We start from the raw sequence: 41,007 nt of genomic DNA, 5'->3' as shown, positions 1-41,007 counted from the left end.
AAGTCCGGGCCCAGTGCGTCCACCGTCGCGGGCGACAGTTCTTCAGCGATGAGTACGACAGGTTTCGAGCTCACGTGAGTCCTCACAAGTCCAATGCGGACGGCCGTCCCGACGGCCGCAGGCGGTGAAGGATTGCCGCGTGGAAGACGCACGACGCTGTGGGCCCGACGCGTATGTAGTGCTGCAGTCTAGTGGCGACGCGCCGTGTTCACGCGCCTCCGCAGAAGGATCACCCGCACGTGCACCTCAGCGCGCGGGCGCATACTCAGCCCCTCCGGCGTTTGAGGAGCGGGGTCCGGGGCAGAGCCCCGTGCGGCGCCACGGGCAGACGGCTACGGCCGCGGCACCGGGGCGCAACCCCGGTACCACGGCCGAACCGACGGAGTCACTCGTCGTCGTTGACCCACGACATCAGCTTGCGCAGTTCCTTGCCGGTGGTCTCCAGCAGGGACTCGGCGTCAGCCGTCTTGTACTCGTTGTACTTCTTCAGACCGCCGTGGTACTCGTCCATCCACGCCTGGGCGAAGGTGCCGTCCTGGATCTCGGCGAGGACCTTCTTCATCTCGGCCTTGGTGGCGTCCGTGATGATCCGCGGGCCGGTGACGTAGTCGCCCCACTCGGCGGTCTCGGAGATCGACCAGCGCATCTTCTCCAGGCCGCCCTCGTACATGAGGTCGACGATGAGCTTCAGCTCGTGCAGGCACTCGAAGTACGCGATCTCCGGCTGGTAACCGGCCTCGGTCAGCGTCTCGAAGCCCGCCTTGACCAGCGCGGCCGTACCACCGCACAGGACGGCCTGCTCACCGAACAGGTCGGTCTCGGTCTCCTCGGTGAAGGTCGTCTTGATGACGCCGGCGCGGGTGCCGCCGATGCCCTTCGCGTACGAGAGCGCCAGCGGGAAGCCGTTGCCGGTCGCGTCCTGCTCGACGGCCGCGATACACGGGACGCCGCGGCCCTCCTCGTACTGGCGGCGGACCAGGTGGCCCGGGCCCTTGGGGGCGACCATGCAGACGTCGACGCCGGCCGGGGGCTTGATGAAGCCGAAGCGGATGTTCAGGCCGTGGCCGAAGAACAGCGCGTCGCCGTCGTTGAGGTTGTCCTTGATGGACTCCTCGTAGACCTGGGCCTGGATCGGGTCCGGGACGAGGATCATGATGACGTCGGCCTCGGCGGCGGCCTCCGAGGGGGTCACCACGCGCAGGCCCTGCTCCTCGGCCTTCGCCTTGGACTTGGAGCCCTCGTGCAGACCGACCCGGACGTCGACGCCCGAGTCACGGAGCGACAGCGCATGGGCGTGGCCCTGACTGCCGTAACCGATGACCGCGACCTTGCGGCCCTGGATGATGGACAGGTCGGCGTCAGCGTCGTAGAACAGCTCGGCCACTTTGGGTTCTCTCCTTGGTGTGCAGGTGTTGCGTCCCACCGTATGCCGGAGGGATGAGGGGAAGTTCCGGGGTCTCGAAATGCGGGCGGCCCGCGGTCTACGCGGACCGCTCCAGGGCCCGCAGCGACCGGTCGGTGATCGAGCGGGAGCCGCGGCCGATGGCGATCGTGCCGGACTGGACCAGCTCCTTGATGCCGAACGGCTCCAGCATCTTGAGCATGGCCTCCAGCTTGTCGGCGCCGCCGGTGGCCTCGATGGTGACGGCCTCCGGGGAGACGTCGACGGTCTTGGCGCGGAACAGCTGGACGATCTCCACGATCTGGGAGCGCGTCTCGTTGTCGGCGCGCACCTTCACCAGAACGAGTTCGCGCTGGACGGCCGCGCCGGGTTCCAGCTCGACGATCTTCAGCACGTTGACGAGCTTGTTGAGCTGCTTGGTGACCTGTTCGAGCGGGAGTGCCTCGATCACGTTCACCACGATGGTGATGCGCGAGATGTCGGCGTGCTCGGTGACACCGACCGCGAGGGAGTCGATGTTGAAGCCGCGCCGGGAGAACAGGGCGGTGATCCGGGCGAGGACACCGGGCTTGTTCTCCACCAGGACGGAGAGCGTGTGCTTGGACATGGGTCTGCTTCCTTTACCTACGGCTCTCAGTCGTCTTCGTTGTCGCCGAAGTCGGGGCGGACGTCCCGGGCGGCCAGGATCTCGTCGTTCGAGGTGCCGGCGGCGACCATCGGCCACACCATGGCGTCCTCGTGGACGATGAAGTCGATCACGACGGGACGGTCGTTGATCGAGTTCGCCTCTTCGATGACCTTGTCCAGGTCGTCGGCCGACTCGCAGCGGATCGCGTAGCAGCCCATGGCCTCCGACAGCTTCACGAAGTCGGGGACGCGGGTGCCGGCGCTCGGCTGCTTGCCGTCGGCGTCCGGACCGGAGTGCAGCACGGTGTTGGAGTACCGCTGGTTGTAGAAGAGGGTCTGCCACTGGCGGACCATCCCGAGGGCGCCGTTGTTGATGATGGCGACCTTGATCGGGATGTTGTTCAGGGCGCAGGTGGTGAGTTCCTGATTGGTCATCTGGAAGCAGCCGTCACCGTCGATCGCCCAGACCGTGCGGTCCGGTGCGCCGGCCTTGGCACCCATCGCGGCCGGGACCGCGTAGCCCATCGTCCCGGCGCCGCCGGAGTTCAGCCAGGTCGCGGGCTGCTCGTACTGGATGTAGTGCGCGGCCCACATCTGGTGCTGGCCGACCCCCGCGGCGAAGATCGTTCCCTGCGGGGCGAGCTGTCCGACGCGCTCGATGACCTGCTGCGGGGAGAGCGAGCCGTTGTCGGGCTGCTCGTACCCCAGCGGGTAGGTCTCGCGCCAGCGGCCGAGGTCCTTCCACCAGGCGGTGTAGTCGCCGGGGTGACCGTCGCTGTGCTCCTTCTGCACGGCCTGGATCAGATCGGCGATGACCTCGCGGGCGTCTCCGACGATCGGCACGTCGGCGGCGCGGTTCTTGCCGATCTCGGCCGGGTCGATATCGGCGTGGACGATCTTCGCGTGCGGGGCGAAGCTGTCCAGCTTGCCGGTGACGCGGTCGTCGAAGCGGGCTCCGAGGGCGACGATCAGGTCGGCCTTCTGCAGCGCGGTGACGGCGGTGACCGAACCGTGCATGCCCGGCATTCCCACGTGCAGCGGGTGGCTGTCGGGGAATGCGCCGAGCGCCATCAGGGTGGTGGTGACGGGCGCTCCGGTGAGTTCTGCGAGGACCTTCAGTTCGGCGGTGGCGCCGGACTTGATGACGCCGCCGCCGACGTAGAGGACGGGCCGCTTCGCCTGGGTGATCAGCCGGGCCGCCTCGCGGATCTGCTTGGCGTGCGGCTTGGTCACCGGGCGGTAGCCGGGCAGGTCCATGACCGGCGGCCAGGAGAAGGTGGTCCTGGCCTGGAGGATGTCCTTGGGGATGTCGACCAGGACCGGTCCGGGGCGGCCGCTGGAGGCGATGTGGAACGCCTGCGCGATCGCCTGGGGGATGTCCTCCGCCCTGGTGACCAGGAAACTGTGCTTGGTGATCGGCATGGTGATGCCGACGATGTCCGCCTCCTGGAAGGCGTCCGTGCCGATCGCCTTGGAGACGACCTGCCCGGTGATCGCGACCAGCGGCACGGAGTCCATGTGGGCGTCCGCGATCGGGGTGACCAGGTTGGTGGCGCCCGGCCCGGACGTCGCCATGCACACGCCGACCTTGCCGGTGGCCTGCGCGTACCCGGTGGCCGCGTGGCCCGCGCCCTGCTCGTGGCGGACCAGCACGTGCCGCACCCGCTTGGAGTCCATCAGCGGGTCGTACGCCGGAAGGATGGTGCCGCCGGGAATGCCGAATACCGTGTCGGCCCCGACCTCCTCAAGAGCACGGACGAGGGACTGCGCTCCCGTCACCTGCTCGGGGGCGGACTGCTGTCCTCCGGAACGGGGCCGCGGCTGCGGGTGGTGGGCCCCGGTGGCCTGCTCGGTCATCGGCATTCTCTTCTCGATGCTGAGGGTTTTTGCGAGTTTTGAGCGGTGTGCGGTTACTGATCGACAGTCACTGGTGCAACAAAAAACCCCTCGTGCCGTGAGGCAGGCGAGGGGAGCGCGTCGGGTGCGGTAGCGGGGACTTCCGGGTCATCGATCCGGTGCTTCCCTGCTCAGCCGACGCGCTTTCCAAGTACGAGAATTCGGGTGCGCATGGCACAGACCCTCCCCCCGGCACGCTGTGCGTGTCAAGTGGGTGGGACGGGAGTCTCATTATGTGAGCGGAGCGCGATACCGGTTCCATACCCTCCCGAGGCGGCGCCTGCCGCGTACGCACTGCTGCCCCCACCTGCGAAGACGCCGCTGCCACCACCTCCTGCGAAGACGGGTTCGACGGGGCCGTGGGGCACGCTGTAGACACCGCCGGCGAGGGCTCGGCGCATTCGGTACTCGTCCAGCGGTCCCGAGAAGGCCACGCCCTGTCCATGGGTGCAGCCCATCGAGCGCAGGGCGATCACCTGCTCGGGCAGATCCACGCCGTCGGCCACGGACTGCAGCCCCAGGTCGTTGGCGATCCGCAGCAGTCCGCTGGTGATCTTGTGCAGCCGGGCGGACTCGACGACCCCCTCGACCAGACCGCGGTCCAGTTTCAGTACGTCGACGGGGAGCCGGCGCAGCGCGGTGATCGTGGCGTACCCGCTGCCGAAGCCTTCCAGGGCGATCCGGACGCCGAGCCGCCTGAGCGCCTTGAGGCGGCGCTCCAGCTCGTCCAGGGAGACCTTGGGGTCCGTCTCGGCCAGCTCCACGATCAGGGCGCCGGAGGGCAGTCCGTGCCGGGTGAGCAGCGCCTCCACGGAGCTCAGCGGCATGGAGCGGTCGAGGAGTCTGCGGGCGGTCATCCGGACGGCGACGGGCACGGCGAGTCCGGTGGCCGCGCGCTCGGCGGCCTGTTCGACCGCTTCCTCCAGCATCCAGCGGCCGAGTTCGGCGGTGCGGTCGCTGTCCTCGGCGACGCGCAGGAACTCGGCGGGCGTGAACAGCACCCCCTGGGCCGAGCGCCAGCGCGCCTGCGCGGCCACCGCGGTGATCCGGCCGGTGTCGAGGCAGACCACGGGCTGGTGCAGCAGGGCGAACTCGCCGTCGTGCAGGGCGGCACGCAGCCTGGTGGCCAGCTCCGCCTTGCGGACGACGTCCTGCTGCATCTGTGGCACGTACAGCTCGACGCGGCCCTTGCCGGCCGCCTTCGCGCGGTACATCGCCAGGTCGGCGTTGCGCAGCAGTTCGCCCGCGCCCAGGCCGGGCTCGGAGAAGGACACCCCGATGGAGGCGGCGACCCGGACATCGTTGCCGTCGATGAGGTACGGCTGCGACAGGGTCGTACGCAGCCGGTCGGCGAGTTCGAAGATGTGGCGCTCGCGCGCGGTGCGGTCGCGGGAGCCGTCGCCGACGATCAGGGCGGCGAACTCGTCGCCGCCGAGCCGGGAGGCGGTGTCTCCCTTGCGGACCGCGTCCTGGAGTCTGCGGGCGGCCTGGACGAGGAGTTCGTCACCGGCCTGGTGGCCGATGGTGTCGTTGACCGCCTTGAAGCCGTCGAGGTCGATGAAGAGCACGGCGGTGCCGTGGTCGGAGGAGCGTCGGCCGGAGAGCGCCTGTCCGACGCGCTGGGTGAACAGGGCGCGGTTGGGCAGGTCGGTGAGCGGGTCGTGTTCGGCGTTGTGCTGCAACTGGGCCTGCAGGCGCACCCGTTCGGTCACGTCACGGCTGTTGAAGATGAGGCCGCCGTGGTGGCGGTTGACGGTCGACTCGACGTTGAGCCAGCCTCCGCCGCCGGACCGGAAACGGCACTCCATGCGGGTCGTGGGTTCCTCCGCGGGGCTGGCGGCGAGGAATCGGCGCACCTCGTGCACCACGCAGCCCAGGTCCTCCGGGTGGATCAGCGTGGCCAGTTCGGAGCCGACCAGTTCCTCGGCGGGCCGTCCGTAGACCCCGGCCGCGGCCGGGCTGACGTACCGCAGGATGCCGTTCGGTGCGGCGATCATGATGACGTCGCTGGAGCCCTGCACCAGCGAGCGGAAGTGGTTCTCCTTCTGGGCCAGTTCGTGCGTGAGGGTGATGTTGTCGACGAGCATGATGCCCTGGCGCACGACGAGGGCGAGCACGACCGTGCCTCCGGTGACGAGCACCACGCGGTCGACGCTGCGGCCGTTGAGCACGTTGTAGAGAATCCCCAGCGTGCAGACGGCGGCGGCCAGGTAGGGGGTGAGCGCCGCCAGCGAACTGCTGACGGGCCGGCCGAGGGGATACCGGCCGTGGCCTCCCTCCTGGAGGGGCACGTGTGCCGGTTGTCCCTGCCGGGGCCCGGGCACGTAGCCGTACACCACGCGCGTGTGCCCCTCTTCTTCCGTGTGTCCGTGCCCCTGCCCCACCCAGGGGGCGTAGGCGAGCAGCAGTGAGCCGGCGAACCAGCCGGCGTCGAGCAGCTGCCCGGAGCGGTAGTCGTTGTGGAGCAGTGGCGAGGTGAACAGGGCGTCGCACATCACCGTCAGGGCCAGCGCCCCGATCGCGGTGTTCACCGCGGAGCGGTTCACCGCCGACCGCCTGAAGTGCAGTGCGAGCACCATGCTCACGAGGGCGATGTCGAGCAGCGGATACGCGAGCGACAACGCGGTGTGGGGAACGCTCGGTTCCTCCGCCTTGGCCGCCTGGGCGAGCGCGAGGCTCCAGGAGAGCGTGAGCAGGGAGCCGCCGATCAGCCAGGCGTCGAGTCCCAGGCAGACCCAGCCGGCCTTGCTCACCGGCCGTTTGGCGAGGACGAGCAGTCCCACGATGGCCGGTGGGGCGAAGCACAGGAAGAACAGGTCCGCGTAGCTGGGGCTGGGCACCTGGATCTGCAGGACTACCTCGTACCAGCCCCAGACGAAGTTGCCCACCGCCGCCATCGCGGAGGAGAGCGAGAAGAGCAGCCATGCGGGTCGAAAGCGGCTGCGCCGGGTGCGGGCGCAGAGGAAGCAGGAGACGGCCGCGGTGGCGGCCGCCGCGCTCAGTCCGAAGTCGCCCATGATCAGGGCGAGTCGTGGAGAGCCCCAGCCGAGCGCGGAACCGACGGCGTATCCCGCGCACATGAGGGCGAGCACGAGTTGCGGGACCATGCCCGTCCCGCCCCCGGCGACCTGACCGCGGGTCAGCACGGCCCCCGGGGAGCTCACTGTGTCTCTCCGGGCCGAGCCGCCCCCGAGTCCCTCTGGTCCCGGTGCGCCGGATGTGCGTGACGCCTGCGACCGCTCGGCCGGCGGTGGTGATGGCCGCTGTGGCCGCATCTGCGCGCGGGTGGACACCAGGGCCGCCGTCGGCGACCCCGTCGCGTCGGATCGTTGGTCCATAGGCCGTGCATCGCCCGTCGCCCCCCTCGCTGTTGCTGTCTCTCAGTCCCCGGCGCCGGATGGTGCGCGGCGCAGCCCCTGTCGGGACGATACACCAGTCTCGTCACTCAGGGACATAGTTCCTCTACGCTCCGTGACGGTCGGCGGGGAATTGGACACGGCGCGCGTTCGGTGGAATGCGGAGGGTACCCATGAGTGCCCTCCGTACGCGCCGGGACGGGAGTGGGGAGGACTACGAGCCCGTCGTATGGACCACGTTCCGCAGTGGCTCCCGGTTCACGAAGCGGTTCAACTGATCCAGGAGGAGCCGTCGGGCCCGTGGGAAGAACGCGGAGGTGGGGCCGCCCACATGGGGGCTGATGAGCACGTTCGGGGCGTGCCACAGGGGGTGCCCCGGCGGCAGTGGTTCGGGGTCGGTGACGTCCAGGGCCGCCCGGAGCCGGCCGCTCTCCAGTTCGGCGAGGAGCGCCTTGGTGTCGACGACACCGCCGCGGGACACGTTCACGAGGAGCGCCCCGTCCTTCATCCGGGCCAGGAAATCGGCCCCGGCCAGGCCTTTCGTCTGCTCGGTGAGCGGCGTGATGAGCACCACCACATCGGCTTCCGGCAGAAGCTCCCGCAGGGCGGAAATCGGATGCACGGGGCCGCGCGCGGTCTCACGTGCGGAGCGCGCGACGCGCGCCACCCGCGCGAGCTCGAACGGCGCGAGCCGGTCCTCGATGGCCGAACCCACCGCTCCGTAGCCGACGATGAGAACGCTCTTGTCCGCGAGCGCGGGACGGAACCCGGACCGCCATTCCTCGCTGTCCTGTCCGCGGACGAAGTCGGGGATGCCGCGCAGTGAAGCGAGGATCAGGGTGAGGGCGAGTTCGGCGGTGCTCGCGTCGTGCACACCGCGCGCGTTGCACAACTGCACGCCGTCGGGCAGCAGTTCGAGGCCCGGCTGCACGTGGTCGATGCCGGCCGACAGCGTCTGCACGACCTGCACCGAGGTCATGTCGGCCAGGGGCCGCACGGAGACGTCGGCGCCCTTCATGTAGGGCACGACGTAGAAGGCGCAGTCGGCGGGGTCCGCGGGAAAGTCCTCCTCTCCGTTCCAGTAGCGATAGTCGAGGCCCTGGGGAAGGCCTTCGAGTTCGTCGGGTTGAAACGGGAGCCACACTTCGTACGTCATGGTCAGGAGGCTATGCGAAGCGCCCGTGGACGCAGAGGTTAGTTTGGGGTGCCAGGAGAGGGAGGGCACGGCCACGTGGAGCGCAGGACGATCGGGGCGGCGGCGCTCGAAGTGGGGGCTGTCGGCCTCGGGTGCATGCCGATGAACTGGGCGTACGCGGGTTCGCGGCAGCGGGGTGCCGAATCACTGCGCACGGTGCACGCGGCCCTCGACCGGGGCGCCACGCTCCTGGACACCGCCGACATGTACGGGCCGTTCACCAACGAGCTGCTGGTGGGCCGCGCGCTGAAAGGGCGGCGTGCGGATGCCTTCGTGTCGACCAAGGTCGGCCTGCTGGTGGGTGAGCAGCACATCGTGGCCAACGGCCGCCCCGGGTATGTGAAGCGGGCGTGCGACGCCTCGTTGCGCCGCCTGCAGACGGATGTCATAGACCTCTACCAACTGCACCGCGAGGACCCGGAGGTGCCGGTCGAGGAGACCTGGGGCGCGATGGCCGAGCTCGTCTCGGCCGGGAAGGTGCGGGCTCTGGGGCTGTGCGCGGTGGGCGCCCGCGCGGGCCGCAGGCCGGGTGCGCGGCTGCACGACGGGACGATACGGAAGCTGGAGCGGGTGCAGCAGGTCTTCCCGGTGAGCGCGGTTCAGGCCGAGTTGTCGGTGTGGTCGCCGGAGGCGCTGGAGACCCTGCTGCCGTGGTGCGAGGCGCGCGGGGTCGGCTTCCTCGCCGCGATGCCGCTCGGCAACGGCTTCTTGACCGGGACCCTCACTCCCGGTGAGGGGTTCGAACCCGATGACCTGCGGGCCCGGCATCCCCGGTTCACCGCCGAGATGATGGCCGCGAACCAGCCGATCGTCGTCGGCCTGCGCCGTATCGCGGCCCGCCACTCGGCCGGGGCGCGGGGCACGGACGTCACCCCCGCGCAGGTGGCGCTCGCGTGGGTGCTGTCGCGCGGGAAGCAGGTGGTTCCGGTGCCCGGGACCAAGCGGGAGTGCTGGGCCGCGGAGAACGCGGCGGCGGCCGGGCTGCGGCTGACGGCGGAGGACCTCGCCGAGGTGGCGGAACTGCCCGCGGCGCTGGGGTCCTGGGACTGAGCGGGATTCGGGGGCTGAGCCGCGTTTCCGGCCCTGCATCGCCCGGTTCGGGCGCGGGTCCGGCGATTCGGTGTCCGTGATCGGGAACTCGGGAGACCCGGGCGGTGTATGAAAAGTAGAACCTGCCACGTCGAAGGGATCCCGCATCGTGCAACGTCGAGCTGTGACGGCCGTGTTGGCCGCAGCCACGCTCCTGCTGACGGCCGGATGCTCCTCGGACGACGGGGGGAGTTCGGACGGCGGCGGGAGTACGCCCTGGGTCTCTCCGAAGCCCGGCACCTCTCCCCCGCCCTCCGAGCGGGCGGCCGAGGAGGCACCGCCCGCCAAGGGCTCCGTGAAGGTCGTGCGGACCGTCACCGAGGGCCTCAAGACACCGTGGGGCCTGGCGCCCCTGCCGGAGGGCGGCCTCCTGGTGTCCTCGCGCGACGAGGGGACGATCACCCTGGTCGACGAGAAGACCGGTAAGAAGACCGAGGTCGGCTCGGTGCCCGGGGTCGCCCCCGGCGGCGAGGGCGGCCTGATGGGCCTGGCCCTGTCCCCGACGTACGCGTCGGACCACATGGTCTACGCGTACTTCACCTCGGACTCGGACAACCGCATCGTGCGCATGCAGTACGACGCGAAGAGGCCGGCCGGTGAGCGGCTGGGCGCCCCCGACACGGTGTTCCGGGGCATCCCCAAGGGCACGAACCACAACGGCGGCCGGATCGCCTTCGGCCCGGACAAGATGCTGTACGTGGGCACGGGCGAGACCTATGTCACCGAGCTGGCCCAGGACAAGAAGTCGACGGGCGGCAAGATCCTCCGCCTGACCCCGGAGGGCGAACCGGCCCCGGGCAATCCCTTCGACTCGCCCGTCTACTCCTACGGGCACCGCAATGTGCAGGGCCTGGCCTGGGACTCCAAGCAGCGGCTGTTCGCCTCGGAGTTCGGCCAGGACACCTGGGACGAGCTGAACCACATCAAGCCGGGCGGCAACTACGGCTGGCCGGACGTGGAGGGCAGGTCCGACGACTCGAAGTACGAGAGCCCGATCGACCAGTGGAGCACCGACGAGGCCTCTCCCAGCGGTATCGCCTACGCGGAGGGCTCCGTCTGGATGGCGGGCCTGCGCGGCAAGCGGCTGTGGCGCATCCCGCTCAAGGGCACGGAGGAGTCGGCGAAGCCCCAGGCCTTCCTGGAGGAGAAGTACGGCCGGCTGCGCACGGTGGTGTCGGCGGGCGGCGGCAAGCTGTGGCTGGTCACGAGCGAGACGGACGGCAGGGGCACCCCGGGCAGCGGGGACGACCGGATCCTGGAGCTGGAAGTGAAGTAGGGCTAGGTGAAATGGGGCGAAGTGAGGTGGGGCGAGATGCCTAGGCGGAAGTCTCCGGTTGGTCCGGCGCCTCCGGCCCGCCCTGCTTCTCGGACCCGTCCGGCCCGTCCCGCTCGTCCCGCTCCCCCGTGGGCTGGGTCGGCGGGCGGACGACCACCTTGCCCGAGGTCAGATCTATGGGGCCGCGTCCGGGGTCACCGTCGTTCAGATCCACGCGGGTCAGTTCCAGCCGCTTGTTCTCGTCGTCGGTGTGCTTGCGGCCCGGTGCGAAGAGATTCTCGATCATGTTGAACACAGCGGCTCCTTCGGCCCGGCGTCTCTTACAGCGTAAACCTCACCTCGTGGAAGTCAGCCGGCTCGTCCGGTCGGGCGGGCGGCGGCCGTCTCCGGCGGGAACAGCCGCATCCGGTGCGCGACGGCCGCCGCCTCGCCCCGGCCCGAGACACCGAGCTTGGCCAGGATGTTCGAGACGTGGACGCTGGCCGTCTTCGGGGAGATGAAGAGCTCCTCGGCGATCTGGCGGTTGGTGCGGCCGACGGCCACCAGGCGCAGGACGTCACGCTCGCGGCTGGTGAGACCGAGCGCCTCGGCCGGGTCGGCGGGAGCGAGCGGGGTCCGTCCGGGCGAGCGGGCGAGGGTGAGGCGGGCGCGCTGCGCGAGCAGGGCGACGGCGTCGGTGAGCGGCCGTGCGCCGAGGTGGTCGGCGACGGCGCGGGCCAGCCGCAGCAGCTCGGTGGCGCGGCCCCGCTCCTCGTCCGTGCCGCCGGAGCCCAGGAGGGCCTCCGCGAGCCGGTGCCGGACGCGGGCCAGGTCGTACGGGCGCTCCAGCGGTTCGAAGGCCGCGACGACCTCGGACCAGTCGTCCGGGGTGTCCCGGCTCTCGGCACGCAGCAGTTCGACGCGTACCCAGCGCTCGTGCGCCTGCCATACGGGCACGTTCGTGGCGAGGGACTTGGCGGTCGTGCGCAGGCGCTCGACGAGTTCGGTGCGGCCCGGTTCGGTGGCGGGCAGTCCGCGGGCGTCGGCCTCCGCGGTCGCCGCGGCGAGCAGCAGGGGCCAGCCGTAGCGTTGGGTGCCCGGCGGGAAGCCGAGGTCCAGTGCCTCGGCCAGTTCCGTGCGGGCGTCCAGGAGGCGGCCCTCGCCCGCGGCGATGCCGATGGCGAGGGTGGTCAGCGGCAGCGCGTTCTGGGGTACGGCGTCGTGGGTGCCGAAGTGGCCGCGGGCCTCGGCCAGTCGGGCGCGTGCGGTGGTCAGGTCGCCCCGGGCCAGTTCGAGGCGGGCGTGGAGCATGGTGCGGAAGCCCCGGGGTTTGGCGCTCTGGCCGACCCGCTCGGAGTTGTGTCCGGCTTCGGCGGCCTCGGGCCAGCGGCCCAGCGAGAAGAGGGATTCGCCGAGGTTGCTCCAGATCCAGGCCTCGGTGTCCAGGAGGCCGTATCTGCGGGTGAGCCGGACGCCTTCCTCCAGGATGCCGACGGCTTCCTGGGAGCGGCCGACGCCTTCCAGATGCGAGGGGAGGTTCACATGGGCGCGGCCCATCACATAGGCGGCGCCCAGTTCCGTGGCCCGTTCCTTGACCTCGCGCACCTCGGCGAGTCCGGCGCCGATGTCACCGGACTCGACCAGGAGTCCGCCCAGGGTGAGGCGGGCGTTCAGCTCGATGTCGCGGGCTCCGACCATCCGGGCGTACTGCACGGCGCGTTCTGCGGCCTGGAGGGCGTCCGGGCCGGGCCGGTGCACCATCAGCCAGTTGGCGACGTGGGCGAGGACGTCGGCGTGCACCTCGGAGGGCGGCAGCCCTCGGACGAGGTCCTGCGCGGTGCCGAGTTCCTGCCAGCCGTCACCGAGGCCCTGTCCTTCGACGAGCCGGGAGCGCTGGATCCAGAACCAGGCGGCACGCAGGGGGTCCTGCTCGTCCTCCAGGAGGTGCAGGGCCCGTTTGGTTGTCTTCAGCGCGCGTTTGCGTTCCCCGCAGAGCCGGCCCGCGACGGCGGCCTCGGCCATGAGGTCGAGGTAGTGCAGCGGGGTGGTGGCCGGGTCGCGGCCGGCGGCGCTCCCGGCGCGCACCTCGGGCGGTGGGGGCGGGTAGGCCTCGCTGTAGTCGGCGGTGCGCAGTGCGGCGCGTACGGGCCCGGGGGCCGTGTCCCACAGCTCCATCGCCCGTTCCAGGAGGCGTACCTGCTCCGAGTAGGCGTGCCGGCGGCGGGCCGCGACGGAGGCGTCGAGGACGGCGGGCAGGGCCTTCGCGGCGTCGTGCGCGTGGTACCAGTGGCTGGCCAGCCGGGCGGCGCGCTCGCCTGCCGGTACGAGTGAGGGGTCGGCCTCCAGGACTTCCGCGTAGCGGCGGTTGAGGCGGGAGCGCTCGCCGGGGAGCAGGTCGTCGCCGACGGCCTCGCGCACCAGGGAGTGGCGGAAGCGGTAGCCGTCGCCGGCGGGTGTCGCGAGGAGGATGTTGGCGCCGACGGCGGCGCGCAGCGCCTCGATGAGGTCGTCCTCGGAGAGCCGGGCGACGGCGGCGAGCAGCCGGTACTCGACCGTCGAGCCGCCCTCGGCGACGATCCTGGCGACCCGCTGGGAGCTCTCGGGCAGGCTCTCGACGCGGACGAGGAGCAGATCGCGCAGGGAGTCGGTGAGGCCGGTGGCGCAGCCGTCGAGGGCGGCGACGGCCAGTTCCTCGACGAAGAAGGCGTTGCCGTCGGAGCGGGCGAAGATGTCGTCGGCCTGGGCCGGGTCGGGCTCGTGACCGAGGATTCCGGCGATCTGGCGGGCGACTTCGGTGCGGGTGAAGCGGCGCAGCTCGATGCGGCGGACGGTGCGCAGCCGGTCGAGTTCGGCGAGCAGCGGGCGCAGGGGGTGGCGGCGGTGGATGTCGTCGGCGCGGTAGGTGGCGACGACGAGGAGGTGGCCGCTGCGCAGGGTCCGGAAGAGATAGGCGAGGAGGTGGCGGGTGGAGGCGTCCGCCCAGTGCAGGTCCTCCAGGAGGACGACGACGGGGCGGTCGGCGGCGACGCGTTCCAGGAGGCGGACGGTGAGTTCGAAGAGGCGGGCCATGCCGTCCTCGTCGTGCCGCCCACGGGTGGTCTCCCCCAACTCGGGCAGCAGCCTGGCCAGTTCCTCCTCCTGGCCCGCGGCGGCGGCGGCCAGTGCGTCGGGCAGGTGGCGGCGCAGGGCCCGCAGGGCGGTGGAGAAGGGGGCGAAGGGCAGTCCGTCGGCGCCGATCTCGACGCAGCCGCCGACGGCCACGACGGCGCCCTCGCGGCAGGCGGCCGTCGCGAACTCCTCGATGAGCCGGGTCTTTCCGACACCGGCCTCACCGCCGAGGAGCAGCGCCTGTGGCTCGCCCGCGGCGGCACGGGCGAGCGCGTCGTTCAGTACGCCCAGCTCGTCGGCCCGACCGACGAAGACCGGACTGACGGACCTGGTCTCCACAGCGCCGAGCATCGCACAGGGGTCGGACACGGCGTCACTGGTTATCGGCGCCCCGCCCCGGCCCACGGCCACGACCGCCGGAGCCTTGCTCCCGTCCACGGCCGCGGGCCCGTCCGCGCCGGCGGACGGGCCCGTGGCCGTGGTGCGTGCGGGGCGGCCGACCCCCGTGCGGCCGCCCTGCCGTGCCCCGGCGTTCATGCGGCGCGTGCGAACCGGGGGCGGCGCGTGCGGTGGCCGTTCACCCGCCCCTCGCTGTCGTCGTGGTCGGATCGCGCGGCCTCGTGGCGGGCGGCACGGCGGGTGCGGGCGGCCTCGCGGGCCATGCGGTAGTTCTCGGCGGTGCGGATCATCTCCGCGGAACGGATCTGCTGGAGCTCGTACTCGAACATCTCGTACCCCTTGGGAAGAGTGACCGGTGCGTGGTGACCGGTGAGGAGTGACCGGCGGAGAGTCACCGCCGGCTTCGGCTTCGCTCGTTCGCGATGCCTCAACCTTCGTCTCCAAGGGGGGTGCGCCACATCGGGAGAGTTCCGCATCTTGAACGCACGAGGGGCCTTAGTCCCGCCGTGAGTGGCTCACGGCGGGACTAAGGCCCCTCAGGACGTGCGGTGTCGCGCGTACGGGCGGTGTCGCGCAGACATGCGGTGTCGCGCGTACGGGCGGTCGGTCAGCCGGTGGTCGTCGGCATGCCGAGGAGGATGTCGGAGTACTTGAGCGCGGCCAGCAGCAGGCCGATGACGCCGAGCGAGACACCCGCCCAGGCCACGGACTTGACCCACGGGGACTGCGCGGGGATCCGGTCCGGGTTGCCGAACGCCGGCCTCACCAGCACCACGACACCGACGATCAGCGCGGCCAGCGCGAAGAAGCCGGCGACCAGGGCGTTGGCGTTCCACGAGTCGGCGTACACCTGCTTGATCTGGGTGGCGACGGCCGAGCCCTGCGCGGTCTCCAGCTGGCCGTACAGCGAGTCGCGCGCCTGCGCGATCGTGCCGACCCAGCTGCCGGTCAGCGAGACGATGCCCAGTCCGGCGGAGACGACCGCGGCGGCGCCCATGCCCACACCGGAACCGGTGCCCGCCGCGACCACGGCCTGCTCGTCCTGCTCCTGCTCGCCGTCGCCCTCACCGGCGGGACCGTCCTCGTCCACGTTCTCGGGGGCCTTGACCTCCTCGACCTCTCCGACCGCGCCGACCGTACCGCCGCTGCCCTTCTCGTCACTCTTGCCGAGCTTCACGGCCTCGTCACCCTGCGCCTCGGTGCCGGTCTCGATCCCGGCCTCGTTCTCTGTCTTGGTTCCCATGCTCCGCACCGTACGGACGCTGTCTGAGAATTTCTTTAAGATCCCGGGATCCTCACGCACGGGTCGGCAGATCCCCTTGTTCGGCGGCTGCCGCGCGGGCGGCCCGCCACTCCCGCGCGAGGACCGACCACACCTCCGTGTCCTGCCGTACGCCCCGGTGCGGCCAGTTCTCGCGCAGGACGCCCTCGCGGCTCATGCCGAGCCGTCGCGCCACGTTCAGGCTGGGCACGTTGGCGGTGGCCGCGTGCCACTCCACGCGGTGGATGCCGCGTACGTCGACCGCCCAGTCGATGAGGACGCGGATCGCGCGCGTGATCAGCCCGCGGCCCGCCGCCGCGGGCTCCAGCCAGCAGCCGACCTCGCAGACCCCGTGCTCGGCGTCGAAGACCCGGAAGAGCACCCCGCCGACGAGCCGCCCGTCCAGCCACACCCCGTGCAGGCTGCCCGTGTCGGCGGCCTTCTTGTCGGCGAACGACTGGAGCAGCTCGCGCGCGGAGCCGGCGTCCGTGACGCGCGACCCGAAGGAGATGTACTGCTGGACGAACTCGCGTCCGCGGTCGAGATGGGCCAGGAACTCGTCCGCGTGCCACGGCTCCAGAGGCCGCAGTTCGGCGCCGTCGTCACCCAGGGATATCGCGTACATCCTGCTGTCGCTCCTTCACGAGTACCGCCACGGGTGCGTCCGCCGGCGCGTCCACCGCGTCCGCCGCACCCGCCGCATCCACGGGCGCGTCGCCGCGCGCCCCGGGGATCGTCGCACGGCGGCCCGGACCGGCGGTACGGATTTCCGGCGGCTCGATACTGAGCCGCGGCAGGCGCCGGTCGAGCCAGCCGGGCAGCCACCAGTTGGCGCCGCCGAGCAGGTGCATGAGGGCGGGCACCAGGAGCGTACGCAGCACGAACGCGTCGAGGGCGACGGCGGCGGCCAGCCCGACGCCGAACATCGCGATCACGCGGTCACCGCTGAGCACGAAGGCCAGGAAGACCGAGATCATGATCACGGCGGCGGAGTTGATCACCCGGCTCGTCTCCGCGAGGCCCACGCGGACGGCCCGGCGGTTGTCGCCGGTCTCCAGCCACTCCTCGTACATCCGGCCGACCAGGAACACCTGGTAGTCCATGGAGAGCCCGAAGAGCACGGAAACCATGATCACGGGCAGGAAGGGCTCGATCGGGCCGGCCCGGCCGAGGCCGAGCAGTTCGCTGCCCCAGCCCCACTGGAAGATCGCGACGACGACCCCGAAGGAGGCGGCGACGGCGGCGACGTTCATCGCGGCGGCCTTCAGCGGGATGCCGACGGACCGGAAGGCGAACAGCAGCAGGAGGCAGCCCAGGCCGATCACCACGCCCACGAAGAGGGGAAGTTTCCCGACGATGACGTCCGCGAAGTCGTCGTATCCGGCGGTGATGCCGCCGACCTGGACGTCGAGGGTGGTGCCGGCCCCGGCCCGCGGCAGCACGTCGGTACGGAGCCGGTCGACGAGTTCGCTGGTCTGCCGGGACTGCGGTGAGGACTCCGGTACGACGACGAGGTAGGCGGTGTCCCCGTCGCCGTCGAACGTCACCGGGGTCACGTCCCGGACGCCCTCGGTCTCCCGGAGCGTGGCGTCGAGGTTGTCGAGGGCGAGCCGGTCCTGGGCGCCGGTGACGGGCGTGACGAGGGTCAGCGGCCCGTTCATACCGGGCCCGAAACCCTCCGAGATCAGGTCGTACGCCTGACGCGTGGTGGCCGTCCCCGGATTGTTGCCCTGGTCGGAGGTGCCCAGGTGCAGGGAGAACATCGGCACCGCGAGCAGCGCCATGACGGCGACGGCCACGCCGCCGAGGAGCTTGGGATGCCGTTCGACGAAGGCGGACCAGCGGGCCGCGAACCCGGTGGGGACCTCCGGTTCGGGCCCGTGCTCGGCCAGCCGGCGGCGCTCGCGGCGGCTCAGCGCGCGCATGCCGATGAAGGAGAGCAGCGCGGGCAGCAGGGTCACGGAGGCCGCGACCGTGAGGACCACGGTGAGTGAGGCGGCGATCGCGACCCCGTTCAGGAAGCCGAGCCGCAGGATGAGCATCCCCAGCAGGGCGACGCAGACGGTGGCGCCCGCGAAGACGACCGCGCGCCCGGTGGTGGCCACCGCGTCCCGGGCGGCCTCCTCGACCGGGAGCCCGCGCTTGAGACCGCGGCGGTGCCTGGTCACGATGAACAGCGCGTAGTCGATGCCGACGCCCAGCCCGATCAGCAGGCCGAGCATGGGCGCGAAGTCGGCCACCGTCATCACATGCCCGAGCAGCGCGATCCCCGCGTACGCGGTGCCGACGCTCACCAGGGCCGTCGCGATGGGCAGCGCCGAGGCGGCGAGGGAGCCGAAGGCGAGGAAGAGGACCACCGCGGCGACGGCCACGCCGACGATCTCGGCGAGGTGTCCGCCGGAGGACTCGGTGAGGGCGACGGCCTGGCCGCCCAGCTCGACCTGCAGCCCCTCGGTCTCCGCGCTCTTCGCCGCGGCGACGACGGCCGAGGCCTCGCCCGGGTCGATGTTCTCGGCCAGCTCGTCGAAGGTCACCGTGGCGTAGGCGGTACGCCCGTCGCCGCTGATCCGCCCGGAACCGGGCCCCTCGCTGCCGGAACCCTCGTACGGGCTGACGACGGCCGCCACTCCCGGCAGGCCGGCGATCCGGTCGAGGGTGCGGGTCATGGTCTGTTCGACGTCGGCGGCGCGGACCGTGCCCGGGGTGGAGTGCCAGACGACGGTGTCGCTGTCGCCGCCGAGGCCGGGAAAGTTGTCCTGGACCAGTTCGGCGGCCCGGCCCGACTCGGTGCCCGGCACCTGGTAGTCGTTCGAGTACGCGGATCCGGCGACGAGTGCGGCGGTGGCGGTCCCGCCGAGGGCGGTGAGCCAGAGCAGTAGGGCGACGAGACGGTGCTGCACACACCAGCGTGCGAGTGCTGCCACGGACGAGCTCCCTGGGGGATTTGTGGATCTTTATCGGGAACTGCCCGCAAAGAACGCATGACCGATGCGTTGTCACTCTTGCAGCCGAAAGTGATCGTTGGCCTCATTCATGGCCTTACTCACAGGACTGCGACCCAGTTCACACGACAATCCAACAGACTCTGTAGCCCCACAGCGTTCACCTTTCGCCTCCAGGGGCGCGGGGAACGGCGCAGTCTTTTGCCTTTCGCTTCCAGGGGCGCGGGGAACGGCGCAGTCTTTTCGCTTTCAGGGGCGCGGGGAACTGCGCAATCGTTTGGGCCCACGCACCCGCACCCGCACCCGCACCCGCACCCAAGAACGGCCCCGAACGGCGGAACGCCGAAGGGCGCCGCACCGCCAGGTGCAACGCCCTTCCGCGCACAACAGCCCGAGGGCTAGCCCTCGACACCCAGCTTCTCAAGGATCAGCTCCTTGACCCGCGCAGCGTCAGCCTGCCCGCGCGTGGCCTTCATGACGGCACCCACCAGGGCCCCGACCGCAGCCACCTTGCCGCCACGGATCTTGTCCGCGACACCGGGGTTCCCCGCGATGGCCTCGTCGACGGCAGCCGTCAGCGCGCCCTCGTCCGAGACGACCTTCAGACCGCGCTTCTCGACGACCTCGTCGGGCGTGCCCTCACCCTTGACGACCCCGTCGATGACCTGCCGGGCCAGCTTGTCGTTGAGGGACCCCTCGACGACCAGCGCGGCCACCCGGGCGACCTGCTCGGGCGTGATGGCCAGCGAGTCCAGGGCCACCCCGGACTCGTTGGCCGCACGCGCCAGCTCACCCATCCACCACTTGCGCGCGGAGGCCGCGTCGGCGCCCGCCGCGATCGTGGCGACGATGAGGTCGATGGCCCCGGCGTTGAGCATCGACTGCATGTCGTGGGCGTTGACGCCCCACTCCTCGCGCAGCCGGTTGCGACGGGCCAGCGGCTGCTCGGGCAGACCCGCGCGCAGCTCCTCGACCCATTCACGGGACGGCGCGACCGGCACGAGGTCGGGCTCCGGGAAGTACCGGTAGTCCTCGGCCTCCTCCTTCACACGCCCCGAGGTCGTCGACCCCGTGTCCTCGTGGAAGTGGCGGGTCTCCTGGATGATCGTGCCGCCGTCGTTGAGCACGGCTGCGTGCCGCTGGATCTCGAAGCGGGCCGCGCGCTCCACGGACCGCAGCGAGTTGACGTTCTTCGTCTCGGAGCGCGTACCGAACTTCTCGCGGCCGTGCGGGCGCAGCGACAGGTTCACGTCGCACCGCATCTGACCCTGCTCCATGCGCGCTTCCGAGACGCCGAGCGCCTTGATCAGCTCGCGCAGCTCGGCGACGTACGCCTTGGCGACCTCGGGAGCACGCTCGCCGGCGCCCTCGATCGGCTTGGTGACGATCTCGATGAGCGGGATGCCGGCGCGGTTGTAGTCGAGCAGCGAGTGCGAGGCGCCGTGGATACGGCCCGTGGCGCCACCGACGTGCAGCGACTTGCCGGTGTCCTCCTCCATGTGGGCGCGCTCGATCTCCACGCGGAAGACCTCGCCGTCGTCCAGCTGGACGTCGAGGTAGCCGTTGAAGGCGATCGGCTCGTCGTACTGGGAGGTCTGGAAGTTCTTCGGCATGTCCGGATAGAAGTAGTTCTTCCGGGCGAAGCGGCACCACTCGGCGATCTCGCAGTGCAGCGCGAGGCCGATCTTGATCGCGGACTCGACGCCGATCGCGTTGACGACCGGCAGCGCGCCGGGCATGCCCAGACAGGTCGGGCAGGCCTGCGAGTTGGGCTCGGCGCCCAGCTCGGTGGAACAGCCGCAGAACATCTTGGTCTTGGTGCCGAGTTCGACATGGACCTCAAGGCCCATGACGGGGTCGTACGACGCCAGCGCGTCCTCGTACGACACCAGGTCATTCGTGACAGTCACGGTGAAACTTTCCCCTCAGCCCAGCAGGACGTCTTCGTCGCCCAGGCGCTTGAGCTCCCGGTAGAGGATGGCGAGGCCGGTGACGATGGCGGCGGCGGACACGGTCGCGTCGATCAGCCTCAGCGTGTCCCCGTCGCTGCGGGCCAGCTTGATCTGCTTGGCGACGCTGATCGCGCCGAACGCGGTACTGCCGAGCGACACGTACAGCCCGGTCTTCGACTTCTTGAAGTTCTTTGCCTTCTTGGCCATGGCGGTCACAGCGACGGAGCCTCCTCGATCAACGGGTGGCCCCAGCGTTCCACGAACGCGGCCTCTACGGCGGCTCCCACCTTGTACAGGCGGTCGTCCTTGAGGGCCGGCGCGATGATCTGGAGGCCGACGGGCAGATTGTCCTCGGGTGCGAGGCCGCAGGGCAGCGACATCGCGGCGTTGCCCGCGAGGTTGGTCGGGATGGTGCACAGGTCGGCGAGGTACATCGCCATCGGGTCGTCGGCGCGCTCGCCGATCGGGAAGGCGGTGGTCGGCGTCGTCGGCGAGACGATCACGTCGACCTGCTCGAACGCCTTCTCGAAGTCCCGCGTGATGAGCGTACGGACCTTCTGGGCGCTGCCGTAGTACGCGTCGTAGTAGCCGGAGCTGAGCGCGTACGTACCGAGCATGATGCGGCGCTTGACCTCGTCGCCGAAGCCCGCCTCACGGGTGAGGGCGGTGACCTCCTCGGCGGAGTGCGTGCCGTCGTCACCGATACGCAGGCCGTAGCGCAGGCCGTCGAAGCGGGCGAGGTTGCTCGAACACTCGGACGGCGCGATCAGGTAGTACGCCGACAGGGCGAGGTCGAAGGACGGGCAGTCCAGTTCGACGATCTCGGCGCCCAGTTCCTTCAGGAGCGCGACCGATTCGTCGAAGCGCTGCACGACACCGGCCTGGTAGCCCTCGCCGCGGAACTGCTTGACGACGCCGACGCGCATACCGTCCACGCTGCCGTTGCGGGCGGCCTCGACGACGGCCGGGACCGGCTCGTCGATGGAGGTCGAGTCGAGCGGGTCGTGACCGGCGATGACCTCGTGCAGCAGGGCCGCGTCGAGCACGGTACGGGCGCAGGGCCCGCCCTGGTCGAGGCTGCTGCTGAAGGCCACCATGCCGTACCGGGACACCCCGCCGTACGTCGGCTTCACGCCGACCGTGCCGGTGACGGAGGCGGGCTGGCGGATGGAGCCGCCGGTGTCGGTGCCGATCGCGAGGGGCGCCTGGTAGGAGGCGAGGGCCGCGGACGAACCGCCGCCGGAGCCGCCGGGGATGCGCGACAGGTCCCACGGGTTGCCGGTCGGCCCGTACGCGCTGTTCTCGGTGGAGGACCCCATGGCGAACTCGTCCATGTTGGTCTTGCCGAGGATGACGACGTCGGCCGCCTTCAGCCGCGCGGTGACCGTGGCGTCGTAGGGCGGGATCCAGCCTTCGAGCATCTTCGAACCGACGGTGGTCGGAATGCCCTTGGTGGTGAAGATGTCCTTGAGGGCGAGGGGTACGCCGGCCAGCGGGCCGAGCTTCTCCCCCCTCTCCCGCTTCTCGTCGACCGCGCGGGCCTGGGCGAGCGCCCCTTCCCGGTCGACGTGCAGGAAGGCGTGCACCTTCTCGTCGACGGCGCCGATACGCGCGAGGTGCGCCTCGGTGACCTCGACGGCGGTCAGCTCGCCGGAGGCGATCGCGGCGGCGATCTCGGCGGCGGTGAGCTTGATGATGTTGACGTTGCTGTCCGTCATGGTGATTAGTCCTCCCCCAGGATCTGCGGCACCTTGAAACGCTGCTGTTCCTGGGCCGGGGCGCCGGAGAGCGCCTGCTCGGGGGTGAGCGACGGACGGACCTCGTCCGCGCGCATGACGTTCGTCAGCGGCAGCGGGTGGGAGGTCGGCGGTACGTCTTGGTCGGCGACCTCGCTGACGCGGGCGACCGCGCCGATGATGTCGTCGAGCTGACCGGCGAAGTGGTCGAGCTCTTCGCCCTTCAGCTCCAGACGCGCCAGTCGGGCGAGGTGGGCGACCTCCTCGCGCGTGATGCCAGCCATGCAGCGATCCTCAGGGGTGAGTGCGTGTGGTGTGCCCCAATCCTATGGGGCGCGACAAGATCCCCGTACATCGGTTTCCCCCGCCCCCCGACCGACCCCCAGCGGGCGGGCGTAAACGGGCGGACCCGAACGGGCGGGCGTAGACGGGTAGGCGCGAACAGGCGGGCGCCGACGGCAGGCCGACCCGACCGGCCAGGCGCGAACAGGCGGGCGCCGACGGCAGGCCGACCCAACCGGCCAGGCGCGAACAGGCGGGCGCCGACGGCAGGCCGACCCGACCGGCCAGGCGCGAACGGGCGGACCCGAACTTGCAGGCGCCGCTGTGCAGGCCCCGACGGGCAGGCGCGAACGGGCGGACCCGAACTTGCAGGCGCCGCTGTGCAGGCCCCGGCGGGCAGGCGCGAACGGGCGGGCGCCGACGGCGGGCGGCCCCCACGGGAAAGGTTCACCCGTCGAGACTCCCCTCACGGGCGGGCGGGTGGGAAAAGATCTCTACTCGTCCGAGCCAGCCGCAGGCGACGCCGCAGGCAACGCCGCCGCGGGCCGCTGCCACCCCCGAGACCCCCGCGCCAGCAACCACGCAGTGGCCTCCTCCGGAGGCATCGCCGCGGCCACCAGCCACCCCTGAACCGCGTCGCACCCGAGATCCCGCAACCGCTCCCACGTCTCGTCGTCCTCGACGCCCTCCGCGACGACGAGCAGCCCGAGCGAGTGCGCGAGATCGACCGTGCACCGCACGATCTCGGCGTCCTCCGTGTCGACCGCGAGCCGCGCCACGAACGAGCGGTCGATCTTCAGCTCGCTCACCGGCAGCCGCCGCAGATGCACCAGCGACGAGTACCCGGTCCCGAAGTCGTCGAGGGACATCTTCACGCCGTGCGCGGTCAGCGCGGCGAGGGTGTCCGCGGCCCGCTGCGGATCCTCCAGCAGCACGTGTTCCGTTATCTCCAGCTGCAGCGCCCCCGCGGGGACCCCGTGCCGGGCGAGCCGCGCGGCCACCGATCCCGCGAAGCCGGGGGTGTGCACGTCCCGGGGCGACACGTTTACGGCGACCGGTACCCGAAGCCCTTGCGCCCGCCAGCGCGCGACCTGCGCGAGCGCCGCCTCCAGGACGTACTCGGTCAGATGCGGCATCAGACCGGACGACTCGGCGATGGCTATGAACTCGTCCGGCGGCACCTTCCCGCGTTCGGGATGCACCCACCGTACGAGCGCCTCCAGGCCGGCGACCTGCCCGTCGAAGCGCACCTTCGGCTGGTAGTGCAGCTCGACGTCCCCCGCGTCGAGCGCCCGCCGCAGATCGCCCAGCAGCCCGAGCCGGTCGGGGGTGTTGGAGTCCCGCTTGGACTCGTAGACCTCAACCCCCGTACGGTCGCGCTTCGCCTGGTACATCGCGACGTCCGCCCGCCGCAGCAGCCCTTCCGCGTCCAGCGCGTGGTCGGGGAAGACGGCGAGTCCGGCGCTGGCCTCCAGCACGAGCGTCAGCCCGTCGAGGTCGAGCGGCGAGCCGAGCGCGGTCACGAGGCCGCGGGCGACCCGCGTCGCCGAGGTCGTCGAGTCGGCGACGGGCAGCAGCACGGCGAACTCGTCCCCGCCCAGCCGCGCGGCCTCCGCCCCGCGCGGCAGGGCGACCCGCAGCCGGTCCGCTATCTGCAACAGCAGCCGGTCCCCGGCGAGATGCCCGAGCGTGTCATTCACGGACCTGAAGCGGTCCAGGTCGATCAGCATCAGAGCGGAACGCGCACCGATCCGTTCGGCGTCGTCGAGCGCCCGCCAGGTCCGTTCGAGCAGCCACTGCCGGTTGGGCAGACCCGTGAGGGGATCACGCAGTTGCTCCTCGGCCCGGGCCCGCGCTATCCAGAGCGTGGAGTCGAGGGCGATGAGGGGCACGGCGAAGAGCGGCAGGAGCGCGGGGAGGGCGATGGCGACCACACAGATCAGCGGAGCGATACCGAGCAGCGCGACGGCCACGAGCCCCTGTCTGACCAGGGCCGTGCGGGCGACGGTCGGCAGTCCGGGTGTGCGGGGCGCGTGGAGGTACCAGAGCAGCGCGCGGCTCACGACGAGATACGCCCCGGCCGCCAACACCACCTGAGGCACGGTGAAAACGGTCCAGGTCTCCGGTTCCCAGGGCGCCTCGACGGACGGCACGCGGCCGAACGCGGCCAGCACCAGCGCTCCCGCGCCGATACCGAGGATGTCCACCGCGCCGTGCAGGATGCCCTGGCGCCAGCGGTGCCGGCGGGCTATGCCGACGAGCACGACGACGGTGAGGCTGACCATTCCGGCCGGCACCCAGCCGTACAGCAGCAGGACGGCGAGGGTGAGGGCCGCTCCGGAGCCCGTCCCGCCCCACCAGCGGGAGCGGCCGAGCGCGACCAGGTGTCCGACGATGACGCCGACCAGGACGGCCAGCGCCCAGCCGGCCGAGCCGGACGGGAACAGCGAGTGGTGGCCGGTGAAGGCGCGGTAGAAACCCGCGCCCAGTACGGCCGCGGCGGCCACCACGACCGCCGCGGGCAGCGCGGGCCAGGTCAGCTGCCGGTCGGGCTCCTGGCCGGGCAGTTGGTGCGGGGAGCCGGCGACGGAGGTGAACCGGCCCGAGCCGCGCCCGTCCGTACCGGCGTGCTGTCCGGTGACGTACCCCGGCGGCCCCGGGGTCCCCGGCACGCCGGATCGCTCCGCGGGCCTGGTGACGCCGAGTCCCGCCCCGAACTCCCGGCTTCGCTCCAGCAAGGGGTGCCCCCACCGCCGCACGCCGGTCATCCAGCGTGGGCGCAGCCGTGAGTCCGGAGCGGCGCTCTCGGTCGGTTCCATTCCCGTCCCTCTCACGGCCGGCGGTGCCCACGCCACGCGGCCCGACGCACGATCAGTCCCTCAACGGCTCCGCGTCTGGAAAACCCTTCCCCCGACTCCTGAAGAGCAAGGGGGTGCCCCAACCGCAGCTGGGCACGGCAGGCGCAGACCTCAACAGTAGGCCGCAGAAGGCTCCTAAGGGCAGCGGTCGTCTACGGTTGCCCGAATGCGACACGGCCGCCCCTATGCATCTGGTATGCGCCGAACGGGTGGTCTTCAACCGCTACCCCTCGATCGGAAGTGCCGCTTCCGCCGCCGCCTCCGGTCCTTGTTCGAGCAGAACGGCGAAACCGTCCTCGTTCAGAACCGGCACTTTGAGCTGCATGGCCTTGTCGTACTTCGATCCAGGATTGTCACCTACGACAACGAAAGCCGTCTTCTTCGAAACAGAACCGGTCACTTTCGCCCCGCGGCTCTGCAGTGCCTCTTTCGCTCCGTCGCGGGTGTGACGTTCCAGGGTGCCGGTGACCACGACGGTCAGTCCCGCGAGCGGGCGGGGTCCCTCGTCCTCGCCGGAGTTCTCTTCCTCCATGCGGACGCCGGCGGCCTTCCACTTGCGGAGGATCTCCTGGTGCCAGTCGACCGCGAACCACTGCTTCAGCGAGGCGGCGATGGTGGGCCCGACGCCCTCCACGGCGGCGAGTTCCTCCTCCGTGGCCTGCTCGATGCGGTCGATCGAGCGGAACTCACGGGCCAGGGCCTCCGCCGCGACCGGACCCACGTGCCGGATGGACAGGCCCGTGATGATCCGGGCCAGCGGTCGCTCCTTCGCCGCTGCGATGTTCTCCAGCATCGCGAGGGCGTTCTTCCTGGGCGCGCCCTCCTGGTTGGCGAAGACCGTGGCGGTCTTCTCCTCGCCCGTCTTCGGGTCCCGCTTGGGCAGTCCGCTGTCCTGGTCGAGGACGTACGCCCTGATGGGCAGCAGCTGCTCGATGGTGAGGTCGAAGAGGTCGCCCTCGTCCCCGAGGGGCGGCTGCGGGGGCTCCAGCGGCTTGGTGAGCGCGGCGGCGGCCACGTAACCGAAGTTCTCGATGTCCAGGGACTTGCGGCCGCCGAGGTAGAAGAGGCGCTCGCGCAGCTGGGCCGGGCAGGTGCGGCCGTTCGGGCAGCGGAGGTCGATGTCGCCCTCCTTGGCGGGTGCCAGCGCGGTGCCGCACTCGGGGCACTCGGCGGGCATCACGAACTCCCGCTCGCTGCCGTCGCGCAGGTCGACGACCGGTCCGAGGATCTCGGGGATGACGTCACCGGCCTTGCGCAGCACCACCGTGTCGCCGATGAGGACGCCCTTGGCCTTGACCACGTCCTGGTTGTGCAGCGTCGCGAACTCGACCTCGGAACCGGCCACCGTCACGGGTTCCACCTGCGCGTACGGAGTGACGCGGCCGGTACGGCCCACGCCCACCCGGATGTTGACCAGCTTGGTGTTGACCTCCTCCGGCGCGTACTTCCACGCGATCGCCCAGCGCGGGGCGCGGGAGGTCGAGCCGAGGCGGCCCTGGAGGGGGATCTCGTCGAGCTTGACGACGACGCCGTCGATCTCGTGCTCCACGGAGTGGCGGTTCTCTCCGTAGAAGGCGATGAACTCCCGCACGCCGTCGAGGTCGTCGACGACCTTGCCGTAGCGGGTCGTCGGCAGGCCCCACTCACTCAGCAGCTCGTAGGCGTGCGAGAGGCAGTCGATGTCGAAGCCCTCGCGCGCGCCGATGCCGTGCACGACCATGTGCAGCGGGCGGGTGGCCGTGACGCGGGGGTCCTTCTGGCGCAGTGAACCCGCCGCCGCGTTGCGCGGGTTGGCGAAGGGCTTGTCGCCGGCCTCCACCAGCCGGGCGTTGAGCTCCTCGAACTTCTCCATCGGGAAGTAGACCTCGCCGCGGATCTCCACGAGGTCGGGGATGCGCTCGCCCTGGAGGCGGTCCGGGATCTCCGCGATCGTACGGACGTTGGGCGTGATGTCCTCGCCCGTGCGGCCGTCGCCACGGGTCGCCGCGCGCGTGAGACGCCCGTGCTCATACGTGAGGTTGACCGCGAGGCCGTCGACCTTCAGCTCGCACAGGAAGTGGTACGCGGACGTGCCGACGTCCTTGGCGACGCGGTCGGCCCAGGCGGCCAGCTCCTCGTCGTCGAAGGCGTTGTCCAGGGAGAGCATGCGCTCGGCGTGCTGGACGGCCGTGAACTCCGTCGCGTACGCCCCCGCGACCTTCTGGGTCGGCGAGTCCGGGGTGCGCAGCTCCGGATACTCCTCCTCCAGGGCCTCCAGGGAGCGCAGCAGCTTGTCGAAGTCCGCGTCGCTGACGACCGGCGCGTCCTTCACGTAGTACCGGAAGCGGTGCTCCTCGATCTGCTCAGCGAGCTGCGCGTGCTTCTCCCGTGCCTCGCTGGGCGCGGGCCCCGCAGCCGAAGCCGAAGCCGTCTGTGCGTCCTTGTCGCCGGCCACCGTGTCGTCCTCCCGTTACTCTGGGTTGTCCGCGAGTGATCTCGCCGCCCGGACGCAGTGGGCGAGCGCCCTGCGCGCGTACTCGGGGGAGGCGCCCGCGAGTCCGCACGACGGGGTGAGCGTGACCGCGTCCGTGAGAAGCCCCGGACTCAGCCCCAGCCTGCGCCACAGCGTCCTGACACCCATGACGCTACCGGCAGGGTCTGACAACGGACCGTCCGTGCCCGCCACGACACCGGCGAAGAGCCGGGTCCCCGCCTCCACCGCTTCCCCGATGACGTCGTCGTCACGCTCGGTGAGCAGCGAGAAGTCGAAGGAGACACCGGTCGCTCCGGCCCTGCGCAGCAGCGCGAACGGCACGTCGGGGGCGCACGAGTGCACGACGACGGGCCCGCCCGACTGCACGCCGATCACCTCGCGCAGCGTCGCCTCGACGAGCTGCCGGTCCACGGCCCGGTGGGTGCGGTAGCCGCTCGCGGACCGCACCTGGCCGCGCAGTACGGCGATGAGCGAGGGTTCGTCGAGCTGCAGGACGATCTCGGCGCCGGGGACACGGCGGCGTACGTCGGCGAGGTGCTCGCGCAGCCCCTCGGCGAGCGAACCGGCGAGGTCGCGGCAGGCTCCGGCGTCGGAGAGCGCGACCTCGCCGTTGTGCAGCTCCAGGGCCGCCGCGAGCGTCCAGGGGCCGACGGCCTGCACCTTCAGCGGCCCTTCGTAGCCCTGTGTGAACTCCTCCAGCGCGTCGAGGTCCTCACCGAGCCAGGACCTGGCCCGCTTGGTGTCGCGGCCCGGCCGGTCCCCGAGCCGCCAGCCGCTGGGCTCCACGCGCGCGTACAGCTCGGAAAGCATCCCGGCGGTCCGGCCGATCATGTCCGCGCCGGGGCCCCGGGCGGGCAGTTCCGCCAGGTACGGCATGCCCGTCTCCGGGCCCTCGAAGGTCCCGGTCACGCTCTTGGCGGTCTCCCGGGCGTCCCCGCCCGGCATCGACCCGATGCCGGTGGCGGGGCCGGGCCTGAACTCGCTGTTTTCGCTCACCCGGGCAGCCTACGGAACGGGCGGGGGGCCGGGGCCCACGGGAGGGAGCGTGCGGGTCCGGGCTCGCGGAAGCGAGCGCGCGTGGCCGCGCCCGGCCCGGGGGCCGGTCAGCGTCCCGGGCGTACCGTCAGGTCGTTGACCTCGGCGTCCCTGGGCAGGTCGAGCGCCATGACGATGGTCGTCGCGACGGACTCGGGGTCGATCCACTTCGAGGGGTCGTACTCCTTGCCCTCCTGCTGGTGCACCTTGACCTGCATGGCGCTCGCGGTGCGCCCCGGGTAGACGGAGGTGACCCGGACCCCGTTCGCGTGCTCCTCGTGCCGCAGCGAGTCGGCGAGCGCCTTCAGACCGTGCTTCGAGGCGGCGTACGCGGACCAGTCGGCGTACGCGTTGAGCCCGGAACCGGAGTTCACGAAGACGACGTGCCCCTGCGCGAGCCGCAGCTGGGGCAGGAAGTGCCGGGTCAGCTCGGCGGGCGAGAGCAGATTGACGTCGAGCTGGTGGCGCCAGGCCTTCGGGGTGAGGTCGCCGACCCTGCCGAGGTCGATGACGCCCGCGATGTGCAGGAGCGAGTCCACCCGGTCGGGCAGGGTCTGGTGGGAGAACGCCCAGGACAGCCGGTCCGGGTCCGCGAGGTCGCCGACGAGGGTCCGGGCGCCGGGAAACTCGGCCGCCAGCTCCTTCGCGCGGCCCGCGTCGCGCGCGTGGAGCACGAGGTCGTCCCCGCGCGCGTGGAGGCGGCGGGCGACGGCCGCGCCGATGCCGGAGCCGGCTCCGGTGATCACATGAGTAGCCATGCCCGCCATGCTCGCAGCACGCGCGCTCACCGCGTGCCGCGGCTCTCCTCCAGGTAGGCGAGCGCCCCCACGGCCTCTTCCGCGAAGAACACCAGGTCGGTGAGCGGCACGGGCAGGAATCCCTCGGCCTCCATACGCAGGAACTGCTGCTTCAACCCGTCGTAGAAACCGGCGGTGTTGAGCAGGACGACCGGCTTGTCGGTGTGCCCGTGCTTCTTCAGCTCCAGGATCTCCGTGGCCTCGTCGAGGGTGCCCGTCCCGCCGACCATGATGACGACGGCGTCGGCATTCTCAAGAAGCAGCGCTTTTCGCTCCGCGAGATCCCGCGCGACGATCATCTCGTCGGCACCGGGGCGCGCCTTCGCCGACAGGAACTCCACGGAGACGCCCACGAGCCGCCCGCCCGCCTCCTGCACCCCGTCGGCGACGACCTTCATGAGCCCGACGTCGGAACCGCCCCACACGAGCGTGTGCCCGCCCTTGCCGAGCAGTTCGGCGAACTCGCGGGCGGGCCGGGTGTAGCGCTCGTCGAGCTCGGCGGCGGAGAGAAAGACACAGATTTTCATGCGCTCAATTTACGGGTCGCGCAACGGGTCGTCGCAGGTGTCCCCGGCGGGAAGAACGCGACGGCGCCGGACGCTGTACTCACCAAGAACGCGACCGTACGTCCGCCATCTCAGCGCGACCTCTACCGAGGAGTCGAACCGTGACCAAGGGCCATCGCATCACCGTCGAGCAGGGCACCGAGCACGTCCGGGCGATCCACAACGGCAAGGTGCTCGCCGACAGCACCCGCCCGCTGGTGCTGCGCGAGACGGGCCTCCCGCCGCGCTACTACCTGCCGCCGGAGGACGTCCACGTGGACCTGCTGACCCCGTCGGACACGTCCACGCACTGCCCGTTCAAGGGAGACGCGTCCTACTGGTCGCTCCCGGACGCCCCGGACCTGGTCTGGGCGTACCCGGACCCGAAGCCGGAGGTCGCCGAGATCAAGGACCACTTCTGCTTCTACGAGGTGGAGACGGTCACGGAGGCCTGACGGCGCCCGACGCCACCACTGCATGACACCACTCAATGACACCAGAACTTGCCACCACTTACGGCCACCACATGCGGCTGCTAACGTGGTGGCATGTCTGTGATGACGCTCCGTATTCCGGATGAGCTGGACCCGTCGATAAAGGCTGCGGCGAACGCGGCCGGTCTCTCACTCAACGCGTACATCGTGCGCGCGGTCCGGCGGCAGTCGGTCATCGACGCCGCGCAACAACTCGCGGCACTCGGACTGGGCGACAGCCTGTGCGGTGACGGAGACATCCTGTGAAGCGGGGTGAGATCTGGACGCTCGACGACGGGCGGAGCGTGCTGGTCATCTCACTCGACGGTCTGGAAGGCGCGTACGGCGCGGTGCTGGCGATCGCGCTGCATCCCGCCGGCCGGTTTCCGGACACCGCGATGTCCGTGACCATCGAGGAACCGCTGCCCTGCACCGCGGTGGCGGTCAACGTCCAGCAGTTGAGGACGACGCGCTTCGAGGAGGCGAAGCTGCACGGCTCCGTCGACGCGGCGACGCTGGCCCGAGTGGGCCAGGCGCTCCGGGCGGTCCTCGACCTGTGACCGCACCCCGCCTCGGCGGACACCCCCGCCCAAGGCGTGCGGCGGGGGTGCCTGTGCGCCGGGAGGCGGGAGGCGGGAGGTACGTGCGTACCTAGAAGCCGCCGCCCTCGTACGGGTACCGCTCGACCTTCAGCAGCCAGTTCTGGAAGCCGAACACGGTGCCGGATCCCAGGTGGACCTTCACCTTGATGGTGGCGTCCCGGACCGTGGCCTCGGGCGGGTACTCGAAGGCCCGGATCGTGGTGAGGCTGCCCCACTCCTCGGGGCTCTGCGCGGTGGCGTACCGGTGGTTGTTGCTCTGCGGGTGCCCGTCCTGGCCGCCGAAGGTGATGTCCAGGCTGCCCGAGCTGGGCTGCCCGCCGATCAGCGTCTCGGCGGTGAAGGTGGCCACGAACAGGCCACCGAGGCTCGGGGTGCCCTGTCCGACCTGGGCGGGGATCACAGCTCCGGGCAGGTCCACCCAGCTGCCCTTCGTGGTGAGTTCATAGCGATCCGAGTTCCAGATCACCGCTACCCGCGGCAGCTGGCCGGAGGCGTGGATCGGGTCTTTCAGCGCATCGCTCATGGCCGTTCCTTCCATCGAGGGAAGTGCCTTGATACGCGTAACGTAGGGCGGCCGTTCCATGAGCGGAGGGGGCGGAATCCGCCATTACGCACCGGGTTGTCTGGGCGTACGGGCAGCCGCACTCCGGATCACCTGACGCGAAGCCGGAGAAATCGGGAGACACTCCGTCGCGGCGAAGCCGGGGCCGCCCTCGTGTCCGAGTCCGAGGGCCGTTCGCGCTCCGGATCGCCCCGGCACGTCAGGCCGCCAGCGCCGGTGTCGGGGTGCCGTTCGGTGGTGGGGGTGCGGGAAGGTTCAGCTCGAACCACAGCGTCTTGCCGCCGGGGCCCGTCGGAGCGTCCCCTATGGCACAGCCGCCCCACCGGTCGGCGACCAGGCCCAGGATCAGCAGGCCTCGGCCGCCGTCCGCGTGGGCCCCGGGCGACGCGGGCAACGCGCCCAGTGGGCCGGGCAGCGCGGGCAGGTCCGGGCTCATGTCCCAGACGCTGACCCGCAGTACGGGGTGCAGCCACTGGAGTCGTACGGAGGCGGGGCCCTTGGTGTGCCGTACGGAGTTGGTCGCCAGTTCCGACGTCAACAGCTCGGCTCTGTCGTTGAGTTCGTGAAGACCGTGGGCGTTCAGGACGGCTCGCAGGGTGAGTCGGGCGATGCCGGGGCCCCGGGGGTCGCAGGGGAAGTGGAGTTCGTAGTGCCAGGGGGCGGTGAAGGGGAGGGCCGGGGGGTCGGGGAGACCGGTGAGCGGGTCGAGGGCGGGGAGGAGGTAGTTGGCGGAGGGTGGTCCAGGTCGACTGTTCGGAATTCGGTTCCAGTCGTGGTCCGTACTCACGTGGCATCTCCAGGGGTGCGGTCGCGAGGGGTTACGTGGGTGGACATGTGCCAGGGGCGCCGGTCGCCGCTACCGGTGTCTCTGCCGCACCTGCCGTCCCAGGCAGGGAGAAGGGCGCGGTGTACTTCCGTTTTCGGTGGCGCTGAGTGGCACGGGTTAAACCGTAGAGGACGGATTTAACCCGTGCCATAGCCTTAATCAGAACGGGTTAATAATCTCCGCGAGTGGACCGGACACGACGGCGTCGGCACACTGTGCGCGAGCAAGGAGAGTCCTCATGGCAGCGAGCAGTACCCCGACCATCCGCCAGCGCCGCTTCGGGCTGGAGCTGCGGCGCCTGCGCGAGGCGGCCGGTATGTCCGCGCCCCAGGCAGCCGGAGCACTGGGTACCGACCGGACGAACATCTCGAACATCGAGGCCGGCCGTTACGGCATCGGCGAAGAACGGCTCCGTCGACTGGCCGTCATCTACGAATGCAACGATGAGGCGCTGGTCGAAACGCTGGTCTCGATGACGGGCGGACGCAAACCGGGCTGGTGGGACGAGTACCGGGGGAAGGTCCCGCCCGACCACTTGGACATCTCCGAGATCGAGCACTACGCCGTGCGACTCCGCACCGTGCAGACCTCCCATCTGCCCGGCCTTTTCCATACGGAAGAGCACGCGAGAGCGATCTTCGATCTGGTTGTGCCCACACTGCCCCGGCTGGAGGTGGAGTTGCGCGTCGCCCACCGACTGGCCCGGCAGGCCGTACTCAGTCGTGAGACCCCGATTCCGTACACGGGGATCATTCATGAAGCCGCTCTGCGGATGCAGTTCGGCGGGCAGGGACGTCGCTCGCGCGCAGTTGCAACACCTGCTGGAGCAGAACGAGCGCGACAACGTGACCCTGCTGGTGGTCCCGTTCACCAATGGCGGCTTCCCCTTGGCCGGGGACTCGCTCCTGTACGCGGTCGGCGCCGATCCGCACCTGGACACGGTGCAGATGGACTCACCGGCAGGAGCCCTGTTCTTCGACTCACCCACCCAGTTGGAGAACTTCCGTGTGCGGCTGGACCTCGTCGAGCAAGCCGCGTTGACTGCAGGCAAGTCGGTGGAGTTCATCCACCGGGTCACCAAGGACATGTGAAAGGGTGCACAACTTGCCCGAATTGAACTGGCTCAAGTCGTCCTACTCCGGCGACGGAGGCAACAACTGCGTCGAGGTCGCCGCGACCCCGAACGGCGTCGCCGTCCGCGAGAGTGACAGCCCGGCCGACGTGCTGATACTCGGCCGGGGCTCACTCAGGGCGCTCATACGCCGCCTGCAGAGCGAGCCCCGGGTCGACAACCGCCGCTGACAACGGCGGTCAGACCGCCGCAGTCGCCCGCTCCGTGGTCGCGATCGTCGCCGAGCCCACCACCCGGGTGTCCGCGTACAGGACGATCGCCTGGCCGGGGGCCACTCCTCGGACCGGTTCCGTGAAGGTGACCTCCAGGGTGTCGTTCACCAGTTCCGCGCGGACCTCCGTCTCGCCGCCGTGGGCGCGGAGCTGGGCCGTGTACGTGCCGGGGCCCGTCGGGACCGCGCCGCACCAGCGGGGCTTGATGGCCGTGAGGGCCGAGACGTCCAGGGCGGCCACCGGGCCCACCGTCACCGTGTTGTTCACCGGGGAGATGTCCAGGACGTAGCGCGGCTTGCCGTCGGCGGCCGGTGTGCCGATGCGCAGGCCCTTGCGCTGGCCGATCGTGAAGCCGTACGCACCCTCGTGGCTGCCGACCACCGTGCCCGACTCGTCGACGATGTCGCCCTCCGCCTTGCCCAGGCGCTTCGACAGGAAGCCCTGGGTGTCGCCGTCGGCGATGAAGCAGATGTCGTGCGAGTCCGGCTTCTTGGCGACCGCCAGACCCCGGCGCTCGGCCTCCGCGCGGATCTCGTCCTTCGTGGTGAGCGTGTCGCCGAGGGGGAAGAGTGCGTGGGCGAGCTGGCGGTCGTCCAGGACCCCGAGCACGTACGACTGGTCCTTCGCCATGTCGGACGCCCGGTGCAGCTCGCGCGTGCCGTCCTCGTTCACCAGCACCTTCGCGTAGTGGCCCGTGCAGACCGCGTCGAAGCCGAGAGCGAGGGCCTTGTCCAGCAGGGCCGCGAACTTGATCTTCTCGTTGCAGCGCAGACAGGGGTTGGGGGTGCGGCCGGCCTCGTACTCCGCGACGAAGTCGTCCACCACGTCCTCGCGGAAACGCTCGGCCAGGTCCCAGACGTAGAACGGGATGCCGATGACGTCGGCGGCCCGGCGGGCGTCGCGCGAGTCCTCGATCGTGCAACAGCCGCGCGCGCCCGTGCGGAACGATTGCGGGTTCGCCGAGAGGGCGAGATGCACACCGGTCACGTCGTGCCCGGCTTCCGCGGCACGGGCGGCGGCGACGGCGGAATCCACGCCACCGGACATGGCGGCCAGTACGCGGAGGGGGCGGGGGCGCTGCGAGGTCTCAGTCATAACCCCTCAAGGGTACGGGTCCCCGGGAACCGGAGCCCGCGAGTATCCGTTGAAGATCGCATGGGGGGTCGCATGGAGGAGACGACGAACGACTCGGACCGCCGTGTCGGGCGGCGCGCGCTGCTCATCGGCGGGGCCGCGGCCGCCGTGGGCACCGCCGTGCTGGCCCGGGACGAGCTGGCGCGCCTGTGGTGGCGTACGCCGGGCGTGGAGAAGCCGCGCAAGGAGGGCGAGGTCGACTTCGGGGGTGCGCGCTGGGTCGCCGCGTCGTCGGCGAACTGGCGGCGGGCGGACCGGCCCGACGACTTCGGCGTGGACCGCGTGATCATCCATGTCACACAGGGCAGTTTCAAGAGCGCGGTGAAGGTCTTCCAGGACCCCGGCCACGGCGCCGCCGCGCACTACATCGTCGGCAAGGACGGCCGCATCACCCAGATGATCCGCGAGCTGGACGTGGCCTTCCACGCGGGCAACCGCGACTTCAACGAACGCAGCGTCGGCATCGAGCACGAGGGCTTCGTCGACCGGCCGGAGGACTTCACGGACGCCATGTACGAGGCGTCCGCCCGGCTCACCGCGCGGATATGCGCCCGGTACGACATCTCCGTCGACCGCGAGCACATCATCGGGCACGTCGAGGTGCCGGGCACCGACCACACCGATCCCGGGCCGCACTGGGACTGGGACCGGTACATACCCCTCGTGCGCGCGGCCGCGAAGCGTGACGCCGAGCGGACCGCCAGTCCGAGCGCGGGTGCCGGCACGACTGCGGCTTCGGCGGGCACCTCGGCGGCTGCCGATGCCGCCGGGCGCGGCGCGTAACCCGGCAAGCAAACCCGGCCCCGCCCCGCCCCCGCCCCCGCCGGTAGTAGCGGCCACAACCTGTCCTCTACCTCGCGAAGACTCTGTTTCAGCGGTCACACCGGCCGCTCGTTCGTCCTCCCGAGGAGTCTGCGCGTGTTCTCCGTTCTCGCCGACATCAACTGGCTCGCCGTCGTCATCGCGGCCGTCGCGTCGATCGTGCTCGCCGGTCTGTGGTTCGCCGTCGTGATCGCCAAGCCGTACGCCGTCGCCCTCGGGCGTGAGGGCGCGCCCGCGCCGGCGCAGACGGCGGTCACCGCCGCCGGTCCGCTGGTGTGCCTGACGGTCACCGTCCTGACCAGCGCCGTGCTCGTCGAAGCCCTCGACATCACCGGCCTCGGCGACGCCGTGGTCTTCGGGCTCCTCGTCGGTGTCGGGTATCTCGGCGCGATGACCTTCCAGATCGCCATCAACCCGAACTTCCCGCGCCCGCTCTACTACGGCGTCCTGAACGCGCCGTTCTTCGTCGTCACGAGCGTGCTCAGCAGCGTCGTCCTCGTCGCGATGCGCTGACGGAGAGGGGCGGACACCCGGACTAGCTCAGTCCCGCCGTCCGGGCCCGCTCCACCGCCGGGCCGATCGCCTTGCCCACCGCCTCCACGTCCGCCTCCGTCGACGTGTGGCCGAGGGAGAAGCGGAGGGTGCCGCGGGCCAGGTCCGGGTCGGTGCCGGTGGCGAGGAGGACGTGGCTGGGCTGGGCCACGCCCGCCGTGCACGCGGAGCCCGTGGAGCATTCGATGCCTTGGGCGTCGAGCAGCAGGAGCAGCGAGTCGCCCTCGCAGCCGGGGAACGTGAAGTGGGCGTTCGCCGGCAGGCGGCCCCCCTCCGCCGGGTCGCCGCCGAGGATCGCGTCCGGTACGGCGGCGCGGACCGCGTCGACCAGGTCGTCGCGCAGTGAGCCGATCTCGCGGCCGAACCACTCCCGCTGTTCGGCGGCAGTCCGGCCCGCGACGGCGAACGCGGCGACGGCCGGTACGTCCAGGGTGCCGGAGCGCACATGCCGTTCCTGGCCGCCACCGTGGAGGACCGGCACGGGGGTGTACTCGCGGCCGAGCAGCAGCGCCCCGATGCCGTACGGGCCGCCGATCTTGTGTCCCGAGACGGTCATCGCGGCGAGTCCCGAGGCGCCGAAGTCGACGGGGATCTGGCCGAAGGCCTGGACGGCGTCCGCGTGCAGCGGGATCCCGAACTCGCCCGCCACGTCCGCGAGTTCACGTACCGGCATGATCGTGCCGATCTCGTTGTTCGCCCACATGACGGTCGCGAGGGCGACGTCGTCGGGGTTGCGGGCGATGGCCTCGCGCAGGGCTTCGGGGTGGACGCGGCCGTAGCGGTCGACCGGGAGGTACTCGACCGTGGCGCCCTCGTGCTCGCCGAGCCAGTCGACGGCGTCAAGGACGGCGTGGTGTTCGACGGGGCTGGCCAGGACCCGGGTGCGGGCCGGGTCGGCGTCGCGGCGGGACCAGTACAGGCCCTTCACGGCGAGGTTGTCGGCCTCGGTGCCGCCGGAGGTGAGGACCACCTCGCTGGGGCGGGCGCCGAGGGACTCCGCCAGGGTCTCCCGGGACTCCTCGACCGTGCGGCGGGCGCGGCGGCCGGCCGCGTGCAGGGAGGAGGCGTTGCCCGTGACGGCGAACTGGGCGGTCATTGCCAGGGCCGCCTCCGGAAGCATGGGGGTGGTCGCGGCGTGGTCGAGGTATGCCATGGTGAGCCCGATTCTAGGGCCCGCTCTCGACCGACTTGGTCGGGCGGGGGCTGTTTGCGCCCCGCGCGCAGTCTGCGACAGGTCCAGCCGGGCTCGGTCGGGCTCAGAAACTCCAGGACAGCGTGTTGTCCGCCGACATGAAGGCGACCAGGACGACGAGGTCGGCGACGCCGAGGCCGAGTCCCAGGAAGGCGCGCCCGCGGCGGGTGGTGCCCCGGAACAGAGCCGTCGCGGCCAGGATGATCGAGACCGGGCCGAGGACGACGTTCAGGGCGAGCAGGCCGACCAGGCCGAGGATGAAGGACGCGACGGCCATACCGTCGGCGTCACGGGTGGCGCTCCGGCGCCGCGGGGCGGCGGTGGTGAGTTCCATGTGTCTGCTCCCAGCAGGCGGTCATGCGTGGACGGGGGGCGTGACGATCCGGCGGTGCGCCGGGCGGCGGGTGTGACGGCCGGGCGGTGGTTCAGCCCGAGGTCTCGCGGCGGCGGCCGTGGCGCTCGCGGATCGCGAAGACCATCAGCCAGCCGCCGATGATCACGGCGGCCACCACGGTGAAGGAGAGCGGTGCGTGGGCCACGGTGCCCATCACGACGCCCAGCAGCAGGAGGGCTGCGACGAGGAACAGCATGAGTCGCCTCTCGTTACGGTTCGGTGAACGATTGTGGTAACAGTTGTTCACTGACTCCTGAGTCTAGCGCGTCGGGCGACTTTCCCCCCACGGAGAACAGTTGTTTACTGCATGGCATGAGTCACAGTCTCGGTGTCCGGCAGGCGCAGAAACAGAAGACCCGACAGGCGTTCCTGGACGCCGCGTTGGGCCTGCTGGCGGAGCAGAGCCTCAGCAGCCTGGGCCTGCGCGAGGTCACCCGTGCCGTCGGCGTCGCCCCGACCGCCTTCTACCGGCACTTCCACTCGACCGCCGACCTCGGGGTCGCCCTGGTCGAGGAGGCGCTGGGCAGCCTGCACCCGATGATCTCCGGCACGGTGTCCACGGCCGACGACAGCGACGAACGCATAGACCGTGCCGTCGCCCTGATTGCCCGTCATGTGCGCGCGTATCCCGCGCACATCCGGTTCATCGCCCGGGAACGCAACGGCGGGGTGCAGAAGGTCCGGGCCGCGATCGCGGAGCAGATGGACCGGTTCGCCGACGAGGTGCGGGCCGAACTGGCCAAGCAGCCCGAGTCGGACGGCTGGAGCGACGACGATCTGCTGATGCTCGCGGGGCTGTACGTCGACCAGATGCTGATGACCGCCAGCGCCTTCCTGGAGGCGGACCCGGACGACCCGCACGAGGAGGAACGGGTCACCCGGGTGGCGAGGCGCCGGATGCGGCTGATCAGCATCGGCCGCCGCAACTGGCTGGGCTGATGCCCTCCCCCGCGTAACACGAAGGGCGCGTACGACGGTCTCGTACGCGCCCCGGGTCTTGCCGCTCCCCCGCCCCTAGCCCTGCGTCTGCTGCCCCTGGCCCTGCGGGCCGCCACCCGGGCCGCAGCCGCCGCCCTGGCCGCCGCCCTGGCCGCCTCCCTGCCCGCCGGGGCCACCGCTCGGCATGCCCGACGGCATCCCGGAAGGCGCGCCCGTCGGGGCCTTGCCGGTGGCCGCGCCGGAGGGTGCCCCCGAAGGCACTCCTGAAGGCGTCCCCGAGGGCGCCCCTGACGGCATCCCCGACGGGGCGCCGCTCGGCCGCCCCGACGCGCCACCGCCCGGCCCGCCCGAGGGCGGCTGACAACTCGACTGCGCCGACGTCCCGTTGCCGTTGCCCGACGAGGAGTCGTCCGATCCGCAGGCCGTCAGCAGGAGTGGCGCGAGCGCCAGCAGGGCGACGGCGGGGACGTGACGTACACGCTTCATGAGACAACTCCGTTGTATGAAACCGGTGAGATCAATGAGATTGATCTGAGATCTGGGATCTGGGATCTGGGATCTGAGAAGCGCATGCAACCAGCCGTCCATGGGCCCCGCTTGGGCCCGCGCTGTGCCCCGCCTGTGGTTAGGGCAAAGGACCCCTCAACTCCCCTGCTGGTAGGGCCTGCCGGTAGAGCTCTGTCACGGAGGCGGCCACCCGCGCCAGTTCCTCGCGGACCCCGGGCGGCGCGAGGACCTCCAGCCGGTCCCCGAAGGCGAGCAGCGGGCGCGCCTCGCCCACCACCCCGTACGCGAGCCGTGCGACGACCCACTCGCTCGTCCCGTCGTCCTCGGGCGGTTCGGTGAGCGTGCCGCCGTGCAGGCGCAGGAACAGGTCGAAGCGGTCGCGCCGCACCCGTACGGTCACGTCGATGCCACCGGGCCGCTCCTCGACCTCGCGCCGCAACGCCTCCCAGGCGTCGGCCAGTTCCACCCCGGGCCGCCGCCGCACCGGCGCGTCGGTGGGGCGGGCCGAGCGCACCCGGTCGGCGCGGAAGAGCCGGGGCCTGCCGCGCCGGTCGGCGACGAGGTACCAGACACCCGCCTTGGCGACGAGCCCGTACGGGTCCACGGTGTACGTACGCGGCTCGGTGTCGCCGCCGTGCCGGTAGCTCAGCCGCAGCCTGCGGTCGGCGAACACCGCGTCCTGCAGCGCCGCCAGGTCGACCACGGCCCGCGGCCCGCCCTTCCAGCGCGTGGCGTCGACCAGGATGCGGCGGCTGGTGACCTCGGCGGCGGGCCGGTGCGGCTCGGGCAGCGCGGCCATCACCTTGCGCAGCGCGGAACCGAGGGCCGCGTCGAGGCCGAGCGCGGTGTGGGCGCCCTGGGCGGCCAGCACGAACAGGGCGCGCGACTCGTCGGCGGTGAGCCCGGTGACGTCCGTACGGAATCCGGCGAGCAGCTCGATCCCGCCGTGCCGGCCGCGCTCGGCGTAGACCGGGACGCCGGCGGCGGACAGCGCCTCGACGTCCCGGTAGATGGTCCGCACCGACACTTCGAGCCGCTCGGCGAGTTCGGGTGCGGGCACCCGGCCGCGGGTCTGCAGCAGCAGAAGGATGGCCAGCAGCCGGTCGGACTTCACGCCCTCACTGTACGAAGACCGGGCGGCGCACGAAGTGGGGGAACCGCGGGTCAGCCGAGCCGCACCCGGGCCAGTTGGCGCGACTGTGCGACGAGCCGGTCCGCGCTGTCCCAGACCTCGGCGTCCTCCTCCAGGAAGCCGCCCGCGAGGTTGCGGGTGGTGATGGAGATCCGCAGGGGCCCCGGCGCCGGACGGCTGCGCACGTGCACGGTCAGTTCGACGGTGGGCACCCAGCCGGTGAGGCCGAGTTCGAAGGCGGTCGGCGGCAGCGCGTCCACCGCGAGGAGCAGCGAGAGCGGGTCGGCGTCTCGCCCGTCGGCGAGGCCGAACCAGGCGCG

39 protein-coding genes and 1 pseudogene (1 of these 40 cut by a window edge) are annotated in these 41,007 nt (G+C 71.1%); 11 read left to right on the top strand and 29 right to left on the bottom strand.

Features of this window, described 5'->3' with window-relative positions; translation table 11 throughout:
• Positions 1–385: 385 nt before the first annotated feature.
• The 5 genes from ilvC to C6Y14_RS40295 all read right to left on the bottom strand — a co-directional run bounded on the left by ilvC (position 386) and on the right by C6Y14_RS40295 (position 8,437).
• Positions 386–1,384: a ketol-acid reductoisomerase gene (ilvC, locus tag C6Y14_RS40315; protein ID WP_107021903.1), complete on the bottom strand. Its 999-nt coding sequence runs from the start codon at positions 1,382–1,384 to the stop codon at positions 386–388.
• A 97-nt stretch (positions 1,385–1,481) separates the two neighbouring features.
• A complete protein-coding gene (ilvN, locus tag C6Y14_RS40310; RefSeq protein WP_107021902.1) occupies positions 1,482–2,009 on the bottom strand; it encodes an acetolactate synthase small subunit in 528 nt (175 codons plus the stop codon).
• A 26-nt stretch (positions 2,010–2,035) separates the two neighbouring features.
• Positions 2,036–3,892 carry an acetolactate synthase large subunit gene (locus C6Y14_RS40305; RefSeq protein WP_107021901.1) on the bottom strand — a complete coding sequence of 619 codons (1,857 nt, stop codon included), beginning with the start codon at positions 3,890–3,892 and terminating at the stop codon, positions 2,036–2,038.
• Positions 3,893–4,131: 239 nt separating this feature from the next.
• Positions 4,132–7,032 (bottom strand): putative bifunctional diguanylate cyclase/phosphodiesterase, encoded by a 2,901-nt coding sequence (locus C6Y14_RS40300; RefSeq protein WP_225891522.1) that lies wholly within the window; start codon positions 7,030–7,032, stop codon positions 4,132–4,134.
• Positions 7,033–7,495: 463 nt separating this feature from the next.
• Positions 7,496–8,437, bottom strand: a complete 942-nt coding sequence (locus C6Y14_RS40295) for a 2-hydroxyacid dehydrogenase (protein ID WP_107021900.1) — start codon at positions 8,435–8,437, stop codon at positions 7,496–7,498.
• Between the two features lie 75 nt (positions 8,438–8,512).
• Here C6Y14_RS40295 and C6Y14_RS40290 point away from each other — a divergent pair, with 75 nt between their 5' ends.
• Together C6Y14_RS40290 and C6Y14_RS40285 are read left to right on the top strand one after the other, a co-directional pair.
• Positions 8,513–9,526 carry an aldo/keto reductase gene (locus C6Y14_RS40290; RefSeq protein ID WP_107021899.1) on the top strand — a complete coding sequence of 338 codons (1,014 nt, stop codon included), beginning with the start codon at positions 8,513–8,515 and terminating at the stop codon, positions 9,524–9,526.
• A 163-nt stretch (positions 9,527–9,689) separates the two neighbouring features.
• Positions 9,690–10,841: a PQQ-dependent sugar dehydrogenase gene (locus C6Y14_RS40285; protein ID WP_107021898.1), complete on the top strand. Its 1,152-nt coding sequence runs from the start codon at positions 9,690–9,692 to the stop codon at positions 10,839–10,841.
• Positions 10,842–10,881: 40 nt separating this feature from the next.
• Here C6Y14_RS40285 and C6Y14_RS40280 read toward each other — a convergent pair whose 3' ends face one another.
• The 15 genes from C6Y14_RS40280 to C6Y14_RS40210 all read right to left on the bottom strand — a co-directional run bounded on the left by C6Y14_RS40280 (position 10,882) and on the right by C6Y14_RS40210 (position 30,190).
• Positions 10,882–11,127, bottom strand: a complete 246-nt coding sequence (locus tag C6Y14_RS40280; protein ID WP_404828913.1) for a DUF6191 domain-containing protein — start codon at positions 11,125–11,127, stop codon at positions 10,882–10,884.
• A 62-nt stretch (positions 11,128–11,189) separates the two neighbouring features.
• Complete coding sequence (locus C6Y14_RS40275) at positions 11,190–14,279, bottom strand: helix-turn-helix transcriptional regulator (protein WP_199855037.1); 3,090 nt, start codon at positions 14,277–14,279, stop codon at positions 11,190–11,192.
• A gap of 182 nt (positions 14,280–14,461) precedes the next feature.
• Complete coding sequence (locus C6Y14_RS40270; protein ID WP_107021910.1) at positions 14,462–14,656, bottom strand: hypothetical protein; 195 nt, start codon at positions 14,654–14,656, stop codon at positions 14,462–14,464.
• Between the two features lie 278 nt (positions 14,657–14,934).
• Positions 14,935–15,570: a hypothetical protein gene (locus C6Y14_RS40265; RefSeq protein WP_107021895.1), complete on the bottom strand. Its 636-nt coding sequence runs from the start codon at positions 15,568–15,570 to the stop codon at positions 14,935–14,937.
• A gap of 52 nt (positions 15,571–15,622) precedes the next feature.
• Entirely contained in the window at positions 15,623–16,213 is a 591-nt protein-coding gene (locus C6Y14_RS40260; protein WP_107021894.1) for a GNAT family N-acetyltransferase, read from the bottom strand.
• Entirely contained in the window at positions 16,191–18,512 is a 2,322-nt protein-coding gene (locus tag C6Y14_RS40255) for an MMPL family transporter (RefSeq protein ID WP_107021893.1), read from the bottom strand. Before C6Y14_RS40255 ends, C6Y14_RS40260 begins: the two co-directional genes overlap by 23 nt.
• Before the next feature lie 416 nt (positions 18,513–18,928).
• The gene (gene gatB, locus C6Y14_RS40250; RefSeq protein WP_107021892.1) at positions 18,929–20,440 is read right to left on the bottom strand and encodes an Asp-tRNA(Asn)/Glu-tRNA(Gln) amidotransferase subunit GatB; all 1,512 of its coding nucleotides are present in this window, start codon (positions 20,438–20,440) and stop codon (positions 18,929–18,931) included.
• A 15-nt stretch (positions 20,441–20,455) separates the two neighbouring features.
• Entirely contained in the window at positions 20,456–20,689 is a 234-nt protein-coding gene (locus C6Y14_RS40245; RefSeq protein WP_189776246.1) for a hypothetical protein, read from the bottom strand.
• A 5-nt stretch (positions 20,690–20,694) separates the two neighbouring features.
• A complete protein-coding gene (gatA, locus tag C6Y14_RS40240) occupies positions 20,695–22,200 on the bottom strand; it encodes an Asp-tRNA(Asn)/Glu-tRNA(Gln) amidotransferase subunit GatA (protein ID WP_107021890.1) in 1,506 nt (501 codons plus the stop codon).
• A gap of 5 nt (positions 22,201–22,205) precedes the next feature.
• Positions 22,206–22,502: an Asp-tRNA(Asn)/Glu-tRNA(Gln) amidotransferase subunit GatC gene (gene gatC, locus C6Y14_RS40235; RefSeq protein ID WP_107021889.1), complete on the bottom strand. Its 297-nt coding sequence runs from the start codon at positions 22,500–22,502 to the stop codon at positions 22,206–22,208.
• Positions 22,503–22,994: 492 nt separating this feature from the next.
• Positions 22,995–25,319 carry a putative bifunctional diguanylate cyclase/phosphodiesterase gene (locus C6Y14_RS40230; protein WP_107021888.1) on the bottom strand — a complete coding sequence of 775 codons (2,325 nt, stop codon included), beginning with the start codon at positions 25,317–25,319 and terminating at the stop codon, positions 22,995–22,997.
• A 262-nt stretch (positions 25,320–25,581) separates the two neighbouring features.
• Entirely contained in the window at positions 25,582–27,792 is a 2,211-nt protein-coding gene (gene ligA / locus C6Y14_RS40225; protein WP_107021887.1) for an NAD-dependent DNA ligase LigA, read from the bottom strand.
• A gap of 15 nt (positions 27,793–27,807) precedes the next feature.
• Positions 27,808–28,776 carry a methionine synthase gene (locus tag C6Y14_RS40220; RefSeq protein WP_404828914.1) on the bottom strand — a complete coding sequence of 323 codons (969 nt, stop codon included), beginning with the start codon at positions 28,774–28,776 and terminating at the stop codon, positions 27,808–27,810.
• A gap of 158 nt (positions 28,777–28,934) precedes the next feature.
• A complete protein-coding gene (locus C6Y14_RS40215; protein WP_107021885.1) occupies positions 28,935–29,633 on the bottom strand; it encodes an SDR family oxidoreductase in 699 nt (232 codons plus the stop codon).
• 17 nt (positions 29,634–29,650) lie between these two features.
• Positions 29,651–30,190, bottom strand: coding sequence for an LOG family protein (locus tag C6Y14_RS40210; protein WP_107021884.1), 540 nt, complete (start codon positions 30,188–30,190; stop codon positions 29,651–29,653).
• A 140-nt stretch (positions 30,191–30,330) separates the two neighbouring features.
• Here C6Y14_RS40210 and C6Y14_RS40205 point away from each other — a divergent pair, with 140 nt between their 5' ends.
• The 3 genes from C6Y14_RS40205 (at position 30,331) to C6Y14_RS40195 (ending at position 31,241) form a co-directional block, all read left to right on the top strand.
• Positions 30,331–30,663, top strand: a complete 333-nt coding sequence (locus C6Y14_RS40205; protein ID WP_107021883.1) for a DUF427 domain-containing protein — start codon at positions 30,331–30,333, stop codon at positions 30,661–30,663.
• Positions 30,664–30,756: 93 nt separating this feature from the next.
• The gene (locus C6Y14_RS40200) at positions 30,757–30,948 is read left to right on the top strand and encodes a toxin-antitoxin system HicB family antitoxin (RefSeq protein WP_225891520.1); all 192 of its coding nucleotides are present in this window, start codon (positions 30,757–30,759) and stop codon (positions 30,946–30,948) included.
• Positions 30,945–31,241, top strand: a complete 297-nt coding sequence (locus C6Y14_RS40195) for a type II toxin-antitoxin system PemK/MazF family toxin (protein ID WP_107021881.1) — start codon at positions 30,945–30,947, stop codon at positions 31,239–31,241. Before C6Y14_RS40200 ends, C6Y14_RS40195 begins: the two co-directional genes overlap by 4 nt.
• A gap of 91 nt (positions 31,242–31,332) precedes the next feature.
• On the opposite strand, the gene C6Y14_RS40190 is transcribed toward C6Y14_RS40195, so the two are convergent.
• A complete protein-coding gene (locus C6Y14_RS40190; RefSeq protein WP_107021880.1) occupies positions 31,333–31,806 on the bottom strand; it encodes a hypothetical protein in 474 nt (157 codons plus the stop codon).
• 238 nt (positions 31,807–32,044) lie between these two features.
• Positions 32,045–32,632: an ATP-binding protein gene (locus tag C6Y14_RS40185; protein ID WP_225891519.1), complete on the bottom strand. Its 588-nt coding sequence runs from the start codon at positions 32,630–32,632 to the stop codon at positions 32,045–32,047.
• Between the two features lie 277 nt (positions 32,633–32,909).
• On the opposite strand from C6Y14_RS40185, the pseudogene C6Y14_RS45780 reads away from it, so the two are divergent.
• From C6Y14_RS45780 to C6Y14_RS40175, 3 genes and pseudogenes are all read left to right on the top strand, one after another.
• Positions 32,910–33,401: pseudogene (locus C6Y14_RS45780) on the top strand (Scr1 family TA system antitoxin-like transcriptional regulator); the annotation flags it as partial.
• A gap of 25 nt (positions 33,402–33,426) precedes the next feature.
• Complete coding sequence (locus C6Y14_RS45775; protein WP_318658085.1) at positions 33,427–33,762, top strand: Scr1 family TA system antitoxin-like transcriptional regulator; 336 nt, start codon at positions 33,427–33,429, stop codon at positions 33,760–33,762.
• Between the two features lie 13 nt (positions 33,763–33,775).
• Complete coding sequence (locus tag C6Y14_RS40175; RefSeq protein WP_107021908.1) at positions 33,776–33,973, top strand: DUF397 domain-containing protein; 198 nt, start codon at positions 33,776–33,778, stop codon at positions 33,971–33,973.
• A gap of 9 nt (positions 33,974–33,982) precedes the next feature.
• Here the strand turns inward: C6Y14_RS40175 and mnmA are convergent, their stop codons facing one another.
• A complete protein-coding gene (mnmA, locus tag C6Y14_RS40170) occupies positions 33,983–35,110 on the bottom strand; it encodes a tRNA 2-thiouridine(34) synthase MnmA (protein ID WP_107021879.1) in 1,128 nt (375 codons plus the stop codon).
• Positions 35,111–35,182: 72 nt separating this feature from the next.
• On the opposite strand from mnmA, the gene C6Y14_RS40165 reads away from it, so the two are divergent.
• Positions 35,183–35,932 carry an N-acetylmuramoyl-L-alanine amidase gene (locus C6Y14_RS40165; protein WP_107021878.1) on the top strand — a complete coding sequence of 250 codons (750 nt, stop codon included), beginning with the start codon at positions 35,183–35,185 and terminating at the stop codon, positions 35,930–35,932.
• Between the two features lie 135 nt (positions 35,933–36,067).
• The gene (locus tag C6Y14_RS40160) at positions 36,068–36,484 is read left to right on the top strand and encodes a DUF1761 domain-containing protein (protein ID WP_107021877.1); all 417 of its coding nucleotides are present in this window, start codon (positions 36,068–36,070) and stop codon (positions 36,482–36,484) included.
• 22 nt (positions 36,485–36,506) lie between these two features.
• Here C6Y14_RS40160 and C6Y14_RS40155 read toward each other — a convergent pair whose 3' ends face one another.
• The 3 genes from C6Y14_RS40155 to C6Y14_RS44690 all read right to left on the bottom strand — a co-directional run bounded on the left by C6Y14_RS40155 (position 36,507) and on the right by C6Y14_RS44690 (position 38,305).
• Positions 36,507–37,676, bottom strand: a complete 1,170-nt coding sequence (locus C6Y14_RS40155) for a cysteine desulfurase family protein (protein ID WP_107021876.1) — start codon at positions 37,674–37,676, stop codon at positions 36,507–36,509.
• Between the two features lie 103 nt (positions 37,677–37,779).
• Entirely contained in the window at positions 37,780–38,049 is a 270-nt protein-coding gene (locus C6Y14_RS40150; RefSeq protein ID WP_107021875.1) for a DUF4190 domain-containing protein, read from the bottom strand.
• A 91-nt stretch (positions 38,050–38,140) separates the two neighbouring features.
• Positions 38,141–38,305 carry a hypothetical protein gene (locus C6Y14_RS44690; RefSeq protein ID WP_199855035.1) on the bottom strand — a complete coding sequence of 55 codons (165 nt, stop codon included), beginning with the start codon at positions 38,303–38,305 and terminating at the stop codon, positions 38,141–38,143.
• A 116-nt stretch (positions 38,306–38,421) separates the two neighbouring features.
• Between C6Y14_RS44690 and C6Y14_RS40145 the strand changes: the two genes are divergently transcribed.
• A complete protein-coding gene (locus tag C6Y14_RS40145) occupies positions 38,422–39,048 on the top strand; it encodes a TetR family transcriptional regulator (RefSeq protein WP_107021874.1) in 627 nt (208 codons plus the stop codon).
• 75 nt (positions 39,049–39,123) lie between these two features.
• Here the strand turns inward: C6Y14_RS40145 and C6Y14_RS45640 are convergent, their stop codons facing one another.
• From C6Y14_RS45640 to C6Y14_RS40130, 3 genes are all read right to left on the bottom strand, one after another.
• A complete protein-coding gene (locus tag C6Y14_RS45640) occupies positions 39,124–39,534 on the bottom strand; it encodes a hypothetical protein (protein WP_107021873.1) in 411 nt (136 codons plus the stop codon).
• Between the two features lie 139 nt (positions 39,535–39,673).
• Positions 39,674–40,669 carry a helix-turn-helix transcriptional regulator gene (locus tag C6Y14_RS40135; RefSeq protein ID WP_107021872.1) on the bottom strand — a complete coding sequence of 332 codons (996 nt, stop codon included), beginning with the start codon at positions 40,667–40,669 and terminating at the stop codon, positions 39,674–39,676.
• A gap of 50 nt (positions 40,670–40,719) precedes the next feature.
• Positions 40,720–41,007: the 3' portion of a thioesterase family protein gene (locus tag C6Y14_RS40130; protein WP_107021871.1), read on the bottom strand. It continues 579 nt past the right edge of the window; the window shows 288 of its 867 coding nt (coding positions 580–867); the start codon falls outside the window, past its right edge; the stop codon is at positions 40,720–40,722.

It is taken from the genome of Streptomyces dioscori (assembly GCF_003024195.1).
Taxonomy (GTDB): domain Bacteria; phylum Actinomycetota; class Actinomycetes; order Streptomycetales; family Streptomycetaceae; genus Streptomyces; species Streptomyces dioscori.
Note: the sequence above shows the minus strand (reverse complement) of the source record. Positions and strands in the feature narration are given on the sequence as shown.

Excerpts from the sequence above, each read along its gene's own strand:
- ilvN (WP_107021902.1), bottom strand. The coding sequence starts at position 2,009 with ATGTCCAAGCACACGCTCTCCGTCCTGGTGGAGAACAAGCCCGGTGTC.
- C6Y14_RS40305 (WP_107021901.1), bottom strand. The coding sequence starts at position 3,892 with ATGCCGATGACCGAGCAGGCCACCGGGGCCCACCACCCGCAGCCGCGG.
- C6Y14_RS40300 (WP_225891522.1), bottom strand. The coding sequence starts at position 7,032 with ATGGTCCCGCAACTCGTGCTCGCCCTCATGTGCGCGGGATACGCCGTC.
- C6Y14_RS40295 (WP_107021900.1), bottom strand. The coding sequence starts at position 8,437 with ATGACGTACGAAGTGTGGCTCCCGTTTCAACCCGACGAACTCGAAGGC.
- C6Y14_RS40280 (WP_404828913.1), bottom strand. The coding sequence starts at position 11,127 with ATGATCGAGAATCTCTTCGCACCGGGCCGCAAGCACACCGACGACGAG.
- C6Y14_RS40275 (WP_199855037.1), bottom strand. The coding sequence starts at position 14,279 with ATGCTCGGCGCTGTGGAGACCAGGTCCGTCAGTCCGGTCTTCGTCGGT.
- C6Y14_RS40270 (WP_107021910.1), bottom strand. The coding sequence starts at position 14,656 with ATGTTCGAGTACGAGCTCCAGCAGATCCGTTCCGCGGAGATGATCCGC.
- C6Y14_RS40265 (WP_107021895.1), bottom strand. The coding sequence starts at position 15,570 with ATGGGAACCAAGACAGAGAACGAGGCCGGGATCGAGACCGGCACCGAG.
- C6Y14_RS40260 (WP_107021894.1), bottom strand. The coding sequence starts at position 16,213 with ATGTACGCGATATCCCTGGGTGACGACGGCGCCGAACTGCGGCCTCTG.
- C6Y14_RS40245 (WP_189776246.1), bottom strand. The coding sequence starts at position 20,689 with ATGGCCAAGAAGGCAAAGAACTTCAAGAAGTCGAAGACCGGGCTGTAC.
- gatA (WP_107021890.1), bottom strand. The coding sequence starts at position 22,200 with ATGACGGACAGCAACGTCAACATCATCAAGCTCACCGCCGCCGAGATC.
- gatC (WP_107021889.1), bottom strand. The coding sequence starts at position 22,502 with ATGGCTGGCATCACGCGCGAGGAGGTCGCCCACCTCGCCCGACTGGCG.
- C6Y14_RS40230 (WP_107021888.1), bottom strand. The coding sequence starts at position 25,319 with ATGGAACCGACCGAGAGCGCCGCTCCGGACTCACGGCTGCGCCCACGC.
- C6Y14_RS40220 (WP_404828914.1), bottom strand. The coding sequence starts at position 28,776 with ATGCCGGGCGGGGACGCCCGGGAGACCGCCAAGAGCGTGACCGGGACC.
- C6Y14_RS40215 (WP_107021885.1), bottom strand. The coding sequence starts at position 29,633 with ATGGCGGGCATGGCTACTCATGTGATCACCGGAGCCGGCTCCGGCATC.
- C6Y14_RS40210 (WP_107021884.1), bottom strand. The coding sequence starts at position 30,190 with ATGAAAATCTGTGTCTTTCTCTCCGCCGCCGAGCTCGACGAGCGCTAC.
- C6Y14_RS40200 (WP_225891520.1), top strand. The coding sequence starts at position 30,757 with ATGTCTGTGATGACGCTCCGTATTCCGGATGAGCTGGACCCGTCGATA.
- C6Y14_RS40190 (WP_107021880.1), bottom strand. The coding sequence starts at position 31,806 with ATGAGCGATGCGCTGAAAGACCCGATCCACGCCTCCGGCCAGCTGCCG.
- C6Y14_RS45775 (WP_318658085.1), top strand. The coding sequence starts at position 33,427 with ATGAAGCCGCTCTGCGGATGCAGTTCGGCGGGCAGGGACGTCGCTCGC.
- mnmA (WP_107021879.1), bottom strand. The coding sequence starts at position 35,110 with ATGACTGAGACCTCGCAGCGCCCCCGCCCCCTCCGCGTACTGGCCGCC.
- C6Y14_RS40165 (WP_107021878.1), top strand. The coding sequence starts at position 35,183 with ATGGAGGAGACGACGAACGACTCGGACCGCCGTGTCGGGCGGCGCGCG.
- C6Y14_RS40155 (WP_107021876.1), bottom strand. The coding sequence starts at position 37,676 with ATGGCATACCTCGACCACGCCGCGACCACCCCCATGCTTCCGGAGGCG.
- C6Y14_RS40150 (WP_107021875.1), bottom strand. The coding sequence starts at position 38,049 with ATGGAACTCACCACCGCCGCCCCGCGGCGCCGGAGCGCCACCCGTGAC.
- C6Y14_RS44690 (WP_199855035.1), bottom strand. The coding sequence starts at position 38,305 with ATGCTGTTCCTCGTCGCAGCCCTCCTGCTGCTGGGCGTCGTGATGGGC.
- C6Y14_RS40145 (WP_107021874.1), top strand. The coding sequence starts at position 38,422 with ATGAGTCACAGTCTCGGTGTCCGGCAGGCGCAGAAACAGAAGACCCGA.
- C6Y14_RS45640 (WP_107021873.1), bottom strand. The coding sequence starts at position 39,534 with ATGAAGCGTGTACGTCACGTCCCCGCCGTCGCCCTGCTGGCGCTCGCG.